The sequence below is a fragment of the Roseovarius sp. E0-M6 genome, assembly GCF_037083845.1.
Taxonomy (GTDB): Bacteria; Pseudomonadota; Alphaproteobacteria; order Rhodobacterales; family Rhodobacteraceae; genus Roseovarius.
On the sequence record NZ_JBAPLA010000003.1, the window covers coordinates 1 to 57671 of the forward strand.

A 57671-nucleotide genomic window follows, 5' to 3' on the forward strand; every position below is an offset into this window, starting at 1 on the left:
GGAAACTGGCCAAGGTCTTTCCCGCACCGCAGCAAACGCGAAAAGCTTGATAGGACAGGCGTTCGCGCCGGATTTGGAATAGCTATTTCTGCGCTCGCAAACGTTAGTTTTTCCACAGAATCGGCTCAAAGCGGCCCTTCGCCTCACTTGCACAGCCCACGAAAAGCGTCCGCCGGATCGCTCCGACGGACGCCATGGCTGTCAGCGATCAAACGCTCACAAGATTTTCTGCCCGGTCTTCTCCCAATCCTTCATGAACGCCTCGAGCCCCTTGTCGGTCAGCGGATGCTCGGCCATCGCCTTGATCACCTTGGGCGGCGCGGTCATCACGTCGGCGCCGATCATGGCGGATTGGTGGGCGTGGTTCACGGTGCGGATCGAGGCGGCAAGGATCTGTGTCTCGTACCCGTAATTGTCATAGACCTGACGGATATCCGAGATCACCTCCATCCCGTCGAGGTTGATATCATCCAGCCGCCCGATGAAGGGCGAGATGAACGTCGCCCCCGCCTTGGCCGCCAGAAGCGCCTGATTGGCGGAAAAGCACAGGGTCACGTTGACCATGTTGCCCTCGTTGGTGAGAACATTGCACGCCTTGAGCCCGGCCCATGTCAGCGGCACCTTGACGGCGATGTTGTCCGCGATCTTGGCCAGCTTGCGGCCCTCGGCGATCATCTCGTCGGCCTCGAGCGCGACGACTTCGGCGCTGACCGGGCCATCGACCATCTCGGCGATTTCCTTGGTCACTTCGAGGATGTCGCGGCCCGATTTCAGGATGAGCGACGGGTTCGTCGTGACCCCGTCCACCATTCCCAAATCGTTAAGCTCGGCAATCTGGTCGACTTCGGCGGTATCGACGAAAAATTTCATGGGGGTTCCTCCGACGGATTGGCATATTGCGGTGATCCCGTGTAACCCAACCCAGAGCTTGCTGAAACCCTTGAAACGAGGTGCGCGTGACGCGCGAAGCCCCCGGATTTTATGACCATGGCGAACTGGTCGCGGTGCTGACAACACAGCCGCTTGACCGGACGCTGGATTATCGCGCGCCCGAGGGTGGCTGCCATCTGGGCGCTTTTGTCGAGGTGCCGCTCGGGCCGCGCAAGGTGGCGGGTGTGGTCTGGGGGCCGGGCAAGGGCGATTTCGACCTTTCCAAGGTGCGCCACGTGATCCGCGTGCTTGACGTGGCCCCGATGCGCGCCGAGATGCAGGAGTTCCTGCAACGTGCGGGCGATTACACCTTGACCCCCATGGCGGCGATGCTGCGGCTGGCCACCCGCGCGCCGGGGCTTGGCGATCCGCCGTCGATGCGCAAGGTCTATCGCCCCGGCGCCGCCACCCCCGACCGGATGACTGATGCGCGGCGCCGCGTTCTCGAAACCTTTGAAGAGTATGGCGGGCTTGCCTTCACGCTCAAGGAATTGAGCGAGCACGCCGGCGTGAGTTCGTCGGTGGTCAAGGGGCTGGTCAAGCAGGGCGCCGTCACTGAGGAGGACACCCCCCGCGACCTGCCATATGCCTATCTCGATCCCGCACGTCCCGGTGCCGATCTGACCGCAGATCAGGCCGCCGCGGCAGAGGTGCTCCGGGCGGGTATCCGGGACGGCATTTACGGCACCACGCTCCTGCGCGGGGTCACCGGATCGGGCAAGACCGAGGTCTATCTCGAGGCGGTGGCCGAATGCCTGCGGCAGGGGCGGCAGGCGCTGGTGCTTTTGCCCGAGATCGCGCTGACCGAGGAGTTCCTGCGCCGCATCACCGCCCGATTCGGCACACAGCCCGCCGAATGGCATTCAGGCGTCACCATGACCGAGCGCCGCCGTGCATGGAAAATGGTCGGCGAAGGTGGCTGTCAGGTGGTTGTCGGCGCGCGGTCGGCGCTGTTCCTGCCATTCCGTGATCTGGGGCTCATCGTCGTGGATGAAGAGCATGACAGCTCTTATAAGCAAGAGGACGGCGTGCTTTATAACGCGCGCGACATGGCAGTGCTGCGCGCCTCGATCTGTGACGCTCAGGTCGTGCTCGCCTCCGCGACGCCCAGCCTCGAAAGCTGGACCAATGCCGAGGCGGGCAAATACCGCCGGCTTGATCTTACATCGCGGTTCGGTGAGGCTGTGATGCCCGAACTGCGCGCCATCGACATGCGCAGCGAGACGCTTCCCTCGAACAGGTGGATTTCACCCACCTTGCAGCGCGCCGCCGAGGCCCGGATCGCGGCGGGTGAACAGGCGCTCTTTTTCCTGAACCGGCGGGGCTATGCGCCGGTCACCATCTGCCGGGCCTGCGGCCATCAGATCGGATGCCCCGATTGCGATGCGCGCATGGTCGAGCACAGGTTTCTCAAGCGTCTGATGTGCCATCAATGCGGCGAGACGGCGCCGATGCCCGAGGCCTGCCCCGCCTGCGAGGCCGAAGGCAAGCTGGCCGCCGTGGGGCCCGGTGTCGAACGGCTTGCCGAAGAGGCGGCGGCGCTTTTCCCTGAGGCACGGATCGCGACGCTGTCGTCGGACATGTTCGGCTCGGCCCGCGCGCTCAAGGCCGAGATCGCGGCCATCGGGGCGGGCGGGGCCGACATCATCATCGGCACTCAGCTTGTCGCCAAGGGGCATAACTTTCCGCTGCTCACGCTTGTTGGCGTGATCGACGCCGATCTCGGGCTTCAGGGGTCGGACTTGCGCGCCGCCGAGCGGACGTTTCAGCTCATGCGGCAGGTTGCAGGCCGCGCGGGCAGGGCCGAGAAGCCGGGCACCGCGCTGCTTCAGACGTTTCAGCCCGAACACCCGGTCATCCGGGCGATCCTTGGCGGCGACGAAGAAGGCTTCTGGCGGGCCGAAGCGCGGGAGCGCGAGCAGGCGGGCGTGCCACCGTTCGGGCGCATGGCGGGCATCGTGATCTCGTCCACAGACCCGCAAGAGGCGTTCGATGCAGGCAATGACCTTGCACGGCGGGATGGCCCCATCAGGCAGGCGGGCGCACAGGTTTTCGGCCCGGCGCCCGCGCCCATCGCCCGTATCAGGGGGCGCCACCGCGTGCGGCTTTTGGTCAAGGCACCCAAGGGCACGGCCTTGCAGCCCGCCATCGCGCGGTGGGTGGCGCAGGTCCGGGGCTCGGCCAACCTGCGGCTGACGGTGGATATTGACCCGCAAAGCTTTTTCTGACCGCGTCCAATACCCGGCACGGCAAAACCTGCTTGAAGGCCCGCCCGGGGGGGCATAGGGTCTCGGCCACCTCGGGGTGTCCCGGCCACTGGCCCGGACTGAGATGCACAGGTGCGAACCCGTTGAACCTGAACCGGCTAGAACCGGCGGAGGGAAGGTTTCAGCGCATCGCGCGCCCCTTGCCCTCTCGCCGCAAAACAAGAGAGAGGATCTTATGAAACATCTTGTATTTGCAGCGGGATTTCTGAGTGCGACGGCCACTGTCGCGGTCGCGCAGACACCCGAACTGACAGTCTACACGTATGACAGCTTTGTCTCGAATTGGGGGCCGGGCCCCCAGATCGAAACAGCCTTCGAAGAGCGTTGCGGCTGTGATCTCAATTTCGTCGGCGTCGAAGATGGCGCGGCGCTTCTGGCGCGTGTTCGCCTTGAAGGTGCGCGGTCAGAGGCGGATGTCGTGCTGGGGCTCGATACGAACCTCGTTGCAGCCGCCCGCGAGACCGACCTTTTCGCACCAAGCGGTGTGACGGCCGAGTATGACCTGCCGGTGGCTTGGGACGACCCCGTTTTCGTGCCTTATGACTGGGGTTATTTCGCCTTCGTGCATGACGTCGATATGACGCCGCCCGCCAACCTGCGTGCGCTGGCCGAAAGCGACACCAGCATCATCATTCAGGATCCACGCTCGTCGACCCCCGGTCTGGGCCTGCTGATGTGGGTCAAGGCGGCCTATGGCGACGAGGCCGAGGCGATCTGGGAGGGCCTTTCCGACAATATCGTGACCGTGACCAAAGGCTGGTCCGAAGCCTATGGCCTGTTTCTTGAGGGCGAGGCCGAGATGGTGCTGAGCTATACCACATCGCCGGCCTATCACCTCATCGCGGAGGAGGATGACAGCAAGGCCGCCGCCGTGTTCGACGAAGGCCATTACATGCAGGTCGAGGTGGCCGCAGCGATGGAGACGAGTGACACGCCGGAGCTGGCCCGCGATTTCCTTCAGTTTCTGGTCAGCGACACGGCGCAGTCAATTCTGCCGACAACCAACTGGATGTATCCCGCCGTGATGCCCGAGGCGGGCCTGCCCGAAGGGTTTGCCCAACTTGTCGAGCCCGAGAAGGCGCTGCTTTACCCCCCCGAGGATGCGGCGGCGCTGCGCCGTGAGGCGCTGGACGAATGGCTGCGCGCGCTCAGCCGATAAGCCCATGGCCGGGGGTGGCCGCCGCCGCACTTGTCGCGGTGGTTATCCTCGGCACGCTGGCCACCGTTGCGATGCGCGCCGAATCCTCTGGCCGGTTCGCGCCGGGCGATTTCGCGGCGATTCGCTTTACCCTTGTGCAAGCGGTGCTTTCCGCCGTGCTCAGCGTCGGCCTTGCGGTGCCGGTCGCCCGGGCGCTGGCGCGGCGCCGGTTTCGGGGGCGCACGGCACTTGTCGCGTTGTTGGGTGCGCCTTTCATCCTTCCGGTGATCGTGGCGGTTCTGGGCCTTGTCACGGTCTTCGGGCGGGGCGGGTGGCTGAGCGGCGCTCTGGGGGCGGTGGGCCTTCCACCGCTAAGCATTTACGGGCTGCATGGCGTGGTTCTCGCACATGTGTTTTTCAACTTGCCGCTGGCCACCCGGCTTGTGTTGCAAGGCTGGCAGGAGGTGCCGGACGAGCGTTTCCGCCTCGCCGCGCAACTCAGGGTCGAAGGCTGGGCGATGTGGCGGCTCATCGAATGGCCGATGCTTGTGCGCGTGGTGCCCGGCGCGCTTGCCGTGGTCTTTGCCCTTTGCCTCACAAGCTTTGCCGTGGTGCTGACGCTGGGCGGAGGGCCGAGCGCGACCACGATCGAATTGGCCATCTATCAGGCGTTTCGCTTTGATTTCGACCTTGGGCGCGCCGCGCTCCTGTCAGGGGTGCAGCTTGTGCTGACCGTGGCGGCCGCCACCGCGGCGCTGATCGCCGGGTCGGGCGCGGGCTTTGGCGCGGGGCAGGGCCGGGCCGTGCGCCGATGGGATGCGCGGGGCCGCATGGTGCGTGCGCTTGACGGGGCGTGGATCGTGCTCGCGGCGCTGTTTCTCTGTGTGCCGCTGATGGCCATCGTTCTGGCGGGTGCGCCGGGGATTGTGTCGATGCCTGCACAGGTCTGGGATGCGGCGCTCGTCTCTGTCGGGGTCGCGGTGGCAAGCACCTGTCTCGTGCTCGCTTTGGCGGTGCCCATGGCCGCGGCGGTGGCACAGGGCCGGTTCGGCGTGGTCGAGGTGTCGGGCTTGCTGGGCCTTGCCGCGTCGCCGCTGGTCATCGGGACGGGGCTTTTCATCCTCGTCCGGCCCGTGGTGGACCCGTTCGCGCTCGCTCTGCCGGTCACGGCGCTTGTCAACGCGCTGATGGCGTTGCCCTTTGCGTTGCGCATATTGGGGCCAGGCGCGCGCGATGTGGTGGCGGCGCATGGCCGGCTCGCCTTGGGTCTGCGCGTGACCGGCTGGCGCTTCCTGCTGTTGATTCTGGTGCCCCGGATGCGGGCTCAGATCGGTTTTGCCGCAGGGCTCACGGCGGCGCTCTCGATGGGGGATCTCGGTGTGATCGCGCTTTTCGCCGATCCTGAAACGGCGACACTCCCCTTGCAGGTCTATCGCCTGATGGGCGCCTACAGGATGGACCATGCGGCCGCGGCCGCGCTATTGCTTCTGGTGTTGTCGCTGGCGGCCTTCTGGTCGCTGGATCGTGGAGGGCGCTGGCATGCTGAAGCTTGAGAATTGCGTGATCCGCGTGGGAACATTCGGCCTTGGCGCCGACCTTTCGGTCGGTGCGGGGCGCAGGGTGGCGGTGATCGGGCCTTCGGGTGGTGGCAAGACGACGCTGCTTGAGGCCGTCGCGGGGTTCATCCCGCCACAGTCAGGCCGGATCACCTGGAATGGCCGTGATCTGGGGCCGCTTGGACCCGGAGAGCGACCCGTGGCGATGCTCTTTCAGGAGGGCAACCTCTTTCCTCATCTGAGCGCGGCGCAGAATGTCGGTCTCGGCCTCGCGCCGCGCCTCAAATCCGCGCGCGAACCGCAGGTGGAAAAGGCGCTCGCGCGGGTCGGGCTCGACGGTCTGGGCGGGCGCAAACCTTCAGAGATGTCGGGCGGTCAGCGCGCGCGCGTGGCCCTTGCGCGCGTCCTTGTTCAGCGGCGCGATGTTCTGCTTCTGGATGAGCCGTTTGCGGCGCTCGGCCCGGCGCTCAGGGCCGAGATGCTCGACATGGTGATGGAACTCGCGACCGAGACCGGCGCGACCGTCCTGATGGTGAGCCACGATCCCAAGGATGCAGAGCGCATCGCCCAAGAGGTGATCGTGGTGGCCGAGGGGCGCGCCGCCCAGCCGGTTGAGACCGGCGCGCTTTTTGCCGATCCGCCTGAGGTGCTTCGCCGCTATCTGGGATAAAGCGCAGCGCCCGACCGTTGCACGGGTTTCGCCTTTTGCCGATGGCTCTGGCTTGGGGTGAAATGGTTTGGGCGAAGGGCCCTTGGGAGCGGCCCTTCGCCGATCATGCTTCACGCCGCGAGACGGGCCCGCGTTTGCGTGATCGCAAGGGCAGCCTGAGCGGCTTCGCGCCCTTTTTCCACGAAATGCGCGCGATAGATCGCATTGTGATGGGCGGTCTCCTGATAGTGATGCGGGGTCAGTGACACCGAGAGAATGGGCACCCCGGTCTCAAGCCCGGCGCGCATCAGCCCGTCCACCACGGCCTGCGCCACGAAATCATGCCGGTATATGCCGCCATCCACGACAAAGGCGGCGGCGGCAACGGCGGCATAGCGCCCCGAGGCAGCAAGGTCGCGCGCCAGAAGCGGCATTTCAAACGCGCCGGGCACGTCGAAAACGTCGATCTGTTCGCGCGCAATGAGTTCGGCAAATCCATCGAGGGCGCGGTCCACGATATCGGCATGCCAGTTGGCCTTGATGAAGGCGTAACGGGTAAGTGTCATAAGGGTCTCCTTTCACATCTGACACGTCACCCAGAGCATCAAACGAAAGAAGATCGGGCGCACGTTCGCCCCCATCCCTGTCGCTCTCTTCCATCCGGACTATGACCGTCGGCTCCGGAGTTTCACCGGATCTGCTGACCCAAGGACAGAACCCTGTCCAAGGCGCTCGCGGGCTTCGGGGTGTTGCCCCGTTACCGCCGGTGGGGAATTTCGCCCCGCCCTGAGAGTCTGCGCATCTATGCAGGAAACCGCGCGCCGGGCAAGTGGCGTCGGCTTTTTGCAATTGCGAACGCAAATAGGGCGCGCAGCCATTGCACTGCGCGCCCCGTGCGGACGGTCTGGGGACCACCGTCCTGATGCGGCTCAGGCCAAAGCCTCAGCCGTCGCTGGAGGGAACGCCCATCAGCACGCCGGCTTCCTGACCTGCGGCCACTTCGGCCTCGCTGAGGGCGCCATCGCCATTGATGTCGACCGAGGTGAAGACATCGGTGCCCGCGTCGGGATAAACGGCGTTGAACTCTTCCATGGTCACCAGACCATCGCCATTGGCGTCGAGCCGGGCCTCGCCCTCGGTTGCGAAGGCAGGCAGGGAGAGGGCTGCGACGAAGGTGGCGGTAGCGACTTGCTTGAACATCGGAATGCTCCTTTTGTGTTCGTGTGAGAGAGAGCGTTTGCGCCCTCGGACAGGAACATGGGAACAGTCCGCGTCATTGTCTGCCCTTCCCGCGCGCCATGGCCGGAAAGGGCGGTGCCCTGCTGAAAATGGCGTTTCAGCAGGGCGAAAGAACGCCGTCGGCGGAGGCCCGCACACCCCCTGAGGGACGCGAATGCGTTCCGCCTGTCAGGCGATGAGCGACGCCACCGGGCGGATTGTCGCCGCGTCGATGCCGCGGGCGTTGGGGATGGCGGCATTCACGTATTTGCGCGCGGTGGGATGGTTGGGGTCAAGCACGCCCAGCCGGATCAGAAGCGACGCGATGCTGCATTCCGCCGCGCGCGTGCCGCCATCCGCGATCTTGAGCGCGACACCCAGTTTGCGTCCCGGAATGATCGCCACATAGAACGCCTCGGCCCCGGTCTTGAGCGCCACGGGCTCGGAACAGGCCCGCATCAATTCGGTGCAGGCGCGCCCGTCTCCTGCCACGAGATCGGGATGGGCGACCATTGCCTGCCAAAGCCGCACCATCGCGTTCTGGCGCGCGTCCGCGCCCTCTTGTGCGGCGGCATAGCGGGCCATGGCGCGGCCCATGCCATGCACGGTGCAGGCGTGGTTGGGGACCGAACAGCCATCGATGCCGAAACCCGGGCTTGTCTCCCCGGTCACCTCTTCAAAGGCCTGAAGACAGGCCCGCTGAACCGGATGATCCGGGTCGATATACTCGGCTCCGGCGCCCATGTGCCGGGTCAGCGTGAGAAAGCCCGCGTGTTTGCCCGAGCAGTTGTTATGCACCTGGCACGGGGTTTCGCCGGTGCGGATCATCTCGTTTCTGGCGGCCTCGCCCATGGGCATGTGCGGGCCACACCGGAAATCGTCATCGCCAAGGCCCATATCGGTCATCCACGCCGAAACGCGCGCGGTATGTTCGGGCGCCCCGTTATGGGAGGCGCAGGACAGCGCCAGTTGCTCGGCCGAGAGATCAGCCGCCGCGCCGCTTTCCACCATGGGCAGCGCCTGGATCATCTTGGAGGAGGACCGCGGAAGGATCAGCGCATCGGGATCACCCCATGCTTCGCGGATCGCGCCCCTCTCGTCACATATGACGGCGTGGCCGCTGTGAACACTTTCGGCCAGCGGGCCGCGCCAGATTTCAACCATGGGAACAGGGTGTGCCATTCTTCCTCCAGATGCCGCAGGTCATGTGCGACTTTTCGCCAATTCAGCCTTTCGCCTCTCGCCTGTTTCAGGCTATTATTGCAAAGTCGAGCAGGTATTGGCCGTTTACCACGGAAATCCCCCCGAAACAGGGGGGCGGGTAACAAGCGGCCCGACGATTGAGGCAAACGGACGGCTGGGAGGCTGGACATAAATGGGATCAATTTTCAAACAGGGTGCCCTGATTGTGGCCTTGGCGGCGATTGCATCGCCGGTGGCGGCTCAGCAGGAAAGCACCAACCAGGTTGCGGCGAACACAGCGTGGAGCGTGTTCGAGGACAGCGACCCCAAGGAATGCTGGGCCGTGTCCGCCCCGACCGAAACCGTGAACACCCGCGATGGGCGCGTGGTCGCGGTGCGGCGCGGGTCGATCCTGCTGATGACGTTTTTCCGCCCTGACGCCGACGTCAGCGGGCAGGTGGCCTTTACCGGCGGATATCCTTTCGCTGGCGGATCGACCGTGAACGTCAACGTGGACGGCAACAGTTTTGAACTCTTCACCGAAGGCGAATGGGCCTGGCCCGCCAATGCACAGGACGATGCCAAGATCATCGCGGCGATGAAGCTTGGTGCCGACGTGACCCTGACCGCGCGGTCCAGCCGGGGCACCACCACCAAGGATACTTTCTCGCTGATCGGGTATACCGCGGCGGTGGAAGAGGCCTCGAAACGCTGTAAGTAAGAAATGCCCGATCTGTGGCAGATGCGCCCTGTCCGGTTTCCGGCGGGGTGTTCTGCTTTTCATCGGGCGCCATGTGATATAGAGGGACGTCCTTAGTCTCTTGTCATCTGACCCGATAGGTTCGCCATGTCTGCCGATGCGCCGATCACCCAAGACGTCATGACCATTCCGCGCAAGCTGCCGGAGGGGAAGGTCAACCTTGTGGGCCTCACGCGTGATGCCCTCCGCGAGGTTCTGATCGCCCACGGCACCCCCGAGAAGCAGGCCAAGATGCGCACCGGGCAGATATGGCAATGGATCTATCAATGGGGCGTGCGCGACTTTGACGCGATGACGAACCTCTCCAAGGCTTATCGTGCCGAATTGAAAGAGAATTTCGAAATCCGCATTCCCGAGATGGTCAGCTGTCAAGTCAGCGCCGATGGCACGCGGAAATACCTTGCGCGGATCGCAGGCGGGCACGAGGTCGAGGTGGTTTATATCCCCGAAGCCGACCGCGGCACCCTCTGCATCTCGAGTCAGGTGGGCTGCACGCTGACCTGTTCCTTCTGTCATACAGGCACCCAGAAACTGGTTCGTAACCTGACGGCGGGCGAAATCGTGGGCCAGGTGATGATGGCGCGGGACGATCTTGGCGAATGGCCCGAACCCGGCACCCGCAAGGACGAAACGCGGCTGCTGAGCAATATCGTGCTGATGGGCATGGGCGAGCCGCTTTATAATTTCGAGAACGTGCGCGACGCGATGAAAATTGCCATGGACGGCGAGGGGATTTCGCTGTCGCGCCGCCGGATCACGCTCTCGACAAGCGGCGTCGTGCCGGAGATCGCTAAAACCGCCGAAGAGATCGGCTGTCTTCTGGCGGTGAGTTTTCACGCCACCACCGACGAGGTCCGCAACAAGCTGGTCCCGATCAACAAGCGGTGGAATATCGAGACGCTGCTTGGCGTGCTGCGTGAGTATCCCCGCCTGTCGAATTCCGAGCGGATCACCTTCGAATACGTGATGCTCAAGGACGTGAACGACAGCGATGAGGATGCCCGGCGTCTGGTGAACCTGATCAAGGGTATTCCCGCCAAGATCAACCTTATCCCCTTCAACGAATGGCCCGGCGCCCCCTACGAGCGGTCCGATTGGAGCCGGATCGAACGGTTTGCCGATATTGTTTACAAGGCAGGCTATGCCAGCCCCATCCGCACCCCGCGCGGCGAGGATATCATGGCAGCCTGTGGTCAGCTCAAATCCACGACGGAGCGGGCGCGCAAATCGCGCCGCGAAATCGCCGAAGAAGCCAAACTCTCTCCTTAAAGGCGCCACCTTTGACTGGGACGGTGAAGAAACCGGATTTTAACCGGTTCATGCGTAGCGTTGCAGACAAAGGAGGGTACAACGATGGTTTATGTTCACAAGGACCCGACGGTCGAGGCCGGTGTCGTGGCGCTTCTGCGCAACGAACGTGGCAAGGCCCGCACCCGCGAAGATTGGGAGCGCGCCTTGAAAAGCTATGGCTATGGCCTCAACCATACACGCGAGAATGTGTTCGTTACGACCTTTCCGCATGGCGTCGAAATCTGCCGGCTTCCCGGCGACCTGATCTGAGACGTCGCAGCATTTCGTTTCACAGGTGACATCGGGCAGCCGCCCCACGGCGTGATGGCTTGGACCATTGAAGGGGCTCAAATCGGCACAAGGTCCAGACATCTCACGGGGGTCACCTTTCGCGGGCGCCTCGGGTCAAAGATGAAACGCCTTGGGTCAGCCCCCGCTGCCCTCGCGGGCTTACACCGTCCGCTTATTTCCTTATTGCAGCTTTGAAGCCTCGGCGCGCGACATGACCTTAAAATGCCCTGCACAACCTAAAAGTGTGCTGGTTCACAATTGCCCTGAAAATTCTTTTTGACGTCACAAATCGACAGAATTGTTGCCATTTCGGCAAAATACCCAATCAACATCAATTTTTGTTGTGGGAAGTGAAACGATGACACAGATGAACACAGTGCAAGAGAATGACGTGATGGAAGTTGTGCTGCGCGAACGCCGCATGGCCGTTTCGGATCGTGAGTGGCGGCACCGCCTGAAGGGCTATGGATATGCCATCCGCGACACCGATGAGGGCCGGGTGATCACCTCGCTTTTGCGTGGCAACGCGCTTTGTGGTCTGCCCGCGCACCTGACGAGCTGAGACCGCTGCGCACGTCTCAGGGCGGGATGGGATCATCCTTCTTGCGCGGCGTGGCCAGGGCCTCTGCCGCGATCGCGGGCCGTGATCTGCGGCCCCTGTCCGGTCGGCTTCAGATTTCGGAATAGAACGTGTCGATGATGTCGATCGCCTCGTCGGCGGTCTCGACGAACTGGAACAGCTTCAGGTCCTCGGGTGAAATCGTTCCCGCCTCCGACAGCGCCTCCCAGTTGATGATCTTCGTCCAGAATTCCTTGCCGAACATGAGGAACGGCATGGGTTTCATCCTGTCGGTCTGAATGAGGGTGAGCGCCTCGAAGGTCTCATCCAGCGTGCCGAACCCGCCGGGAAATACACAGACCGCCTTTGCCCGCATGAGGAAGTGCATCTTGCGAATGGCGAAGTAGTGAAAATTAAAGCACAATCCGGGCGTCACATATTCGTTGGGCGCCTGCTCGTGCGGGAGCACGATGTTGAGGCCGATCGAATTGCCGCCCGCATCATGCGCCCCGCGATTGCCCGCTTCCATCACGCCCGGACCGCCACCCGTGGCAACGACGAATTCGCGGCCATAGGTCTGCATGGATTTCTCGGTCATCTTTTGCGCGAATTTGCGCGCCTCGTCATAATAATGCGACAGGTCGGCCAGCGTCTTGGTGCGCGCGCCCTCCTTGTGCTCGGGGTCGGGGATGCGCGCCCCGCCAAATAGCACCACGGTGCTTTCGATCCCGCGCTCGTTCTGGATCATCTCGGGTTTCAGAAGCTCGAGCTGTAGGCGCACAGGGCGAAGCTCGTCCCGGCACAGGAAATCATTGTCATTGAAGGCCAGCCGGTAGGCGGGGGCGCGGGTTTGCGGCGTGTCGGGCACCTGTTCCGCGGTGTTGCGGTCGGAATGTGCGTCACGGAACTGACTGGTGCGGTCGTCTTTCATCGGGTCGGGCGTCCTTGGCTTGTGTCTGCTCTCAATGGGTATAGGTTTCCCGCGAAGTTGGAAAGTGACAGGTGCGCGAGCGGATGGACTGGCAGTCGGAAATAAAAGCAGCGGAATCGCGGCTCAAGGGTCATGTGCGCCAAACTCCCGTGCTCCGGGTCAATGCGGATTGGGGCGGCGGGCCTGTGGAACTCAAGCTTGAACAGATGCAGCATACCGGCAGCTTCAAGGCCCGCGGCGCGATGAACACGATCCTGAGCCGGGAGGTGCCCGCGGCGGGGCTTGTCGCCGCGTCGGGTGGCAATCACGGGGCTGCGGTGGCTTGGGCCGCGCGGCACGCCGGGCACAATGCCCGGATCTATGTGCCCGAACTTGCGGGCCCCGCCAAGATCGCGCTGATCCGCTCGTTGGGGGCCGACCTCGTGGTGGTGCCGGGGGCCTATGCCAACGCGTTCGACGCGGCCCGCGCCTATGAGGCCGAGACCGGCGCGATGCAGATCCACGCCTATGACGCCGAACCGACCGTCGCGGGGCAGGGCACCTGCATGGCCGAATGGGAGGCGCAGGGGCTTGAGGCCGATACCGTGCTGATCGCCGTGGGCGGCGGCGGGCTGATTGCGGGCGCGCTGGCATGGACGCAGGGCGCGCGCCGGATCGTCGCGGTCGAGCCGCGCGGCTGTGCGGCGCTGCATGCCGCTCGCAAGGCGGGCGCGCCGACCGATATCGAGGTGACGGGGATCGCGGCCAATGCCTTGGGCGCGCGCCGCATCGGCACGATTTGCTATGATCTGGCCTGCCAATACGACATTCGGTCAGTGTTGGTCGAGGATGCCGATATCGTGCGGGCTCAGGCCGAACTTTGGCAATCCTTGCGGCAGTTGGTCGAACCCGCCGGCGCCACCGCGCTCGCGGCACTTTTGTCAGGCGCCTACCGGCCCGAGCCGGGGGAACGTGTGGCGGTTCTGGTGTGTGGCGGGAATGTCGCCCCCGATCCGCTGGCCTGATGCATTTCCGGGCTGGCATCTGGCGCGCCACGCGGCGTAGGATCGCCCAAAAACCGGAGCCCACCTAATGTCTGATCGCCCCAATCGCCCCTTGTCACCGGCCACGAAACTCGCTCAGGCGCTGCGGTTTCTCGACGAAGAAACCGGCGCCATCGTGCCCCCCATTCAGCCCACGGCGACCTATGCGCGCGATGGCGATTACGGGCTGCGTCAAAGCTATATGTATCGCCGCGACAGCAACCAGACGACCGAACAGGCCGAAGCGATCATCGCAGACCACGAAGAGGCGACGGAGTGCATGCTGTTCGCCAGTGGCATGTCGGCCTGCACCGCCGTCATCGACGCGCTTGAGGCCGGGGCGCATGTGGTGGTGCCCGATGTGATGTATCACGGCGTGCTGCAACAGTTTCAGCGCTGCAACGCCATGGGCCGGCTTGACGTGTCGTTCTACAGGACCGGCGATCTTGGCGATATGGCGCGTCACTGTCGCCACGGGCAGACGCGGCTTGTCTGGGTCGAAACCCCCAACAACCCCGATTGGGACGTGACCGATATCGCGGCCGCGTCAGAGGTCGCGCACAAGGCGGGCGCACGCCTGCTGACCGATTGCACCGGAACGCCCCCCTGCGCCACCCGCGCGCTTTCGTTCGGGGCGGATATCTCGTTCCATTCGGCCACCAAGTATCTCAATGGCCATTCGGATGTGACGGCGGGCGCACTTTCGGTGCGCGAAACCGGCGCCTTCTGGGACGAGATTTTCGAGCGGCGCAAGCTGACCGGCACGGTGCTGCATTCGTTTGACGCATGGCTGTTGATTCGCGGCATGCGAACGCTGATGCTTCGGTACGAACGTGCGACGCAGAATGCGCTCAGGATCGCCACCCATTTCGAGTCGCATCCACAGGTCGAGGCGGTGCTCTATCCGGGCCTGCCGTCGCATCCGGGCCATGAGGTCGCGACGCGTCAGACCGGCGGGATGTATGGCGGCATGCTCTCGATCGTGGTGCGCGGAGGCGAACAGGCGGCGATCGACGTGGCAAGGTTCTGTGGGCTGTTCTATCCCGCCACGTCGCTTGGCGGCGTCGAGAGCCTGATCGAGCACCGCAAGACGGTTTCGGGCGAGGGGTTCAACGTGCATCCCGCGCTGTTGCGCCTGTCGATCGGCATCGAGGACGCGGACGACCTGATCGCCGATCTGGAACAGGCCTTGACGCGCGCCGGAGGCTGACCGCGCGCCGCCTGTCGGGGCATGATGACAGGTCCGCTCCGTTGGTATTATCCCATTCGATGAACTGGCCCTATAAGGCCGGGGCGCGCTTCTTTACGTTCCGCCTCAGATTTTGATGCGCGGCTTTGGGGTCGCGCGCGCTGTTGCGAGGATGCTCCAATGAAAATGACCACCGAAGAAGCCTTTGTGAAAACCCTCCAGATGCACGGCATTCAGCATGCCTTTGGCATCATCGGATCGGCCTTCATGCCGATTTCGGATATCTTCCCCAAGGCGGGTATCACGTTCTGGGATTGCGCGCATGAAGGGTCGGGCGGGATGATGGCCGATGGCTACACCCGCGCGACCGGCAAGATGTCGATGATGATCGCCCAAAACGGCCCGGGCATCACCAATTTCGTGACCGCCGTCAAAACGGCCTATTGGAACCACACGCCGCTTCTTCTGGTCACGCCGCAGGCCGCGAACAAGACGCTGGGTCAGGGCGGCTTTCAGGAGGTCGAACAGATGGCCGCCTTCGAGGAGATGGTCTGCTATCAGGAAGAGGTCCGCGACCCGACGCGGATGGCCGAAGTCCTCAACCGCGTGATCCTGAACGCCAAACGGTATTCGGCGCCCGCCCAGATCAACGTGCCGCGCGATTACTTCACTCAGGTCGTGGATATCGACCTTCCCCGCATCGTCGAATTCGAGCGCCCGTCGGGCGGCGACAATGCGCTTGACGACGCGGCCAAGCTTTTGTCCGAGGCGAAATTCCCGGTCATCCTCAACGGTGCCGGCGTGATCCTTGCCGGGGGCATTGCCTCCACCGCAGACTTGGCCGAGCGTCTGGATGCGCCTGTGTGCTGTGGCTATCAGCACAACGATGCCTTCCCCGGCTCGCATCCGCTTCATGCCGGGCCGCTTGGCTATAACGGGTCCAAAGCGGCGATGCAGCTTATCGCGCAGGCCGATGTGGTGCTTTGCCTCGGCACCCGGCTCAACCCGTTCTCGACCCTGCCGGGCTATGGCATCGACTACTGGCCCAAGGACGCCAAGATCATTCAGGTGGATGTGAAACCAGAGCGGATCGGTCTGACCAAACCCGTGGCCGTGGGCATCATCGGTGACGCCAAGAAGGTCGCCGAAGGCATTCTGGCCCGTCTGTCCGACGATGCGGGGGATGCCGGCCGCGATGAACGCCGCGCGACCATCTCCAAGACCAAGTCGGCCTGGGCGCAGGAGCTTAGCAGCATGGATCACGAACAGGACGATCCCGGCACCACATGGAACGAGCGTGCCCGCGACGCCAAGCCTGACTGGATGAGCCCGCGCATGGCGTGGCGCGCGATTCAGTCGGCGCTTCCCAAGGATGCGATCATCAGTTCCGACATCGGCAACAACTGCGCGATCGGCAATGCCTATCCATCGTTCGAGGAGGGGCGCAAATACCTTGCACCGGGCCTCTTCGGGCCTTGCGGCTATGGTCTTCCGGCCGTGGTGGGCGCCAAGATCGGATGCCCCGATACGCCGGTTGTCGGCTTCTCGGGCGATGGCGCATTCGGCATCGCTGTGAACGAACTAACTGCGATCGGCCGCGGCGAATGGCCCGCCGTGACCCAGATCGTCTTTCGCAACTATCAATGGGGCGCGGAGAAGCGCAACTCGACGCTCTGGTATGATGATAACTTTGTCGGCACCGAGCTTGATGAACAGGTCAGCTTTGCGGGCATCGCCAAGGCTTGCGGTCTCAACGGGGTCGTCGCACATACGATGGATGAACTCACCGACGCCCTGAATCAGGCGATCAAGGATCAGAAAGCAGGCAAGACCACCCTGATCGAGGCCATGATCAATCAAGAGCTGGGAGAACCCTTCCGCCGCGACGCGATGAAAAAGCCGGTCGAGGTCGCGGGCATCGACGCGACGGACATGCGTGAACAGCAGGTCTGATCCGGGTGACCGAGCGGGACGCGATCCTTGTTCTCAATGCGGGGTCGTCCTCGATCAAGGCTGCGGTCTTTGACGGGGCGCTTGCTCCGCTCCTGCGAGGTGCCGTAACCGGCATCGGCGGCGCGGCGGGGCAAGTCTCGGTCCCGTCCGGCTCGCAAAAGGCGCATTTGCCGGACCATGCGACGGCACTTCGCGCGCTTTTGGCCGGGCTTGGTGACGATGGTCTGAACCTCGGGGCGCTGCGCGGGGTCGGGCACCGCGTGGTCCATGGCGGGGCCGACCTGACCCGGCCACACCTGATAACGCGCACGGTGCGCGATCAGATCGCCGCCTGCATTCCACTCGCGCCCCTCCATAACCCGCATCACCTTGCCGCCATTGATGCGGTGACAACGCTCGCGCCTGAGCTGCCGCAATGCGCGAGCTTCGATACGGGGTTTCACGCCACCAACCCCGAGGTGGCGTTGCGCTATGCGCTGCCCGACCGGGCGGAAACGCGCGGGTTGCGCCGCTATGGGTTCCACGGGATCAGCTATGCGGCGATGGTCGGTGATTGGGAGGCCCACACCGCCGCGCCGCTGCCGCCGCGCCTTTTGGCCTGTCACTTGGGCAACGGCGCGTCACTCTGTGCGATCCGCGATGGACAATCGGTGGGGTCGACCATGGGCTACTCTCCGCTTGACGGTCTGACCATGGGCACACGCACCGGTGCGATTGACGGCAATGCGGTGCTGCACCTCGCGCGTGTCATGGGCATCGACGACGCCGAGCATTTGCTCAACCATGAAAGCGGCCTTCTGGGGCTGTCGGGCCTCAGCGCGGATATGCGCGCTCTCGAAGAGGACGGCAGCGATGCCGCGCAATTCGCCATCGACCATTTTTGCTACTGGGCCGTGCGGCACGCGGGCTCGATGATCGCGGCGATGGGCGGGCTTGATGCCGTGGCCTTCACCGGCGGCATCGGCGAGAACGCCCCGAATGTGCGCGCCCGCATCATGGACGGGCTCGGCTGGCTGGGCCTGCGCGCCGAGGAGGCCGCCAACGAGGCGGGCCGCACACAGCTTCATCAGGATGGCTCAGATATCGGCGCCTGGATCGTCCCGGCACAGGAGGAGCGCCGAATCGCCACGGAGGCGCTTAAGGTTCTGGGCACGGCATGACAGCGCGCACCCCCGAAACCCCCGTCCAAAATCAGGAAAGACACCTCGAAATTCGGCATTTCCGGCGAGAAAGTTCATGGATTTTGAACATGTTGGAAAACGGTTTCGGGAGCGTCGAATTTTCCCTAACGTTGTCCCGGACATCCCGGAAAGGCCCAGCATGACCCACCATCAGCCCAAGCTGAACACGTCGCCCAAGGTTTCGGACGAGGTGCGCAAGACAACCTGCTACATGTGTGCCTGCCGCTGCGGGATCAACGTGCACATGAAAGACGGCAAGGTGGCCTATATCGAAGGCAACCGCGATCACCCGGTCAATCGCGGTGTCCTCTGCGCCAAGGGCAGCGCCGGGATCATGCAGCACAACGCCCCCTCGCGCCTGCGCGCTCCGCTCAAACGTGTGGGGCCGCGCGGGTCCGGCAAATTCGAGGAAATAAGCTGGGACGAGGCGCTCAAGATCGCCACCGGGTGGCTGGCCCCCCTGCGCGAAGAGGCCCCCGAGAAGCTCGCCTTTTTTACCGGTCGCGACCAAAGCCAAAGCTTCACAAGCTTCTGGGCACAGAATTTCGGAACGCCCAACTATGCCGCGCATGGCGGCTTCTGCTCGGTCAACATGGCGGCGGCGGGCATCTACACCATGGGCGGTGCCTTCTGGGAATTCGGTCAGCCCGACTGGGATCATACCAAGCTTTTCATGCTGTTCGGCGTGGCCGAGGATCATGACAGCAACCCGATCAAGATGGGCATCGGCAAGATCAAGGCGCGCGGCGCCCGTGTGATCGGGGTGAACCCCATCCGAACCGGCTATAACGCGGTGGCCGACGACTGGGTGGGCATCACCCCCGGCACCGACGGTCTGTTTATCCTGTCGCTCATCCACGAACTTTTGCGCGCGGGTAAAATCGACCTCGATTACCTCGCCCGGTTCACCAATGCGCCGATCCTCGTGAACCGCGACAGCAAGTCGCCCGACTATGGCCTTTTCCTGCGCGATGACGACGGGCGCCCGCTGGTCATCGACCGCGAGACGAAAAAGCTCACCCCGTTCGATCAGCCCGGCGTCAAGCCCGACCTCTCGGCCACGCACCGCCATGGCGGCATCACGCACAAGCCGGTGATGCACCTCATCGCCAGCCGCTACATGGACAAGCAGTATGCGCCGGAGAATGTCGCCGAACGGTGCGGCATCACCCCCGAGAAGATCCGCACCATCGCCGCCGAACTGGCCCGCGTGGCCTTTGACGAGGCGTTCGAGCTTGATCACGAGTGGACCGATTTCCGCGGTGAGACGCACAAGACCATGACGGGCCGCCCGGTCAGCTTCCACGCGATGCGCGGTATCTCGGCCCATTCCAACGGGTTTCAGACCTGCCGCTCCCTGCATCTTCTGCAAATCCTTCTTGGAACGGTCGAAGTGCCCGGCGGCTTCCGGTTCAAGCCACCTTATCCCAAACCCGTCCGCGCCCATCCCGCGCCCCATTGCGGCGTGACACCGGGCAAGCCCCTCGACGGGCCGCATCTGGGATATGTTCAGGGCCCCGAAGACCTGTGCCTCAAGGAAGACGGAACCCCCGCCCGCATCGACAAGGCCTATACATGGGACAATCCCATGTCCGCGCATGGCCTGATGCATATGGTCATCTCGAACGCCCACGCGGGCGATCCCTACAAGATCGACACGCTGTTCATGTATATGGCCAACATGTCGTGGAATTCGTCGATGAACGTGGGCGGCGTTCAGAAGATGCTCACCGATACCGACGAAAACGGCGATTACGTGATCCCGCGCATCATCTATTCGGATGCCTACAGCTCCGAGATGGTCGCCTATGCCGACCTCATTCTACCCGACACCACCTATCTTGAGCGGCACGATTGCATCTCGCTCCTTGATCGGCCCATCTGTGAGGCCGACGCGGCGGCGGATGCGATCCGCTGGCCCGTGGTCGAGCCCGACCGCGACGTGCGCGGGTTTCAGTCGGTGCTCTGCGATCTCGGGGCCCGGCTTGGCCTGCCGGGCTTTGTCAACGCGGACGGCACCCAGAAATACGCCGACTATGCCGACTACATCGTCAACCACGAACGCAAGCCGGGCATCGGCCCCCTCGCGGGTTGGCGCATGGGCGAAAAGGGGCTGACCCACGGGCGCGGCGCGCCAAACGCGGCCCAACTCGACAGCTATATCTCGAATGGCGGTTTCTTCGTAAAGCACATTCCCGAGGGCGCCAATTACTACAAACCCTGGAACACCGCCTATCAGGATTGGGCGGTCGAGACCGGCATCTTCGACAGCCCGCAACCCTATGTCTTCGATCTCTATGTCGAGACGATGCGCAAGTTTCAACTGGCGGCCGAGGGCCATGGCGACCATCAGCCGCCCGTCCACCTGCGCGACCGGATCAAGAAAACGCTTGATCCCCTGCCGGTCTGGTATCCGCCCTTCGAGGATGACAGCGTGGATACGGGTGCGTATCCGGTCCACGCCCTCACGCAGCGACCGATGGCGATGTATCATAGCTGGGGAAGTCAGAACGCATGGCTGCGGCAGATCCACGGCCACAACCCGCTTTATGTTCCGACCAAGCTCTGGGAGGAGAACGGCTTTGCCGAAGGCAACTGGGCGCGCGTCACCTCGGCCCATGGCGAGATTACCGTGCCGGTCGCGCATATGGCGGCGCTCAACGAAAACACCGTCTGGACATGGAACGCCATCGGCAAACGCAAGGGCGCGTGGGCGCTGGAAAAAGACGCGCCCGAGGCGAACAAGGGCTTCCTGCTCAATCACCTCATCCACGAGTTGCTGCCGCCCAAGGGCGACGGCCTGCGCTGGGCCAATTCCGATCCGGTGACCGGTCAGGCGGCATGGTTCGACCTGCGCGTGAAGATCGAGAAGGTGCCACCCCAACATGAGGCCAAGCCCGAGATGCCGCCTCTCGAAAGTCCTGTCGGAAAAGCTCCGGGCAAGCTGGTGTGGAAAGTTGGGCAATGAACGGAATCACCCAAGACGTATCCCGATGCCGAGCCTTTGTTCATGCACCGAGGCAAGGAGCATAAGGTGAAGTACGCGATTTTCCATTTCCTTCTGCGTCTCAAGCAGCCGTTCTCGCAAGCAGCGCGCAAGCGAAGGATGCAGGTCTTTCTGGATCGCATGGAGATCAGAGGTGGCGAGCGGGTAATCGACCTCGGCGGCGCGCCGGGGTTCTGGGATGACTGCCCGTTGCCGCTGGACGTGACCATCGTCAACCTGCCGGGGTTCAACCCCGAGGAAGCCCCGCCCTCGCGGCATGAATTGCATCTGCGGATCGGTGACGCTTGCAATGTCGATTTCGCCGAGGATGGCAGCTATGACATCGCGTTTTCCAACAGCGTGATCGAACATGTGGGCGACAAGGACAAGCAGCGCGAAATGGCCGAAGAGGCCCGGCGTCTGGCTCCGGCCTATTGGGTTCAGACACCGTCGATCTGGTTTCCGATCGAAACGCATAATCACATGCCCTTCTGGTGGTTTTATCCGCAATCACTGAAGCGGTACTTTATCCGGCGCTGGAAAGCCAAGCTGCCAGACTGGACCGAGATGATAGAAACCACAACGGTTCTGCGCATCGGGCATCTGCGCGATCTTTTCCCTGATGCAGAGGTCTGGACCGAACGCAAGTTCGGATTCCCCAAATCCTATGTTCTCTACCGGAAACCCGTGCAAGCCAAAGGGCGGGATACCTGATGCAACCTGATCCGAATCCACTGCGCATTCGAATGGAGGCCGACACATGACGACTTTGCCATCCTCGACCAAAAAGAAGCTCGGCCTTGTCATCGATCTCGACACCTGCGTCGGGTGTCATGCTTGCGTGATCTCCTGCAAGGGCTGGAACACCGAGAACTATGGCGCGCCGCTTTCCGATCAGGACCCCTACGGAAAAGATCCGCGCGGCACATTTCTCAACCGCGTGCACAGCTACGAGGTGCAGCCGCTCGCCGACAGCGCCAAGGTTCAGCCCACAGCGCAGTTGATCCACTTCCCCAAGTCCTGCCTGCATTGCGAAGACGCGCCCTGTGTCACCGTCTGCCCAACCGGGGCGAGCTACAAGCGGGTCGAGGACGGCATCGTTCTGGTGAATGAAAGCGATTGCATCGGCTGCGGTCTTTGCGCTTGGGCCTGCCCTTACGGCGCGCGCGAGATGGACGAGGCCGAAGGCGTGATGAAGAAATGCACCCTTTGCGTCGACCGCATCTATAACGAAAACCTCCCCGAGGAAGACCGCGTGCCGGCCTGCGTGCGCACCTGCCCGGCGGGCGCGCGCCATTTCGGCGATCTTGGCGATCCCGACAGCGATGTCAGTCAGCTCGTGGCCGAACGCGGCGGCATTGACCTCATGCCCGAACAGGGCACCAAGCCCGTCAATCAATACCTTCCGCCGCGCCCCAAGGACCAGATGGATGCGCCCGAAGAATTCGACGTGCTGGGCCCGTTCCTTGATCCCGTCGCGGACGAGGCGAAGGGCTTTCTCGGCTGGCTCGACAAGACCCTGGAGAAGCTCTGATGCATCCCGCACCTTCCGTTATCGTCTTTACCACGTTGTCCGGCCTGGGCTTTGGCCTGCTGTTCTGGCTGGGTCTTGGCCACCCCTCCGTCACCGGCTGGAGCGCGTTCGCGTTCTTTGCCATCGCCTATTTGCTCGCCGTGGGTGGGCTCATGGCCTCGACCTTGCACCTTGGCCACCCTGAACGCGCACTCAAGGCGTTCACGCAATGGCGTAGCTCGTGGCTCAGCCGCGAGGCGGTGGCCTCGGTCGCGACGCTGCTGGTGATGGCCATCTTCGGGGCGGGGCTGGTGTTCTTTGATCACGTTATCGCCTCACTCGGAGTGCTGGGCGCGCTACTGTCACTCGTGACCGTCTACACAACCTCGATGATCTATGCCCAGATGAAGACGGTGCCGCGCTGGAAAACATGGCTGACGCCCTGCCTCTACCTGTCGCTCTCGGTGGCGGGGGGCGCGCTCTTGGCGGGACAGGTGCAGATCGCGCTTATACTGCTGCCGATCGCGTCGGTTGTGCAGGTGGCATGGTGGGTGCGCGGCGACAGCGCATTGTCACAGAGCGGCACCACCCTCGCCACGGCGACGGGCCTTGGCGCGCGCGCCGATGTCCGCGCGTTTGAACCTCCGCATACCGGGACGAACTACCTCCTGCGCGAATTCGTCTATGTGGTCGCCCGCAAACATGCGCTCAAGCTGCGGGTGATCGCCTTCGTGCTGGGCTTTGTCCTGCCGGTGGCGCTCCTGCTCGTGCCGTTCTCGCACTGGATCGCGGCCCCTGCGGTGCTCTCGCATCTGGCCGGTGTCGCGGTGTCGCGCTGGCTTTTCTTCGCCGAGGCCGAGCATGTTGTGGGGCTCTACTACGGCAAGCGCGCGGCGTGAGGGTGAAAATTCGCGCGGCGCCTTCGGCTTGATTCCGCGCTGGGTGCCCCGTCCCTTCCTTGACCCGCGCCATCGTCGCATCCCAAAGCATAACACCGCCCCCAAACGAAAACGGCCCCGCCAGATGGCGAGGCCGTTTCCGATTTCATAGCATCAAGGCTTACTTCTCGTCTTCGTCGCCCTTGAGCGCGGCACCAAGGATATCGCCCAGCGATGCGCCCGAGTCGGACGAGCCATACTGTTCCACGGCTTCCTTCTCTTCGGCGATCTCGCGGGCCTTGATCGACAGGCCCAGACGGCGCGATTTGCTGTCCACGTTGGTCACGCGCACATCAATCTTGTCACCGACCGAGAACCGCTCGGGGCGCTGCTCAGAGCGGTCACGGCTAAGGTCGGAGCGGCGGATGAAGGATTTCATGCCTTCGTATTCCACTTCGATGCCGCCATCCTCGATCGAGGTCACCTCGACCGTGATGATCGAGCCGCGCTTCACGCCGCCCACGGCCTCGGCGAACTTGTCACCGCCAACGCCTTTGATCGACAGCGAAATACGCTCTTTCTCGACATCGACTTCCGACACGACGGCCTGAACCATATCGCCTTTGCGATAGTTCTGGATCGCGTCTTCGCCCCGTTCGTCCCAGCTGAGGTCCGAAAGGTGAACCATGCCGTCGATATCGCCTTCGAGGCCGACGAACAGACCGAATTCGGTGATGTTCTTGACTTCGCCCTCGACCTCGGTGCCCTCGGGATGGGTTTCCGCGAACACTTCCCACGGGTTGCGCATGGTCTGCTTGAGGCCAAGCGAAACGCGGCGTTTCGCCTGATCGATTTCCAGAACCATTACTTCGACTTCCTGAGAGGTCGAAACGATCTTCCCGGGATGCACGTTCTTCTTGGTCCAGCTCATTTCCGAGACGTGAACCAGACCCTCGACACCGGGCTCCAGCTCGACAAAGGCACCGTAATCGGTGATGTTCGTCACGCGGCCCGTATGCACCGAGCTGAGCGGGTATTTCGCACCAACCAGATCCCACGGATCGTCCTGAAGCTGCTTCATGCCAAGGCTGATGCGGTGGGTTTCCTTGTTGATCTTGATCACCTGAACCTTGACCGTCTCGCCGATCGACAGGATCTCGGAGGGGTGGTTCACACGGCGCCATGCCATGTCGGTGACGTGCAGCAGGCCGTCGACACCGCCAAGGTCCACGAAGGCCCCGTATTCGGTGATGTTCTTGACGACGCCGTCCACGGCCTGACCTTCGTGCAGGTTGCCGATGACCTCGGCGCGCTGCTCGGCGCGGCTCTCTTCAAGGATGGCACGGCGCGACACAACGATGTTGCCACGGCGGCGATCCATCTTGAGGATCTGGAACGGCTGCTTGAGACCCATGAGCGGGCCTGCGTCGCGCACCGGGCGCACATCGACCTGAGAGCCGGGCAGGAACGCCACGGCACCGCCAAGATCGACGGTAAAGCCACCCTTGACGCGGCCAAAGATCGCGCCTTCGACACGCTCTTCGTCGGCATAGGCCTTCTCCAGACGGTCCCATGCCTCTTCGCGGCGGGCCATCTCGCGGCTGACCACGGCTTCGCCACGGGCGTTCTCGGCGGCGCGCAGATAGACTTCGACCTCGTCGCCGACTTCTATTTCGGGCTGCTCGCCGGGATTTGCGAATTCCTTGAGATCGACGCGGCCTTCCATCTTGTAGCCGACGTCGATGATGGCTTGGCCCGCTTCGATCGCGATAACCTTGCCTTTCACGACAGACCCTTCTTCGGGTGTGTCCATTTCGAAGCTTTCTTCAAGAAGGGCTTCGAATTCCTCCATCGATGTGTTTTGAGCCATGTGGCGTGTTGTTCCTAATCTAGCGTTTATTCCGGCCGTGCGGTTGTCTCCGCCGGTCTTGGGGTTTCATTGGTCAGCCGGGTCACAAAACAAAGAGGGCCGGATGGTCCCGACCCTGCTCGATCTCTCGTGTCTTGTGACGTTACCCGCCTTTGCGACGTGTGCGCATATAAGGGAAATAGGGCCGGGGCGCAAGGGGCGGCGCGGCCCAAGGAGCGCAGGCCGCATAAGGGCCGCCCGCGATGTGCGGGTTTTCGCCAAATGGGGTCTGTGGAGGGGGGCGTTGGTTAGGTCGGCGGCGATGACTGCTGTCAGCCCTAACAGGACATTCAGTTTTCCGATGCGGCAACGGTAGGACTGCGGATCAGGTGGGATAGATAGGTGGAGCAAGGGTTAGGTGCAGGAAAAATCAGATGGAGCTTTACTATTTGAGTTCTGGCGGATGAACGTTTCCTTCAAGGAACTTGCCAACAACCTTTTCTGGACTGACTTTACCGGCCAACCATGCACCAAGGATGCTACCCACAATCGGCTGCCCGAAAAGCGTGCCAATGCCTGTCGAAACGGCTACAATTCCAAGAGGGACGGTTAATCCTGCGGTCCGTTCTGCGGAAAGAAATTCACCGATGTTCTCCCGAAGGTGTTCCCAGTAGTTTTCTAAGTACGTCGCTGTAACTTCTGCTTGCTTGTGGTCAAGTTCATCGTCTGCGTCAGGCAGAGATGATGCCAAGTCGCTTATGTTCTTCTGATGTTGAACCAAGAAGGTAAGATATCTGTCCTTTTGGTCGGGATTTAGAGAATTACTACCTCTTACCCTCTCAATAAACCCACTAACCTGTTCCTCAAGCGCAATCAGATTGAGATAGACCGAAACTGAGTTTTCTCTTGCAACGGCCTGGACATCTTCGACTTTGAATACCGTCGTGGATTTCAGTGTTTCCGATCCCTCTCCGATAGTTGCCGATACATCTTCAACTTCAGGCTCAAGATCAATGGTCCGAACAGCTCTATCAACTTCCGTGCCTTCTACATCAGTTATCGATAGCTCCTCGCGGGAAACGAAAGCAATGTCACCTTCTTCGAGATAGACTATTTTGTTCGTGAGACGCCCGAGGGCAATTTCAGCCGAACCAACGAACTTTTCGTCATCGCCAATGCCTATAGCCAGCGGTGACCCTTTTCTCGCGGCGACAATTAGATCCCTCTCACCATCAAAAAGAAACGCCAACGCAAAGGCCCCCTCGAGACTTTTTATTGTTTCGACAGCAGCTTTGGACGGTGAAGCTCCCAAATCAATTAACCGCTGTGTTGAAAGGGCTACAACTTCAGTATCGGTTTCGGATTCACCATTGTAGCCTTCGTCTGCAAGTGACGCGCGAAGCTCTCGGTAATTTTCAATAATACCATTATGAACTACGGCGACGGAACCCGCACGTTGGGGGTGAGTGTTATGCTCACTTGGTGCACCATGTGTCGCCCACCGGGTGTGACCAATGCCAGACTTTCCGGTTAACGGATCGTGAACCAAGACATCAGACAGATTTGCGAGTTTTCCCACCGCGCGACGACGATGAAGTTCGCCTTTCTCGTTTATGGTTGCAATGCCCGCGCTATCGTATCCACGGTATTCCAATCTCTGCAAAGCTGAAATCAGAATCGGCGCGGCTTCTTTGTCACTGAGTATACCGACGATTCCGCACATGAAGTTTCCGACTTGAATTGGCAGATGGCTGACCCTTGGAAATCCTACTGTGTCTGTCAGAGGTTTACCAGAACTGAACTCTCATGGGTTGGTATGCTGACTCTCGCAAGGATCGTCAAAGCGGCCCACAACTTTGCAAACTCCGCCCCCTCCCCATTGCCGCCCTTGGAAGCCAAGCGCAGCGCGACATTCAGGCGTTGCACGTGTTTCTCCCTTTCGCGGATGTCTCGGGTCAAAGGCGAAACCCTTTAGGGCACAGGTGCGGCGCGCGCTGGGGCGCGGTTTGGCGGGGCTGATCTGCTCCCGCCCATGAAAATTCACCCCTGATTTTCACGTTCAATCCTGTTCGATCTGTCCAGTTACCGCACCGCGCGCCCCGTTACCCGGGCCGGACCGCGCCAATGCACCGACGTAATACCGACGTGAATACCGACGTGGATGCCGACGCTCGAAACTCCTTGTTTTCCTGCCGATAACCTATGAGTCGCGGCGTCGCGCCCGACAGTTCGGTCCCGGTGTTCATATTCCGGTAACGAATGGGCGCCGCAGTGCCGCTCTCGGTTCGGTCCGAAGCCTCTCTTGTCAAAGCCATGTCGGATATCATTTCATGGGGCGACAAAGGAGGTGCGCCAATGTCTTTTTCCCAAGCCGCAGCCACCCAGCCCGACCATTTGCAAATCTGGTTCGCTTGGCTGGTGGGCGTTATGTTCCTTGCGCCGCTTGCTCTGATCGCCTTTCGGCAAAGCCGCCGGATCGGTCTGGTCGCACTGGCCGTGGCGCTACTCACAGCGGTGGCAATGAATTGGGCCTACAACATGTGGGGGTATGTGCGGCTCTTGGGCCTTGTTCATGTGGTGCTCTGGACGCCGCTCCTGATCTGGATATGGCCACGGCTCGCCGGGCTGACCGGGGCGGCGCGCATTATCGCATGGGTGTTCGTGCTGACCCTCGGGGTCTCGCTCGTGATCGACTATATCGACGTGATCCGCTGGCTGCTCGGGGAGCGGGAGTCGCTGGTGCCGATCGTTTAGGCGCTGTCGATACGCTGCGCCACCTCGGCGATCGCGGCGGCGACGGCATCCTCGATGCTCATTTCCGAGGTGTCGAGCTGTATGGCATCCGGCGCGGGCTTGAGCGGCGCAGCCGCCCGCGCGCTGTCGCGTTCGTCGCGTGATCTCAGGTCCGCCAACACCTGTTCGCGGGTCACCTCATGTCCTTTTCCGCAAAGCTCCCTATGCCGCCGCTCGGCCCGCACTTCGTCTGACGCGGTCACGTAAAGCTTCACATCCGCGTCGGGGCAGATCACCGTGCCGATGTCGCGCCCATCGAGAACCGCGCCACCTCCGCGCCGCGCGAACGCGCGCTGAAAGTCAACCAATGCTGCCCGAACGTCAGGTAGCGCCGCCACCCGGCTTGCCGCTTGGGCCACGTCGGGGGTGCGCAGCGCGTCGTCGTCATCAAGGTCCGAAGCGCGCAGGGCGCGTGCCGCCTCAACGGCCTCCGTGCCGTCCAGCGTGCGCAATCCGGTCGCACGATAAAGCAATCCGGTGTCCAAATGTGCAAAGCCGAAATGCGCGGCAATCGCGCGCGACACGGTCCCTTTTCCTGCGGCGGCGGGGCCATCAATGGCGACGGTGAAAGCACGGTTTATCATGGGATTTGACTAGGCGTTTCGCGCAAGAGCCGCAACAGAAATGGGTCATGCCATGCCGGAGATTTCCCGGTTCACGCGTTGACGTGATCGTGGTGCCGCGTCGGCTTCATTTCGGAAAGCCCATACGATTCAAGCCCTTGAGGTTGCTGAGTCAGGCCTCGAACCCCGGTGTTCCCCGATCTTCGGGATGGCGTTCCAAATGCTTGCGCTTGATGGTTTCGGAGGTGTCACGACTGCCATCATGGCTCCATCCCGGCGGGGCCACGCAATACATCCAGCGCTCGCGCCACGTGAGCCCCGGTTGGGTCACGTCCTTGAATATCCCTACCCATTCGTGAAACGCCACGCGGATCGGATTGAAGGTGCCGATATTGCGGACAAGGCCATAATCGACCTTTTCGCGGTCCTGCTCGGGGACGAAAGTGCCGAAAATTTTGTCCCAGATGATGAAGACCCCGGCATAGTTGGCATCGAGGTAGCGCGCGTTGCGGCCATGGTGAACACGGTGGTGTGACGGTGTGTTCATCACCGCCTCGAACCAGCGGGGCATCCGCCCGATCGCTTCGGTGTGAATCCAGAACTGGTAAACAAGGTTGAGCCCGCCCACGAACAGCACCATCGCCGGATGGAAACCCAACAGAATCAGCGGCGCGCGCACCACCATCATGAAGGTAAATGTGCCGGTCCATGTCTGCCGGAGTGCGGTGGTGAGATTGTAATGCTGTGATGAATGGTGATTGACGTGGCTGGCCCAGACCCAGCGGATACGGTGCCCAAACCGATGCACCCAGTAATAGCGCAGATCGTCGAGCACGAAGCACAGCAAGATGACCCAGACCGAGGTTCCCAGATCAAGTGGCGTAATGCGCCAAAGCAGCATGAAAAACCCATAGGCGACAAAGCCGAGCAGGATGCCGGAGGCCACGTTTCCCGCCCCCATGATAAGCGAGGTCACGGCGTCACGGGTTTCATAGCGTCCGCCGCGACCCTTGATCACGATCCACAAAAGCTCGATCAGGATGGCGGCGATGAAAAGGGGCACGGCAATCTCCGTGACCTTGGGAAAGTTGAGCGTGTCCATCATGTCTTTTGTCCTATCGTTTCCGCCCACGCCTCGGCCTCACCGGGGGCGAGGTGCAGCTTGATCCGTCGCGCGCCATAGTCCGGCAGGAGAAGGATCAACGTGTCATTCTGCACCTGCGCCTCGGCCCCCTCAAGATCGCGGGCGGTTGTGTCGGCCCCAAAGCGCCAGACGATGCCAAGACGATCGCCCGTTTCGACAAGCGCGGCGCGCCCGGTGATCGACCGCGCGACATTCGTCGCCGGGGCATCGGGGAACTCGCGGGCCCATGCTTTGCGGGCCGCATCATCACTGGACAGCCCCGGACCATCGGTAAGTCCAAGGAAATGCAGAGTAAAGGCTATGCCCGCAATCCCCATAACGACCAGCGGCAGCAATATTTCCAGAGGCATGAGGTCTCTCCCGTGGGGTGAATTAGAACGCTGCCCGGCGGCGTTGTCAAAGAGGGCGTTACGTTACCCTTGGCCGGCTTGTCGTCCGATTTCCCGCGCGAGAATGGCGATGCCGTCGCGAATGCGCTCGCTCGGGATGGATGAATAGGCGAGTCGGTAAAAATTCCGGGGCGGCGGATCGCGATGAAAGAAGGGCGCGCCCGGCTCGATCAGCACGCCTTGGCTGCGAAGTGCGGCATCAAGCGCGCGGGTGTCCACGCCGTCGGGCGCGCGCATCCAGATCGACGATCCGCCGAACATGCCGGTGCCTTCGATCCCGAGGCCGTGATGATCCAGTGCTTCGACCATTGCGCTGCGGCGGCGTGCAAAGGTCTGTCCCATCCGCCGAATGAGCGCATCGTAATGACCTAACGAAAGAAAATAGGCCGTCGTACGCTGAATATGGCCGGGGGGATGGCGCAGCACCGAAGTACGCAATGCCCGTGCTTCGCGCACAAACGCGCGCGGCCCGACAAGATACCCCAAGCGCAAACCGGGAAAGATGGATTTGGAAAAACTTCCCACGTAAATCACACGCCCGTCGGGATCGAGCGATTTGAGCGCGGGCGACGGGGCGCGCAGAAATGACACTTCGAACTCGTAGTCGTCCTCGACGATAAGCGCCTCCATATCGCGCGCCTTGGAGAGCAGGGCCTCGCGTCGGGCCATGGGCATGGTGGCGTTGGTGGGCGACTGGTGGCTCGGGGTCGTGAAGATGACATCGGCGCGGTCGGGAAGGGCTTCGGGCCGCAACCCGTCACCATCGACAGGGACCGCTGTGAGATGGCAGCGCGACTGCATCAGGATATCGCGCAGCGCATGGAAGCAGGGGTCTTCGATCACCGCCGTGCGACGCTGTGTCAAAAGTACTTGCGCGGTCAACCAAAGCGCGTTCTGCGCCCCCATCGTGATCAGAATTTCATCCGGCTCCGCCCGTATGCCGCGCCGGGGCAGGGTGTGCCGCAGGATGAACTCGACAAGCTTGCTGTCGTCGCGGTCGTAGTAATCCGCGGTCAGTGCCTGAAAGTCCTTTTGCCCCAAGGCCCGCAACGCGCAATGACGCCAGTTGGCATGATCAAAAAGTTTGGGATCGCTCTGACCGTAAATGAAAGGATAGGGATACGCGGCCCAATCCTGAGGTTTTTCCGGGGTCGCTCCGCCGGTATAGCGCCGCCCAAGTGCGCGTGACCAGTCGATCGCATCCTGACGCACCGGCGCGGTGGGAAAGTCAGTGGGCTCGGGCGCATTGTCGGACACGTAAAAGCCTGAGCGGTCGCGCGATGTCAGATAGTCGTTTGCCTGAAGCTCGGTATAGGCAAGGGTCACGGTGATCCGGCTCACCCCCAAATGCTCGGCCAGCTTGCGCGAGGAGGGAAGCTTTTCACCCTTTTCAAAACGGCCGGAAAGGATGCCTTCGGCGATCATCTGCTGAATGCGCGCCTGAAGCGTGCCTTCGCCATCCGGCGCAAGAAAAAAGGTTTCAACGGGGACAACCATTTGCAACAGATAAACTGGACCTAGCGGGGGTGCAATCTGGCATTACATGCCGCCCGCAGGTGGCCAGAGCCTATCGGGGTATGCGCTATGAACAAAGGGCGGCCGCATGACCGCCCTTTCACTGCGCGCCAAGGCTAGATTTATCCCACGACGTTGAACTCAGGGCCGTAGGGATAGCCGGTGATGTTTTCGTTGCCCTCTTCGGTAATGATCAGCACGTCATGTTCGCGGTAACCGCCCGCACCGGGGCTGCCCTCACCGATGGTGAGCATGGGCTCCATCGAGATCACCATGCCGGGTTCGAGCACCGTGTCGATATCCTCGCGCAGTTCAAGACCCGCCTCGCGGCCATAGTAATGCGACAGCACCCCGAACGAATGACCATAGCCAAACGTGCGGTATTGCAGCAGGTCGCGCTCGGCCAGGAAGTCATTGATTTTCGCCGTCACCTCGGCACAGGACATTCCGGGTTTCAGTAGGGACATGCCGTATTCATGCGCCGCGACATTGGCCTCCCATATCTTGCGGCTGGCGGCATCCACCTCACCGACGAACATGGTGCGTTCGAGCGCGACGTAATAGGCCGAAACCATCGGGAAGGTGTTGAGCGACAGGATGTCGCCGCGTCGCAACACGCGGCCTGTCACCGGATTATGGGCCCCGTCGGTGTTCACGCCGGACTGAAACCAGACCCATGTGTCGCGGTATTCCGCATCGGGAAAGACACGTGCGATTTCAAGCTCCATCGCGTCGCTTCCGGCAATGGCCACGTCGATTTCGCGCGTGCCTTCGCGCACGGCCTCCCTGATCGCGTATCCGCCGACATCGGCAATCTTGCAGCATTTGCGGATCAGGTCGATCTCGGCTTGGGATTTGTGCATCCGCTGGCGCATGGTGCGGGCGGCGATATCAACGGTTTGTGACGGGCTGAGAAAGTGTTCCAGCTTGTCGCGCTGTTGCAGTGTGAGGTGGTCGCCTTCGAAGCCCACGACGCCGCCGTCGCCGGCAACCGCGCGCACCGCACGCCAGTAATTGTCACGTTGCCAGTCGGTGTAGGTGATGTTGTCGCAAAAGCTTCGGCGCCACGGCTGGCCCGCGTCGATGCCCGCACTGATGGTGACGCAATCGCCTTGCGTGACGACAAGGCCATAGGGCCGGCCGAACGCACAATAGAGAAAGCCCGAATAATAGGCGATGTTATGCATGGACGTGAAAACGCACGCATCGACACCCGCCGTGTTCATGATCGCGCGCAATCCCGCGATTCGGGCCTCGTATTCGGCCACGTCAAATGCAAGAGGCGCCTTTTCCCCGTTGTGGAAACGATACATCTCGGGGCGAGCGCCGCCGTTGAGTTCAATGGTTTGCGGATCTGCAGTCATAGTGACCCTCCTTCGCAAAGAAAGGTCCCGGCGTTCAGGACTGATTGGGATACAAAAGGCCATAAGGGGCGACGCCATCGCCCGGACCCATGAGGCTTATTGCTCAATTCATGGATTCTGGCAAGATGTATGAGGGCAGGACGAAAGGTGGCTTGATGGCAATCGCGGGTGCAAGAAACTTGATCACCGATGTGCCGGGATTGCGTGTCGGCAATGCCCGCGATGCACGCATGAAGACTGGTGTGACCGTTCTTTTGGGCGATGCGCCCTTTGTCGCCGGTGTGCATGTTATGGGCGGCGCGCCGGGCACACGCGAAACTGATCTGCTCTCGCCCGACAAGTTGGTGGAAGAGGTGGACGCGCTGGTTCTGTCCGGTGGCTCAGCCTTTGGTCTTGATGCTGCGTCCGGTGTGGCCGACGGGCTCCGAAAGGCGGGACGCGGCTTTGTGGTGGGGGATGTGCGGGTTCCCATCGTGCCGGGGGCCATTCTTTTCGATCTGCTCAATGGGGGCGACAAGAGTTGGCAGGAAAACCCCTACAAGCCGCTTGGCCAAGCGGCGCTGGCCGCTGCCGGCACCGATTTCGCGCTGGGCAGTGACGGTGCAGGCACGGGCGCGCTTACCGCAACGCTCAAGGGTGGGCTGGGTTCGGCCTCTCTCGTGCTGAAGTCCGGGCATACTGTCGGGGCGCTGGTCGCGGTCAACGCCGTGGGCACGGCCATCATGGGCGAAGGCCCGGAGTTCTGGGCCGCGCCTTGGGAAATCGGGGGCGAGTTCGGCGGGCTGGGTGTCGGGAAGACCGACATGTGGCCGGCGACCAAGCTTGGACAGCACGAGGCGACGACCATCGGGATCGTGGCCACGGATGCCGCGCTCACACAGGCGCAGGCCACGCGCATGGCCGTCGCAGCGCATGACGGGTTCGCGCGGGCGCTTGTGCCATCACATACACCTATGGACGGCGATGCCGTTTTCGCCGCGGCAACGGGGGCACGGGATGTGGGTGGTGTGGCCGACCTTCTGACGCTTGGACATGCGGGGGCAATCTGTATGGCGCGGGCCATCGCGCGCGCGGTTTACGAGGCAGGCCCGGAGCCGGGTGACGTGGTGCCGTGTTGGCAAGCGGCGTTCACGAGATGAGCGTCCGGACCATGCTGCTTTCGGGGTCGAGCAGCGGGGCGAGCACGTTAAGGTGATGCCGCTCTGCCGCGACCACGTGACCAGCCTTCCAAGCTTCTGCGAGCCAACGCGCCTGATCGAGGAAAACGGGCCGTTCTGCGCCGCCGACCCAAACCGTGACACGTAGATTGCGCGGCACCTGAAGTGCCGGGCTTTCTGTGCGCGCGGTCTCGGGGCCGAGACAGAAGTCTTCGTTCATCGCGGTGTTGAGCAGGGGGCGCAGGTCCGAGACGGGCGAGATTGGCATGACATGCGCGATCCGGTCGGCGACCTTGTCGGGCAGCACCCCCGGCACGCACATCCGCGCCACGAGGTGCCCACCCGCCGAGTGACCCACAAGGATGATAGGCCCGTCGGTATGGGCCGCTGCCCGCGCGATCGCGGTCGCGACCTGAGCGGTGATCTGGGGAATGGTGACGGCAGGGCATAGATCGTAGGACGGCATTGCCACCGCATAGCCCTGTGCGCGCATCCCTTCGGCGAAATGCGACCACATCGACCGGTCGAATTTTACCCAGTATCCCCCGTGAACGAACACGCACAGCCCCTTGGTGGGCCCTTCGGGGAGAAAAAGATCATAGGCCATGCGGGCCGACGGGCCGTATGAGATACCGAGCGCGGCCTTGTCGGTCTGGCTCAGGGCGTCGCGATAGGCCGCTGCATCCGCCTCCCATCGGGTGAGGAGATGATCGGCATCCGGTATATACGGCAGGTTCGCATAGGCATCGTCCCAGTCCATCTCGCGCTCCTTCTGGTGGCGGCACTGGACAACCTTACCGCAACCTGCTTTGCCTATGCGAGAGACGAATAGATGTGAGATGCAAGGGAGATCGCCATGAGTGAAACGAACCTCAAATCGCTACTGAAGGATCCAAGCCTTCTGGCCGAGAAAGCCTATGTGAACGGCGCCTGGGTCGATGGTGAGGACGGCACGTTCGATGTGACGAACCCGGCACGGGGCGACGTGATCGCCAAGGTCGCCGACCTGAGTCGTGCCGAGGTGGCCAAGGCCATTGACGCCGCCCTCGCCGCCCAGAAGGAATGGGCGAAGTGGACCGGCAAGGAGCGCGCGGCCGTCCTGCGCAAATGGTTCGACCTGATGACCGAGAACGCCGACGATCTGGCCACGATCCTGACCGCCGAACAAGGCAAGCCGCTGGCCGAAGCCAAAGGCGAGATCGGTTATGGCGCGAGCTTTATCGAATTCTTCGGTGAAGAAGCCAAGCGCGTCTATGGCGAGACGATCCCCGGCCATCAGCGTGACAAACGCATCACCGTGATAAAGCAGCCCATCGGCGTGGCGGCAAGCATCACGCCCTGGAATTTTCCAACCGCGATGATCACGCGCAAAGCCGCGCCCGCCTTGGCGGCCGGATGCGCCTTTGTCGGTCGCCCCGCCGCCGAGACGCCGCTCTCGGCGACTGTTCTGGGTGTCTTGGCCGAGCGGGCGGGCATTCCGGCGGGTGTCTTCAACGTCGTCACCTCGTCCAGCTCGTCCGCTGTGGGCAAGGAGTTCTGCGAAAACCCCGGCGTGCGCAAGCTGACCTTCACCGGCTCGACCGAAGTGGGGCGTATTCTTCTGCGGCAGGCCGCGGATCAAGTGATGAAATGCTCGATGGAACTGGGTGGCAACGCCCCCTTCATCGTGTTTGACGATGCCGATCTCGATGCGGCCGTCGAAGGCGCGATCATGTGCAAGTTCCGCAACAATGGTCAGACCTGTGTTTGTGCCAACCGCATCTATGTTCAAGCTGGCGTCTATGACGAGTTCGCCAAGCGCCTGAAGGCGAAAGTCAGTGATATGGCGGTCGGTGATGGCCTTGAGGAGGGAACACAACTTGGCCCGCTGATCAATTCGGATGCCATCGACAAGGTTCAGGAACATGTGGCCGACGCCACCGAGAAGGGCGCGCAGATCATTCTGGGCGACGGTCAGGCGATGAAGGGAGAGGGCCATTTCCTGCCGCCCACCATCCTGACCGGAGTCACACAGGAGATGATGATCGCCACGGACGAGACGTTCGGACCGCTCGCACCGCTGTTCAAGTTCGAGGATGAGGACGACGTGATCGAAATGGCAAACGACACGATTTTCGGCCTTGCCTCGTATTTCTATGCCAAGGATTTGAGCCGGGTCTACAAAGTGGCCGAAACGCTTGAATACGGGATCGTCGGTGTGAATACCGGCATCATCTCGACCGAGGTCGCGCCGTTCGGCGGTGTGAAACAATCGGGCCTTGGGCGTGAAGGAAGCCATCACGGAATCGACGAATTCCTTGAAATGAAATACATCTGCATGTCTGTTTAAAGCGTTTCGCGAAAACCTGAATCACAGCCTTTCGCGAAACGCCGTGCTGCATCCAATCGTTGCACGCGTTCCGCCTTTCGCTGATGTATCGGGTTAAAGGCGGAACGCTTTAGAGATCTGTTTATCAATTAGAAAATAGCGCGGCGGCGGGGCACGGGTCCGTCGCCGCAGCTATTTTGTGACAGCATATGTTTCTAAGTGTGCCGGTCGATATGAAAACAAAAAGGGCGCGCCATAAGGCACGCCCCTGCAACGACTTGCGCCGCGGCCGCGATCAGTTGACCGTGGCTTCAAGCGTCTTGGTGTCGGACTTCGCAATCTCGATCTGGCGCGGTTTGAGCGCTTCGGGAATTTCCCGGTGCAGTTCGATGTGAAGCATTCCGTTTTCGTGAACGGCTCCGGTCACCTGAACATGGTCCGCAAGCTGAAACCTGCGTTCGAACGCGCGGGTCGCGATGCCGCGATGCAGATAGGTGCGGTCTGTGTTTTCGTGCTCGGCTTTGCGTGCCGACACAAGAAGGGCGCCTTCCTTGACTTCGACCGAAAGCTCGTCGCCCGTGAAGCCGGCAACCGCGATGGAAATGCGATACGCATCATCGGCCGTCTTTTCGATGTTGTAGGGCGGATAGGTGGGGGCCGTGCCGTCATTGGACAGCACACGGTCCATCATGTCGGCAACTTGGTCAAAGCCGATGCTGGCCCGGTAAAGGGGTGCGAGATCAAAGCTACGCATGGGTTATCCTCCGTTTGAGCGATACCAGTTATGAGTGCCTTCCCCTGAGGGACAGGCGGTGCGTGTTCAGCCCGATATTGGCGCTGAACTCTTGATATGTGGGCAGGGATTTCGCCGTTTCAAGAGGCTCAGGGCTTGGCGAATTTCGCACCTGCCGCGCCGCCACCCTGACCCACGCGGACGCGCTTGGCCGACGGAGTCGCGGGCGCGGTTCGCACCGAGCGCAGATCGCGTTTCAACCGGTCCACAACCTGTGGCAGCGACATGCCGAATGCGATGCGGCGGCCCTCATGTGCTCCCCCGCCGGAGATAAGCGACAGGATGCGCGGGTGCCCGCCCTCGCGCACGAAAACGGGTGCGCCGGACGACCCGAACGTGACATTGCAATCGAAGGCCATGAGGTCACGGGCGGTTTCAAGAACGCCGCATTCACGTTGCCAGGACAGGGCCGCGTCGCGCCCCTGACCGTAGGACACCACGCTGACAGTCTGTCCCGCGTCGTAATGGCGCGACAGGCGAAACGGGCTGGCCGTCGCGGCCGGTATCGGATCGGTGAGGCGCAGCAGGGCCACGTCGTAACGGATATTGGCATTTGTCAGGGGCGCATTGGACTTGTAATCGCGATGCGCCGCCACCACTGCGATGTCGCTTTGTGAAATGAACTTGCCGTCCCGGAGGCCGGCCCGAAACGATAGCCCGCTTGCCGGGACTGATGCGCCCGTGTCGTCATACACGCAATGCGCGGCAGTGAGCACCAGATCAGGGGCGATCAGCGCGCCTGTGCAATAGCCGGTCTGGCCGATCTCCACGCGCCCGACCGCCTCCCACCCGAAAAGGTCATCGCGGTCGGTCAGCCGGATCAAGCCACTTCCCGCATGGGCCGGAAGGGCCATGCACAGGGCGAGTATGGCAAGGCAAAAACGCATCGTCATGGCTTGGCGAATTTGGCGCCGGTGGCGCGTTTCTTGGTGACGCCACTCATGCTGGGCGCGGAGGGCTGAAACACACCGTGACCGGCATTGAGCTGTGCCCGTAGCGCGGCAAGTGGCGCTTCGAGTTGGGTTCCGAGCGATACCTTTTGCCCATCTACCTGAGCCATGGCCGAGACCACCGAAACCACGCGTGGCACGCCGCCTTCGAAGCTGAAGACCGGGGCGCCGGACGCGCCGAAATCCACGTCGCACGACATGACCAGAACGCCTTGGTGCCGGGTGATCACATCGCATGTTTCCTGAAGTGACGGCGCCTCTGACCTGCCCTTTGCGTAGGACACCACGCCGATATGTTGACCTTGACGGGGTCGGCGATCGGTTTGGAAGGGTTCGACGCGACCGTTGCGGATGGGGTGATGCAATTCAAGAAGCGCGACATCGTTGCGCACGCGCTCGGTGGTGCCCGCCCGCTCAAAGTCATATTCGGGGTGGATCACAGCGCGCCGCACCCACCGATAGGCCTGAGCGCGACCGTTGCGCCATCCGGCCAGAAATTCGATCTTCGCGGGGTCGATTCGGGTGCCTGTTTTGCGGTCAAAAAGGCAATGTGCGGCGGTCAGCACCTGATCCGGGGCAATCATTACCCCGGTGCAAAAGCCAAGCCCATCAAGATCGAGACGACCGACCGCCTCCCAACCCTTGCCGTCGTCGCCGGTATCGAGACGCTTCAGGTTCGTATCCTGAGCTGTGGCGGCGTTACATGCAAGAATTGCCACAAGACCCAGAACAGCACGCAGCATCCACATTTCTCCATAGAATGTTTCAGACGCACCTAGCAGCGGTTTGAGGCGAAACTTTGGCGCGGAACGATTTTCACCGCCAAAGCTTTAGCGCCCCTGCATTCGGTCCCGCGTGTCCACCCATGTGCGATACCACAGATCGGCGGCGCGCAGGAAATGCGGCTTTGTCGTCGGGTGAAGCCAGTGCCGCTTGAACCGTGTGTCGGCATAGGCGGTGTGTCCGCGCGCGTCGCCCATGGCCCGGAACGCGGCCTTCGCCCCGAGATAGGGTGCCATGACCGTGCCCGACCCCGAAAACCCCATGGCATAATACAGGCCGGTATCCTCACCGATATGGGGCATTTCGGTAAAGGCATAGCCGGTGTTACCCGTCCAGACGTGGCTGAGTCGGATGTCTTCGAGTTCAGGCCAGATTTCGCACATTGTTTCGTGTTGCCGGCGCGCTGCCACCTCAAGCGGGACATGGCGCATCGAGGCCCGGCCGCCAAAGAGAACACGCTTGCCATCGGGCGAGAGGCGGAAATAGCTGTGGCGCGCGCGTGTTTCGACCATCATGCGGCGACCGGGCGCAAGGTGACCGATCAGGTTGGAAGGTAGCTCTTCCGTCGCGATTATATACGATGGCAGGGGAAAAACCCGAGCCAGATGCCACCGAAACGGCAGCGTGGTATAGCCGTTGGTGGCGAGGACAATTTTTTCGGCGGTGATGTCCCCGCAGGCGGTTCGAACGGTGAACCCCTTGGTGCTGCGCTCATAGGCTGATACCGCCGCGTTGCCGCAAACCGCGATCCCCTTCTGCGCGGCGGCGCGCCACAGTCCCCGGTGAAATTTTGCCGGATGGATCGCACAATGGTCCGCGAACAGAAGCCCGCCGAAATAGCGTTCGGTGGTGATCTCACGCGACATGGCGTCCCGGTCGAGCACATCTATCGGCACGTCGCTCTTGGCGCGGATATCGTCGGCGAGGCGGGATTGCGCTTGGGCATGCGAACGCGTCCAGGCCAGTTGAATGCGCCCTGTTTCCTGTAGGTCACAAGAAATGCCGTGACGCGTGATCAGATCCAGAACGAAATCGCGTGCGGGGGCGGCCTCGGCAAAAAGCGAATCGGCGGTGCCGGGGCCGAACTGTGCCGCGAGCCTGCTCCAGCTGAGGCGCGGATGCGCTCCGAACATACCGCCATTCCGGGTCGAGGCCCCGGTGCCGGGCTCACCGGCATCGACGACGGCGACCGAGGCACCGCAGTCCTGTGCCGCGAGAGCCGCGGAAAGCCCCGTGTATCCCGCACCTATGACGAGAAGGTCCACATGAGCGGGCAAATCCGCGGTCTCGGGTGCCGCCGTTTCGCGTAGTGCTTCCCACCAATAAGGGGTGCCGATCGCCGCTTCGTCGGTGAAGTTCACCATTACCCAACTCCCGCTCTGAGCGGTGACGTCACATCACGTTTTGGAAGGACGTTTCAACCGCATGCAGGAACGATCCTGCCGAGGAGCTGGCCGAGAGCAAGAGGAATGTGTGTTCATCCGTGCGAATGATCAGGGTGCCCAGATGCTCCATCGTCGTGCGCGCCGCATCACCCACGGCGAAGGCGTCAGGATGCAGGTCGATGGGGCAAATGCGTTCGAGCGCGCGGCGGCACGAAGGGCCGGATATCTCGAGTGCGCACCAGACATCTGTCTGGTCAGTGGTATAAGCCTTGCCTTTGATCGCGGCGGCGACAACGCGCTCGGCATCAGGGGTGTCGTGGGTGAAGATGACGAAGCCCTGATCGACAGAAAGACGCACGAGACGGGCCTGTTCATCTTTGGCGACGACCGATTTCCCGACGTCGGGCACAGCCACGCCATAGGCCGACTTGATTGCCGTCTTCGCCGCGCTCTCGCCTCCGAGTGGCAAGGCGAACGAAACGATGGCAAGGTCTGCAGGCGACGTGACGCGGCTGTCACCGAATGTCAGGTCAGTGCCAGAGAGCGGCGGTGTGGAGACGAGGCTGAACTCAGGCACGGAGGCGTTCTCCTTCGGGGTCGATAAAGTGGGCCGAGACAATCTCGACATCCATTTCGGTGTCATGAACGGGGCTGACGGCGCGAACGATTTCGCCCATGCGTTCATGCCCGCGTTTGATGAAGCCCAGCCCGATGGAATGATCCAGCGACGGTGAGAAAGCCACCGATGTCATCCAACCCTGATCGTTGGACATGGTGGCATCGTCGCCATGGGTGATGAAGTGCGATCCGGCGATGAGTTTCCGCGCACGATCCACAGGGCGGAACCCGACAAGGCGGATCGCGTCATCGCGATTCATTTCAGGCCGCTGGCTAAGGGTTTGGCCGATGCAATCCTTCTTCTTGCTTACCATCCCGCCAAGCCCGAGGTTGAGCGCGGTGGTCTGTCCGTTCAGCTCATTTCCCGCCGCGTGGCCCTTTTCGATTCGCATGACGCCAAGGGCTTCTGTGCCATAAGGCACCGCATCGAACTCTTGGCCAGCCTCCATAAGGACGTCCATCATCGAGTTGCCATAGCGGGCCGGCACCGCGATCTCGAACGCCAATTCACCCGAGAACGAGATACGGAAAAGGCGGGCGGGCATGCCGCCACAGACCGTGACTTCGCCGCACCCCATGAACGGGAATGCCTCGTTCGAAATGTCGTGATCCTCATCAATCACCTTGCGCAGGAGGCTCCGGGAGTTGGGGCCCGCAACGGCAAACTGTGCCCAGCCATCGGTCGTTGAAATCAGATGCACGTCAAGACCCGGCCAGAGGCACTGCCGCGCGAATTCGAGCCTGCGGAACACAAGCACGGCATTGGCCGTGGTCGTGGTCATGACGAAGTGGTTTTCGGCCATCCGCGCAGTTGTGCCGTCATCGTAACAGATACCGTCCTCACGCAGCATCAGCCCGTAGCGCACCTTGCCCACCGGTAATTTCAGGAAAGCATTGGCATAAACTTTGTTGAGAAACTCGGCGGCGTCCTTGCCCTGAACGTCGATCTTGCCCAGCGTGGTCACATCGCAGATGCCGACAGACTGTCGGGTTTGCAGCGCCTCGCGATCGACACTGTCGCGCCAGCCCTTCTCACCGGGGCGGGCGAACCATTGGGCCCGAAGCCAGTTGCCGACCTCGACGAAGGTTGCGCCGTTTTCTTCGGCCCATTTGTGCGAGGGCGTGAGCCGGTATGGGCGGAAATCCTCGCCCCGGCAGCGGCCGGCAAGCGCCCCAAGAGGCACGGGCGTATAGGGCGGGCGGAAAATGGTGGTGCCGACCTCGGGGATCGTCTTGCCCGACGCCTCGGCGAGAATAGCAAGGCCCGCGATGTTCGACGTTTTGCCTTGATCCGTTGCCATGCCCATCGTCGTGTAGCGCTTGAGGAGTTCGACCGAGCGAAACCCTTCGTGATTGGCAAGCTTGATGTCCTTGACGGTCACGTCATTCTGCTGATCGACCCAAGCGCGTTTGGTGCTTTCCTTGACATGCCAAAAGGCGGCGCAAGCGCGCGGTTCATCTTCGGCTGTGGGTGCGTCGCCCTTGGCCTTGACGCCAAGCGCATCAAGCTGTGCGGTGGCTTGGGCATGGCCTTCGGCAAGGGCCGCACCAAGGGTCATCGAACCGTTCGCCGCGCCCGCGACGGCCATCCCGACCGGAAGGGGCCCGCCGGGCACGAAAGCACAGATGTCATCGCGCCATTCGGGGCGGCCACGCTGGTGACAGGTCAGGTGGACGTTGGGATTCCACCCCCCCGAAACGGCAAGACAATCGCAGGGCACAACCTGACCACTTGTCAGTGTCACGGATTTCAGGCCCTTGCGCCCGACCGTATCCATCACGGCCGTGGCGCGAATGTGACGCACACCGGCGATGTTCATCACCGCAGGGGCATCGCGGCTGTCGATGATCGTCGTGACATTGACGCCCCGGGCAACAAGGTCTGCCGCCGTGCGCCAGCCGTCGTCGTTGTTGGTGAAAACGGCGACATCCCTGCCTGGGGCTACGCCGTAGCGGTTGACATATGTCCGGACCGCGCCCGCCATCATGATGCCCGGTCGATCATTGTTGCCAAAGGCGATGGGACGTTCCGTCGCGCCTGCCGCAAGCACCGTGCGTTTCGAGTAAATCCGCCAGAGAACCTGACGCGGCTTGCCGTCGCTCGTGGCAAGGTGATCGGTGCAGCGTTCCAGCGCGCCATAGGTGCCGTGATCATAGGCGCCATACACGGTGGTGCGTGTCATCAACCGGACGTTTGGCATCGAGGCGAGTTCCGCCACGGTCATGCGCGCCCAGTCTTGGCCGGCCATGTTCTCGACGCTGAGCGTTTCGGAATTAAGCCGTCCGCCGGGAGTGAAATCTTCGTCGGCCAGAATGACCCGCGCCCCCGATCGCGCCGCAGTGAGCGCGGCGGAAAGTCCGGCCGCCCCGGCGCCGATGACCAGAAGATCGCAATGCAGGAACCCCTTGTCATAGCGGTCTGGATCATCCTTCATCGACAGCCTGCCAAGGCCGGCAGATTTGCGGATCGCGGGTTCGTAGACCTTTTCCCAGAATGCCTTGGGCCACATGAACGTCTTGTAATAGAATCCGGCACTCAGAAACGGCGACGCGAAGTCGGTGATCGCCATCAGATCGTGTTCCAGCGAGCCACGGTGGTTCTGGCTCGTGGCCGTGAGCCCGTCGAAAAGCTCGGTCACCGTGGCGCGGGTGTTCGGCTCCTGATGGGCCCCGGATCGAAGGTGAACAAGGGCGTTCGGCTCTTCCGATCCGGCGGTGAGAATGCCGCGTGGACGGTGGTATTTGAAGGACCGCCCCACGAGGGTCTGCCCATTGGCCAGAAGCGCGGACACCAGCGTGTCGCCCGGATGCCCCTGCATATTGCGCCCGTTGAACGAGAAGTTCAGAACTTTGGAGCGGTCGATAAGGCCGCCATTGATACGATTTACCTGGCTCATCTGTCACGTCCCCGGGATTTGGCCACATCGCGTGCCAGTTCGACATTGGTGATTTCGTGACTCAGTGTGTTGCGGGTCACAACCAGCCACGAGCGATCACCCTGTTCGTGATACCAGAGTTCCTGATGTGCGCCTGCCGGATTGTCACGCAAGTATCCGTATTCATAGAATTTCTCGTCTGCGTCTGGATCTTCCCAACCGGGACGATCAATCAGCGAAGCATCGCCCAGATAGATGAATTCAGCGGCATCGCGGGGGCCGAGAAGGGGGTGATTGATGATCATGCTCTGTCCCTCTTCAATGCAGGTTGGGCTGATTGCCCTGACCTTTTTCGTCGATCAGGTGGCCGCGTTTGAAACGGTCAAGGCGCATTTCCGTTGCGGTGGGGTGGGGCACGTCACGCGCCAGAAGATGCGCGTAGCAATATCCCGATGCCGGTGTGGCCTTGAATCCGCCATAGCACCAGCCACCATTGAAATAGAGACCGTCGATATGGGTCTTGTCGATAAAGGGCGAGCCATCCATCGACATGTCCATGATGCCGCCCCAACTGCGCAGAAGGCGGGCACGTCCGATCATCGGCATGATCGCCATGCCGCCTTCGGCCACGTCCTCGACCACGGGCAGGTTACCACGCTGTGCATAGGAGTTGTAGCCGTCGATGTCGCCGCCGAAGACCAATCCGCCCTTGTCGGATTGAGAGACATAAAAATGGCCCGCGCCAAAGGTTATGACCCCGGGGAGAACGGGTTTTAACCCTTCGCTGACGAAGGCCTGAAGGACATGGGATTCGATTGGAAGGCGCATGCCAGCCATGGCGGCCACACGGCCCGAGGACCCGGCCACACACATCGCGACCTTGCGGGCGCGGATCGCCCCGCGCGAGGTTTGAACGCCGCGCACCGCGCCGTTTTCAACGTCAATGCCAGTGACTTCACAGTTCTGAATGATATCGACGCCACGGCTATCGGCACCACGGGCATAGCCCCAGGCCACCGCATCGTGACGAACCGTGCCACCGCGCCGCTGATAGAGGCCGCCCTTGACCGGGAAGCGCGCATTGTCGAAATCGAGAAAAGGAAGCTCGCGGCGGAGTTGGGCCTCATCCGCGAGCTCGGCGTCGGCACCCGCAAGAAACATCGCGTTACCACGCCTTACGAAGGCATCCCGTTGCGCATCCGAATGGAAGAGATTCAGGATCGAGCGTTGCGATACCATCGCATTGTAGTTGAAATCCTGCTCCAGGTCTTCCCAAAGCTTGAGTGAGAATTCATAGAAAGGTTCATTGCCGGGCAGCATGTAATTTGACCGGATGATCGTGGTATTGCGACCGATATTGCCCGATCCGAGCCAGCCCTTTTCAAGCACGGCGATATTTGTGAGGCCGAACTCCTTGGCGAGGTAATAGGCGGTGCTCAGGCCGTGGCCACCGGCGCCGATGATGATGATATCATATTCCGGCTTGGGCTCGGGTTCGCGCCAGACCGGCTTCCACCCCTTGTTCCCGGTGAGCCCTTGCATGAAAACTTTGAACGCGGAGTAGCGCATCACAGGTCACCCTCATCAACTGATCGCCTCAGCATCGCGGTTTTCGCGTCTCTCGACTTTTCCCAAAAGGTCGTTAAATTGTCTGTTATGGACAAAATTGGTTTAGAACCTGTGCGTGTTCGCCGGATCGGTGTGTTGCCGATACCCGGATTTGCCGCGCTCTCGTATGCGTCGACGGTCGAAATGCTCAGGGCGGCCAACCTTCTGAGCCGCGAACGTCTGTATGACGTCATCAATATCGGACCGGAAGATGGGCCGGTCCAAAGCTCGGGCGCGATGCAGGTGGCCTGTGAGGCGCGTGTCGGGGCCGAAATAGACCTTGATTATCTTTTTGTGGTCGCGGGCGGCGATCCGATGTCGTTTGACGATGCGCGGATCATGGCGTGGCTTGGGCGTGTCGCGCGCAAGGGGGTGCAGCTGGGGGGCGTGTCGGGCGGCCCCGTAATTCTGGCGAAGGCGGGCCTGATGGCCGGCCGCCGCATGACGGTGCATTGGGAGCATGCCGCGGCTCTGGCCGAGCTTTCCCCGCAACTCATGATCGAGCGGACGCTTTACGTCATCGACCGTGACCGCGTGACCTGTGCGGGGGGCACCGCACCGATCGACCTGATGCACGCCTTGATCACGCGGCACCATGGGGCGCCTTTCGCGCGTCTCGTCAGTGACTGGTTCATGCACACCGAAGTTCGCCCTTCGGCTGGGCCACAGCGCGCGGGGCTTGTCGAACGTGTCGGCTGCAATGTTCCGGCGGTGCTCGATGCGGTGGAAATGATGGAAACCCATGTGGCCGATCCGGTGAAGCTCGGTGATCTGGCGAATGCGGCGGGCGTGTCACCCAGACAGCTCAATCGGCTTTTCCATGACCGTCTTGGACGCAGCACCATGGGGTATTACCGTGACCTGCGGCTTGAAACGGCGCGTGCCCTTTTGCGCAATGCGCCGTTGAGCCTTACCGAAATCGCGCTGGCGACCGGATTTGCCAATTCTTCTCATTTCTCGACGGTTTATGCGCAGGCTTATGGCGAGCCGCCCTCATCCTATCGTTAAAGCCCGCGCGCACCGTTCAGGTCGAACGCCTCGGGAAAGAGCGAAGACAGCATCCGAAAGACGATGCGGGCGGCGAACGCGCGGTCGAAATTCTCAGGGTGCAGCATGTAATCGGTCCACATGCCTTCGACCATGGAAATGGTTGCGATCGCCGCCTCCTGGGCAAGCGATTGTGGCGTGTCCGCCGGGGAAACCCCGCTGAACGCGGCCTCCATCACACGACGCAGACGAATGTCGCGTGTGTCGCTGTAGGCGGCGAACGTGGCGTTTGTTCGGGCCGCGCCGCGCAGTTCGTACCAGATGGCGACAGATCTGGGGTTGAGCGTTTCGGCGCTCAGGTCGCTGTGAATCATCGCAGCGATCCGCGCCGCCGCGCCGTCAGGGGCCGCCGCCATATCCCGTTCGAGTATCTGGTAATACTGCGCGTTCGCATGTTCGGCCGCCGCGATGATCAGGGCATCCTTACCCCCGAAATGCAGGTGGATCATGCCGCGCGACAATCCTGCGCGGTCAATGATTTCCGTAACCGAGGTTCGAATGAGGCCAATCTCGGCAATCGAGGTCAACGCAGCCTCTATCAACGCGAGGCGATTGTCCGAAGTTCTCTCACTCATGGTATAAGATGAGAGTAACAATCGACATCCTGCAAGGGAAATTCTTGACAATTCACCCGTGGGCAGGGCAAAAATGGACAATCGTCCATTCGGGGATTTCCATGTCAGACACGCGTTACTCCGTTCTTTTTGAGCCGGTCCGCATAGGCCCCGTCACGGCACGCAACCGGTTTTATCAGGTGCCGCACTGCACGGGGATGGGCCATCTGCGGCCGCGCGCCGATGCGGCCACCCGCGCGATCAAGGCTGCAGGTGGATGGGCCGTCGTGAGCAATCAGGAAACCGAAATTCACCCCACATCGGACCTCACGCCCTTTCCCGAACATCGGCTGTGGGACTCGCGCGACATACCTGCGCTTCGCGTGATGACACAGAGCGTGCATGACCACGGTGCGCTGGCCGCGATCGAACTGGTGCATAATGGCTATCACGCGGCCAACCTGGGGAGCCGCGCGCCGGTATTGGCGCCGTCTGACGTGGCGCTGCATACGCTGGTGCCGAAACAGGCCCGTGCGATGGACAAAACGGACATCCGCGATTTGCGCCGCTGGCACCGTGCCGCAGCCTTGCGCGCCAAGGACGCCGGATTCGATATCGTTTACTGCTATGCGGGTCATGGCATGACCTTGGCACAGCATTTCCTGTCACCGCATCTTAATACCCGAACGGATGAGTATGGCGGAAGCCTTGAAAACCGCGCCCGGCTTCTGCGTGAATTGCTTGAGGACACGCGGGAGGCTATCGGTGATACCTGTGCCGTCGCCCTGCGCTTTGCGGTTGACGAGATGATGGGCCGCGATGGAATGCAGGCCCATGAGGAAGGTCGCGCCGTGGTCGAGATGCTTGCCGAACTTCCCGATCTCTGGGACGTCAATGTCTCGGACTGGTCGAATGACAGCGCCACATCCCGGTTCGAGCCGCAAGAAGGCTATCAGACCGACTATATCCGGTTCGTGAAAGAGGTGACGTCAAAGCCGGTTGTCGCCGTGGGCCGGTTCACTTCGGCCGATCACATGGTGTCGCTGGTCAAAAAGGGTGTGGTTGATTTCATAGGCGCTGCACGTCCCTCCATTGCCGACCCGTTCCTGCCGCAAAAGATCGAAGACGGGCGGGTTGACGACATCCGCGAATGTATCGGCTGCAACATCTGTGTGGCGTCGGACAACATGGGCGTGCCCATTCGGTGCACTCAGAACCCCACGATGGGCGAAGAGTGGCGCCGGAATTGGCACCCGGAAGAGATCGCGCCGGCGCCGGAAGGCGAGGCTGCTCTTGTCGTGGGGGCGGGTCCAGCGGGACTTGAATGCGCGATGCAACTTGCGCGGCGGGGCTGTCACGTCACGTTGGCCGAGGCGGGGCCGGAGTTGGGTGGACGTGCCCGGCGCGAGGCCGGATTGAAAGGTCTTGGTGCATGGTCGCGCGTGGTGGATTACCGCACTCACGACCTGAGTCAGCGCGCCGAGGTGGATATCTATCTTGAAAGCCCGCTTTCGGCCGATGACGTGATCGAGCTTGGGGCTGATCACGTCTTTATCGCGACAGGTGCAAGATGGCGGCGTGACGGTGTGGGACGCTCTTCTCGGAGCGGCATCGACGTGGCGGATGCCGTTACAGTCATGACACCCGACGATATCATGGACGGTATGCGCCCGCCGGGTGGCCCGTTGGTGATCTACGATGATGATCAAATCTATCTGGGCGGTGTGCTTGCCGGTCATCTGTGCGACGAAGGGCATGATGTGACGCTTGTCACACCTGCGCCAGTGGTGTCACCCTGGACCGAGATGACCCTTGAGCAGGAGCGTATTCAGCGCGAGCTGTTGGAGGCGGGCGTCACTGTCGTGACCGGGCATCTCGTGTCGAAGATCACGGATGGCGAGGCCACGCTTGCCTGCACCTATACGGGGCGCACTCGGGTCATTCCCTGTGCCTCGGTTGTGCTGGTGACCGAACGGACGCGTGAAACGGCGCTTTATGAGGCGTTGGCGGGCCGTGGCCTTGGCACGCTCGAACTTTTGGGTGACGCGGCACAGCCGGGGCTGATCGCAGATGCGGTTTATGCCGGTCACGCCGCCGCGCGCGCCTTCGGACGTCCGCAGGATGAAGTCGACGCCGAGATGTTTCGACGTGAAACCATAGCGATGGGAGGGTCCGATGCTGGATGATGTCAAAGCCGGTAAGCTGCGCGAACTTTGCGAGAGCGCCCGCCCCGGATATGCCCTGCCAAGAGCATTTTACGCGGAGCCCGATGTTTTCGAGGCCGACATTCGAGATTACTGGAATCACCACTGGATTTGGGTCGGCCATATCTCACAGGTTGCCGAGCCGGGTGACTTCTTCCTGTTCGACTATGGCCCGGAATCACTCATTGTCGCGCGTGACCGCGACGGTGAACTCGGAGCATTCCTCAATGTATGCCGACACCGGGGGAGCCGCGTTTGTGTCGAGCGGTCGGGCAACCGGCGTGTCTTTGCCTGCCCGTATCACGCCTGGACCTTCGAACTGAACGGAAAGTTGCGGCGCGCGCAGCATATGGGGGACGGGTTCGATCCGGCAGCGCATGGGCTTTTCCGCGCCCATTTGCGGGTGTTCGAGGGGATGATCTTCGTTTCCACAGCCAAGACGCCGCCGGACATAGATGCGGGCCTCGCGCGGATGCGCGAAAGCGTTGCGCCATTTGGCCTCGAGAAGCTGAAGATCGCCCACGAGGCATGTTATCCGGTGCCCGCGAACTGGAAGCTGGCCATCGAGAATTACATGGAATGCTATCACTGTGCGCCTTCGCATCAGGAGTATTCCCGCTCGCACAGCCTCAAGGATCCTGCAAGCATTACCGATGCGCTTTTGGCCTCGGTGGATGCTCAGCTCACGCAGGCTGGGTTGGGGCCTGCTGATCTGGCCATAAACGGGCTGGAAGAAAATGCGCCGATGGATTTTTACCTTGGCCGCTATCCGCTTTATCCCGGGTATGAAACCGGCAGTCGGGAGGGTGCCCTGCTTGCGCCGCTGCTGGGTGATCTCAAGGCACCCGTTGGCGCCGCGACGGATATGCAGGTGGGCGTCATCAACAATTTCCTCATCTACAGCGATCACGTGGTCGGCTATCGCTTTGTGCCGAGGTCGGTCCAAGAGACCGATATCGAAGTGATCTGGTTCGTTCGGGAGGACGCGGAGGAGGGGCGCGATTACGATATCGAGTCCCTGACATGGTTATGGCATGTAACCTCGCTTGACGATGAAAGGATCATCCGGATCAATCAGGAGGGCGTGAATTCGCACCACTTCCAGCCGGGGCCGCTTTCGAGCATGGAGTGGGGTATCCGTGCTTTCTACGCGGGCTATATCGCAAGAATGAAACAGGCCAATCCAACAGAACAGGGAGGGTGAAATGGACCCGATCAAGCCGGAAAACCGCCGTGTCGTAAACGTCCGTGACGCGGATTACACACAGTTCATGTCCGGGAATGAACCGGATGGCGAAATCCTTCAGCTCGGGCGGGACAAACCGCTGGGAGAAGGCTTCTACATTTACAGGATGGCCCCGGGCATGACCACGCAGGCGCACAAGCACAAGGGCGCCGAGGAGTTCTATATCATCGAAGGCGACCTGACCGACAATGATGGCACCGAATACCGGGCCGGTGATCTGGTCTGGCTGGCGGATGGCACGGAACACTGCTCAACCACGAAAAACGGCTGTTTGATCGTGGTCTACACTCACGCACTCGAGGAGCCTGTCAGCGCGTGATCCTGTCCGCGTGTTGGGGCAGAAGTGTCGCTGCAAGCTCGAGGGCGGCGCGCATGGAGGCCGTCCGGTCCGTGGTTTTGGGAAAAACATGCAGGTGCTGCCAATACCCGTCGGTCAGCGTGTCGATCCAGTCGGCAAGACGATCGGTCTCGGAGCGGCTAGCCTCGGGTCGTAAGTCGGCGCAGACATCGCGGATGGCCCTACCGCGCGGGGCATCGTATTCCGCCGAGACTTCGGCGAATTGCGGCGTGAACTTCTGTTCACCCCAAAAGGCGAACCACACCGAGAGCGACTCGGAATTGCAGATGGCCGGATCGAAATCGGCCTTGATAAGCGCCGCGAGCCGTGCCGCGGGATCATCGCCCGCCGCATCGAGCGCAGACCGCCATGTGGCATCATAGAGATCGTAAATCGCCCGCATCGCGCCGGTCAGCAAACCGTTCTTCGACTGAAAGTAAAAGACCGCCACACCCTGCGACAATCCCGCCTCGTTGGCGACGGTTGCAAGTGTAGTCCGCGCAAGGCCGTTGGTCGCGATTGACCGCAATGTCGCCTCAAGAAGCTGCGCGCGCCTTTTCTCGGCGTTTTCCTTGCGTTCCTTGCGTTCCTTGCGGGGTTTGGTCGGGTTGTCGGTCATGGGCGCGTCCGTTTTCTTCACTCATTCCACAGATGGGCGGCGCTGTCAGCAGGAAAAATTTATTTGAGCACTCAAAAAAACTTTACCGCGCGGTTTAAGTGGCCTATCTTCTTTCCAACAGGGAGGACCATCTCATGACCAATCAACCATCCGCAGACGAACTGCGCGACTGGGACCGTGCCCATCATATCCATCCTTGGGTGGCGATGGATGCATGGCGGGGCTATGACCTTCCGGTCATGGCGCAGGCCGACGGCATCTATCTGTGGGACAATCAGGGACGGCGCTATATCGACGGGCCCGGAGGCATGTGGTGCGTTCAGATCGGCTATGGACGCCGCGAAATGGCCGAGGCGATCGCCGAACAGGTCATGCGGATGCCCTACAACTCGCCATGGAGTTCGACCACCGAGCCCGCCGCGATTTTGGCCAGAAAAATCGCCGATATGACGCCAGGCGATCTAAACAACGTGCATTTCACTACAGGCGGCTCCACCGCCGTGGACAGTGCGATCCGGGCGATGCATTTCCTGAACAACCGCTTGGGCCGGCCCGACAAGAAAATCGTGATCGGGCGGGACAAGGGCTATCACGGGTCGACTTACATGGCCGCGTCCGTCACCGGCAAGGAGCGTGAAGTGTCGATCCTCGACAAGGCGGGCGATCTGGTGCGGTTTCTGCCGGATGTGAACCCCTATATCAGGCCCGAAGGCATGTCCGAAGCCCAGTGGTGTGACGAAAAGGTCGGGGATCTGGAACGGCTGATCGAAGAGGTCGGGGCCGACAAGATCGGAGCGTTCATTGCCGAACCGATCCTGAGTTCCGGCGGCGTGATCGTGCCGCCAAAAGGCTATCACAAACGGACATGGGAGCTGTGCCGGGCGCATGACATCCTTTATATCTCGGACGAGGTCGTGACAGGTTTCGGGCGCTTGGGCCATTGGTTCGCATCCGAGGAGGTCTTCGGCATTGTGCCCGACATCATCACCTGTGCGAAGGGCCTCACGAGTGGTTATTTGCCACTTGGCGCCTGCATCATTTCGGACAGCGTCATGGAGCGTATGGCGGGCGAGACGCCGGCCATGTTCTCGAATGGGTATACCTATTCGGGGCATCCGGTAAGCTGTGCCGCAGCACTCAAGAATATCGAGATCATGGAACGCGAGAAAATTCTTGAGCATGTGCGCGATATCAGCCCCTATTTCCAGTCGAAGCTACAGGAGTTGGCGCGGTTCGATATCGTGGGCGACGTGCGGGGCGAAGGGCTTTTGGCCTGTGTCGAGGGCAAGCCGCTCGAGGGTAAATCGACCCTCGCCGCGGACAAGAAATTCGGCGCTCTGCTGGACGAAGCCTGTGAGAAACGCGGGCTTCTAGTTCGGCCCCTTTACCACATGGCAGTGTTTTCGCCGCCGCTTGTGATCACGCGCGATGAAATCGACACGATGTTCGGCATACTAGAGGAAGCTCTGGAAGAGGTTTCCCAGGAGCTTGATCTCTGATCGGATGATCGATGTGGGAGTGAGGGGCCAGTCCCTCACACACCCCGGGATATTTGACGCAAGAAGAAAAGCGTGGCGATCGCGGGTGTCAGGCAGGCTTGCGACCGCGCAGATGGTGTGGGCAATGCTCTCCGGTTTCGAGCACGCGGATCATGGCGCGCCAGGTTTCAATCGACCGCTCGACGAAATCCGCGCCGCTTGACGCTTCGAATTCGGATCGGCGCGGACCCATGATCGTTTCCAGTTCTTGGCGCGCCACGTCACGATACCACGGGTTGCGGTTGCGGGTGACGACATCCTCGAATCCTGCGCCGCGCAATGCCTGCGCATAGCGATCAGGCGAGGCCATCTCCATTCCCAAATCTTCGAGCGCCAGGTAGTGCTGCATTTCGGGTGACGGTGTATCATCATGCGAGATGAGCCAATCCGACGCGGCAAACACGCCGCCGAGGCGCAAGACGCGAAACACCTCTTGGGCGAGGGCCTCTTTGTCCGGGATGTGGATGATGCTGTCCTTGGAAAAGACCACGTCGAACTCGGCCGCCTCGAAGGGAAGCGGTCCGGGCGTTACCTTTATGATGTCGACCCGGTCCTCGGCCCCGGCATCGGCGACGCGCTGACGGGCGATTGCGCAAACACCGTCCTCGACATCGATGCCTGTCACGTGCCCCGCGTCATGTTCGCGGACGAGAAGAAGAGGTATCGCGCCCGTGCCGCAGCCGATATCCAGAACGCGGCGACCGCGAAGATCAAGGCCGTCGATCACGCGTGCCACCTCGTCGGGACCGCCGGGTGACAGGAACCCTTCACCCCATAGCGCCTGAAGAAGGCCGGTCTGATTTGGGTCGTAATGGTCGCTCATGTCTCACCTTCGAGAAGCTCTTTGTTTCGGTCAAGCAATGTGCCGGGCGCAGGCGCCTCGGGGTCACGCAATACCGGAAAATGACGTCTCAGAGCCTCGTGATAGCTGTGAACGCCGATCTCCAGATCCGACAGGATGATCCCGTCATACCCGCTTGAAAAGGCGGCCTCCCACGTCCATTCGATAAGTTGCTGATCCTCATCGCTCGTGATCCGGTCGATACGCCCGCTCAGATACCGGGCGAGGCGCATCCGGCGATCTTCGTCGCCGTGACGGTAGGTTGTGCTGCGCTGAACACATGTGCCGACCGAGGTTGGGTATTCCTGATAAAAGATCACGCTGTCAGGATAGAAGCCAAGAACGAAATTCGGGAAGACCCCGATATAGAGCCACGCGCCTGCATGGGCATCATCCATATGTTCGGGGGACCGAAGAACGGATTTGTAGTTCCGCACGCTCCAGTGGCGCCCTCGGCCTTCGCGAAACGCCCCGAGCGACCGTGCCGTGCCGTCGTGAAACGGTTCGTCATAGTATCCGTTGCCATAGAGATCATGAAGGCCGGGATGGGCCATCGGAACATGGTAGCCTTCGTTATCGACGTCGCGCACGCATTTCCAGTTGGCGTCTACATTTTCTGTCCAGAACCGCCCGTCGGTCGGCTGAATGGCGTCGAGCCGGTATTGTGCGACTTCGTCGTCGTGGCGGGCCAGGATCTCGGATATTGCGGGCTGTGGCCCCGGCTGAAACCGCACGAAGACAAACCCCTGCCATATATCCAGTTCGATCGGCTTGAGGGCCCATTCATCGGGGTCCATCGGCGGAAGAGAATCCGGCTGTGCCGCGCCGCGCAACGATCCGTCCAGATTGTAGACCCATCCGTGAAACGGACAGATGATGGCGGATTTGCAGCGGCCCTGTTCCTCGGCAACGACGCGCGATCCGCGGTGTCGACAGAGATTGTGAAAGGCGCGTACCTGACCCTCGCGGTCGCGAATGACCAGCGCGCGTTCGCCCACCATGTCGAGTGTCACGAAATCGCCGGCTTCTGGAATATCGGAGACGTGACAGACGATCTGCCAGTGCTGGCGGAAAAGGAGCGCCTTTTCCGCTTCGAGCATTTCCTCGCTGAAAAAGCTCCATTTGGGTAGACCCGACCGATCCCAATCCGTTGGCGTCTGGGGCGTTTCATGGCGTGTCATCGCAGCAGTCCTTGAATGGATGTGCGTTTATTTAAGTGCTCAAATAAATTTTTGTCAAGCCGACAGCACGGGCGCGTTTGTGTCAGCGCCCCTGCATCACGTCGGCAATCCGGCCCGCGATGGCGCGCGCGCCCTTGGGCGAAGGGTGGATCATGTCCAGCGCGTGATAGCTTCGGTCGCCTTCGGGAACGAGATCGCTGAGCGACAGGAATGTCAGGCCGGGGTCTTGTTTGGCCAGTGCGGCGATGCGGCCTTCGAGCCCATCGGCCTCGTTCTTGCAGTGCTCGATGGGTGACCCGAGACCCGGACTGCGCAGATAGCCCACGTAAATCACTTGGGCCCCCGTGCCGCGCAACCGGGCAAGCAGTTTGGGTATCTCTCCTTGGGTTCCGTCAGGTGAAATGAGGCGATCGAGTTTGCCTTTGCACCGCCCGCATCCGCATCCGAACCAAAGATCGTTGCCGCCACCATTCAGAACAACCCACTTCCAAGGTCCGGCACGATACTGACGTGCGATCTTGATCCCAAGGCTCCCCGATATCGGGAGTGCATAGATCATTCGTGCCCCGATCACCGACCGATCCGTCACCGGTGCATCTATGCGCCGCTCAAGTGCGTGTCCCACGGATTGTCCTGTTAACTGATGCGTTCCAAAAAGGCTGTCGCCCATCATCAGCACGCGAGATTTTCCGTCGGCGGGAACGCCCTCGGTGCAAGCCGCGAGCAAAAGGAAAAGAACGGCGAGGATAGGGCGCATACAGAGACCTGATTGGGAAAACGGCGATGCACCCCGGATATCCGAGGTGACGCGAAGGATCAACGCGGCAGTTGTCGAAGGGCGCGTGCCGAATTGTATTCCGAGTGCCGCCTTTCTATCCTGCTGATGGGGGGAGAATCCATGCGCCGTATCTTTGCACTGATGCTGTTCACGCTGCTTGCGCTCGGCTCGGCGTCGGTCGCGTGGTGGCTTGGGTATCGGTCGGCGCTTTTACAGGTGGCGGACCGGGGCGATGCCTATCTCAGGGCCGCGGCGGATCAGCTTGTTGCGCAACTGACAAATTATCGGCTCGTGGCGGTGCGGCTTGCCGATCACCCCTTGGTCGTGGGGCTGGCTGCCGGTGATGACGTGCCGGTGGACACGTTGTTTCGGCAGGCGGCGGATCAGACCGGCGCACTTGAGATTGCCTATCACGATCTGAAAGAAGGCCGTCTTGCAGCATCCGATATGGACCGCGACCTGTCGATGCCCGAGGATCGTGCCGCACTGGCGCGTGCAGCGACCGGTGCACTTGGCTTTGCGCATGGTTTGGCCGGCGGTGATGGATCGCGGGTGTTTGTCTTCATGGCTCCGGTCTTTGATCAGGGGCGCCCGGTTGGCGCGGTTTCGGTGCGTGTCGATCTTGAGGCAGTCGAAGAGAGCGGCTGGCGTGGCTCGCCTCATGTGGCTTTCTTCACAGATGATCAGGCGCGCATCTTCGTGTCGAACCGGTCTGAGCTTTTGTTTCAAAGTCTGGATGGCGCCAGTCTTGTACCCGAGGCACGGAACCGAACCGCCGGAATCGAAGTCTGGCGTCTGGACGAGGGGCGGTATGTCCCGGACAAGGCGGCCTACCGATCGCGTGATCTTCCGGTTATCGGGCTCAAGGGTCACGTGCTTGTTTCGACCGAACCTGCCGACCGTATCGCGGCGCTTCAGGCCGCGGTCGTCGCGGCGCTGTTTCTGGCCTTCGGGGCGATCATCTATCTGTCGTCCGAGCGGCGCCGCGCCCTTGCGCAGGCCAATGCCGGGCTTGAGATGCGCGTGGCGGACCGCACCGAGGCGCTGGCGCGGGCCAATGAAAATCTGCGCCACGAAGTCATCGAACGTCAGGACGCCGAAGCCGCTTTGCGCCGGGCGCAGGCCGATCTTGTTCAGGCGGGCAAGCTGACGGCGCTTGGTCAGATGTCGGCGGGTATCAGTCACGAACTCAATCAGCCGCTGATGGCCATCCGGTCCTTTTCCGAGAACGCGGGCACGTTTCTGGACAAGAACCGCCCCGCCGATGCGCGGGCCAATTTGCACCGGATTTCGGATCTCGCACATCGCATGGCGCGGATCATCAAGAACCTGCGCGCTTTCGCTCGGCAGGAAACCGAACCGGTCAGCGACATCGACATCGTGGCCGTGGTCGAGACAACGCTAGAATTGCTCGAACCCAGATTTCTTGAGACCGGGGCCAGCCTGCGCTGGTCTGCGCCGCCCCCGGTCCGCGTGTCGGGCGGCGAAGTCAGGTTGCAACAGGTGGTCACGAACCTTGTGTCGAACGCGCTTGACGCCATGGCGGCTCAGGACGGTGCGCGCGAGGTTGAGATCACGGTGTCACAGCACGGCACTGATGTCTGGCTGCGCGTGTCGGATACCGGTCCCGGGCTTGATGATCCCGACAAGATATTCGATCCCTTCTACACCACGAAAACAGTTGGCACATCCGAAGATGGGATGGGCCTTGGCCTTTCCATTTCCTACGGGTTGGTTC

At 61.7% G+C, this 57671-nt stretch carries 50 protein-coding genes, 1 pseudogene and 2 riboswitches (1 of these 53 running past the window's edge); of the genes and pseudogenes, 25 read left to right on the plus strand and 26 right to left on the minus strand.

The genetic code is table 11. From position 1 onward, the window contains the following. Positions 1-216: 216 nt before the first annotated feature. The gene (gene fsa / locus V8359_RS09835; RefSeq protein ID WP_336428640.1) at positions 217-870 is read right to left on the minus strand and encodes a fructose-6-phosphate aldolase; all 654 of its coding nucleotides are present in this window, start codon (positions 868-870) and stop codon (positions 217-219) included. A gap of 86 nt (positions 871-956) precedes the next feature. Here fsa and V8359_RS09840 point away from each other — a divergent pair, with 86 nt between their 5' ends. The 4 genes from V8359_RS09840 to V8359_RS09855 all read left to right on the plus strand — a co-directional run bounded on the left by V8359_RS09840 (position 957) and on the right by V8359_RS09855 (position 6561). Next, a complete protein-coding gene (locus tag V8359_RS09840; RefSeq protein ID WP_336428641.1) occupies positions 957-3158 on the plus strand; it encodes a primosomal protein N' in 2202 nt (733 codons plus the stop codon). Between the two features lie 62 nt (positions 3159-3220). Beyond that, positions 3221-3330: riboswitch (TPP riboswitch) on the plus strand. Positions 3331-3372: 42 nt separating this feature from the next. After that, entirely contained in the window at positions 3373-4356 is a 984-nt protein-coding gene (gene thiB / locus V8359_RS09845; RefSeq protein ID WP_336428642.1) for a thiamine ABC transporter substrate binding subunit, read from the plus strand. Next, a complete protein-coding gene (locus V8359_RS09850) occupies positions 4332-5888 on the plus strand; it encodes a thiamine/thiamine pyrophosphate ABC transporter permease ThiP (RefSeq protein ID WP_336428643.1) in 1557 nt (518 codons plus the stop codon). The genes thiB and V8359_RS09850 overlap by 25 nt, the downstream gene beginning before the upstream one ends. Next, positions 5875-6561 carry a thiamine ABC transporter ATP-binding protein gene (locus V8359_RS09855; protein WP_336428644.1) on the plus strand — a complete coding sequence of 229 codons (687 nt, stop codon included), beginning with the start codon at positions 5875-5877 and terminating at the stop codon, positions 6559-6561. Before V8359_RS09850 ends, V8359_RS09855 begins: the two co-directional genes overlap by 14 nt. A gap of 110 nt (positions 6562-6671) precedes the next feature. Here V8359_RS09855 and V8359_RS09860 read toward each other — a convergent pair whose 3' ends face one another. The 3 genes from V8359_RS09860 to V8359_RS09870 form a co-directional block, all read right to left on the minus strand. After that, the gene (locus tag V8359_RS09860) at positions 6672-7106 is read right to left on the minus strand and encodes a 6,7-dimethyl-8-ribityllumazine synthase (protein WP_336428646.1); all 435 of its coding nucleotides are present in this window, start codon (positions 7104-7106) and stop codon (positions 6672-6674) included. Positions 7107-7184: 78 nt separating this feature from the next. Then, positions 7185-7338, minus strand: a riboswitch (FMN riboswitch). Between the two features lie 144 nt (positions 7339-7482). Beyond that, a complete protein-coding gene (locus tag V8359_RS09865) occupies positions 7483-7740 on the minus strand; it encodes an EF-hand domain-containing protein (protein ID WP_336428647.1) in 258 nt (85 codons plus the stop codon). 207 nt (positions 7741-7947) lie between these two features. After that, complete coding sequence (locus V8359_RS09870) at positions 7948-8940, minus strand: asparaginase (protein WP_336428648.1); 993 nt, start codon at positions 8938-8940, stop codon at positions 7948-7950. Positions 8941-9133: 193 nt separating this feature from the next. On the opposite strand from V8359_RS09870, the gene V8359_RS09875 reads away from it, so the two are divergent. From V8359_RS09875 to V8359_RS09890, 4 genes are all read left to right on the plus strand, one after another. Next, the gene (locus V8359_RS09875; protein ID WP_336428649.1) at positions 9134-9661 is read left to right on the plus strand and encodes an invasion associated locus B family protein; all 528 of its coding nucleotides are present in this window, start codon (positions 9134-9136) and stop codon (positions 9659-9661) included. A 126-nt stretch (positions 9662-9787) separates the two neighbouring features. Next, entirely contained in the window at positions 9788-10969 is a 1182-nt protein-coding gene (gene rlmN, locus V8359_RS09880; RefSeq protein ID WP_336428651.1) for a 23S rRNA (adenine(2503)-C(2))-methyltransferase RlmN, read from the plus strand. A gap of 84 nt (positions 10970-11053) precedes the next feature. After that, positions 11054-11260 carry a hypothetical protein gene (locus V8359_RS09885; RefSeq protein WP_336428652.1) on the plus strand — a complete coding sequence of 69 codons (207 nt, stop codon included), beginning with the start codon at positions 11054-11056 and terminating at the stop codon, positions 11258-11260. 379 nt (positions 11261-11639) lie between these two features. Next, positions 11640-11843, plus strand: coding sequence for a hypothetical protein (locus tag V8359_RS09890; RefSeq protein WP_336428653.1), 204 nt, complete (start codon positions 11640-11642; stop codon positions 11841-11843). 109 nt (positions 11844-11952) lie between these two features. Here V8359_RS09890 and V8359_RS09895 read toward each other — a convergent pair whose 3' ends face one another. Next, positions 11953-12771, minus strand: a complete 819-nt coding sequence (locus V8359_RS09895) for an LOG family protein (protein WP_336428654.1) — start codon at positions 12769-12771, stop codon at positions 11953-11955. An 83-nt stretch (positions 12772-12854) separates the two neighbouring features. On the opposite strand from V8359_RS09895, the gene V8359_RS09900 reads away from it, so the two are divergent. The 8 genes from V8359_RS09900 to V8359_RS09935 all read left to right on the plus strand — a co-directional run bounded on the left by V8359_RS09900 (position 12855) and on the right by V8359_RS09935 (position 23514). Further along, entirely contained in the window at positions 12855-13775 is a 921-nt protein-coding gene (locus tag V8359_RS09900; protein WP_336428655.1) for a threonine/serine dehydratase, read from the plus strand. A gap of 67 nt (positions 13776-13842) precedes the next feature. Beyond that, complete coding sequence (locus tag V8359_RS09905) at positions 13843-15003, plus strand: trans-sulfuration enzyme family protein (RefSeq protein ID WP_336428656.1); 1161 nt, start codon at positions 13843-13845, stop codon at positions 15001-15003. A 159-nt stretch (positions 15004-15162) separates the two neighbouring features. Then, entirely contained in the window at positions 15163-16935 is a 1773-nt protein-coding gene (gene xsc / locus V8359_RS09910; protein ID WP_336428658.1) for a sulfoacetaldehyde acetyltransferase, read from the plus strand. A 5-nt stretch (positions 16936-16940) separates the two neighbouring features. Next, on the plus strand, positions 16941-18095 hold the full coding sequence (locus V8359_RS09915; RefSeq protein ID WP_336428659.1) for an acetate/propionate family kinase: 1155 nt from the start codon (positions 16941-16943) through the stop codon (positions 18093-18095). Between the two features lie 160 nt (positions 18096-18255). Then, on the plus strand, positions 18256-21084 hold the full coding sequence (locus V8359_RS09920; protein ID WP_336428660.1) for a molybdopterin oxidoreductase family protein: 2829 nt from the start codon (positions 18256-18258) through the stop codon (positions 21082-21084). A 66-nt stretch (positions 21085-21150) separates the two neighbouring features. Further along, positions 21151-21816 carry a class I SAM-dependent methyltransferase gene (locus V8359_RS09925; protein ID WP_336428661.1) on the plus strand — a complete coding sequence of 222 codons (666 nt, stop codon included), beginning with the start codon at positions 21151-21153 and terminating at the stop codon, positions 21814-21816. Positions 21817-21862: 46 nt separating this feature from the next. Next, on the plus strand, positions 21863-22636 hold the full coding sequence (locus V8359_RS09930) for a 4Fe-4S dicluster domain-containing protein (protein ID WP_336428662.1): 774 nt from the start codon (positions 21863-21865) through the stop codon (positions 22634-22636). Further along, positions 22636-23514, plus strand: a complete 879-nt coding sequence (locus V8359_RS09935) for a dimethyl sulfoxide reductase anchor subunit family protein (protein WP_336428663.1) — start codon at positions 22636-22638, stop codon at positions 23512-23514. The genes V8359_RS09930 and V8359_RS09935 overlap by 1 nt, the downstream gene beginning before the upstream one ends. A gap of 160 nt (positions 23515-23674) precedes the next feature. On the opposite strand, the gene rpsA is transcribed toward V8359_RS09935, so the two are convergent. Together rpsA and V8359_RS09945 are read right to left on the minus strand one after the other, a co-directional pair. Further along, positions 23675-25363, minus strand: coding sequence for a 30S ribosomal protein S1 (rpsA, locus tag V8359_RS09940; protein ID WP_336428664.1), 1689 nt, complete (start codon positions 25361-25363; stop codon positions 23675-23677). A gap of 982 nt (positions 25364-26345) precedes the next feature. After that, positions 26346-27065, minus strand: a pseudogene (locus V8359_RS09945) (glutamine--fructose-6-phosphate transaminase (isomerizing)); the annotation flags it as partial. Between the two features lie 632 nt (positions 27066-27697). On the opposite strand from V8359_RS09945, the gene V8359_RS09950 reads away from it, so the two are divergent. Continuing rightward, positions 27698-28096 carry a hypothetical protein gene (locus V8359_RS09950; protein WP_336428665.1) on the plus strand — a complete coding sequence of 133 codons (399 nt, stop codon included), beginning with the start codon at positions 27698-27700 and terminating at the stop codon, positions 28094-28096. Here the strand turns inward: V8359_RS09950 and cmk are convergent. The 5 genes from cmk to V8359_RS09975 all read right to left on the minus strand — a co-directional run bounded on the left by cmk (position 28093) and on the right by V8359_RS09975 (position 33110). Next, positions 28093-28719 (minus strand): (d)CMP kinase, encoded by a 627-nt coding sequence (cmk, locus tag V8359_RS09955; protein ID WP_336428666.1) that lies wholly within the window; start codon positions 28717-28719, stop codon positions 28093-28095. The two genes, V8359_RS09950 and cmk, sit on opposite strands and share 4 nt — an antisense overlap. Positions 28720-28870: 151 nt before the next feature. Further along, positions 28871-29803, minus strand: coding sequence for a sterol desaturase family protein (locus V8359_RS09960; protein WP_336428667.1), 933 nt, complete (start codon positions 29801-29803; stop codon positions 28871-28873). Then, positions 29800-30192, minus strand: a complete 393-nt coding sequence (locus V8359_RS09965) for a hypothetical protein (protein ID WP_336428668.1) — start codon at positions 30190-30192, stop codon at positions 29800-29802. Before V8359_RS09965 ends, V8359_RS09960 begins: the two co-directional genes overlap by 4 nt. Positions 30193-30255: 63 nt before the next feature. Further along, complete coding sequence (pdxR, locus tag V8359_RS09970; RefSeq protein ID WP_336429040.1) at positions 30256-31728, minus strand: MocR-like pyridoxine biosynthesis transcription factor PdxR; 1473 nt, start codon at positions 31726-31728, stop codon at positions 30256-30258. A gap of 140 nt (positions 31729-31868) precedes the next feature. Continuing rightward, entirely contained in the window at positions 31869-33110 is a 1242-nt protein-coding gene (locus V8359_RS09975) for an aminopeptidase P family protein (RefSeq protein ID WP_336428669.1), read from the minus strand. A gap of 155 nt (positions 33111-33265) precedes the next feature. Between V8359_RS09975 and V8359_RS09980 the strand changes: the two genes are divergently transcribed. Further along, the gene (locus V8359_RS09980; protein ID WP_336428670.1) at positions 33266-34249 is read left to right on the plus strand and encodes a P1 family peptidase; all 984 of its coding nucleotides are present in this window, start codon (positions 33266-33268) and stop codon (positions 34247-34249) included. Here V8359_RS09980 and V8359_RS09985 read toward each other — a convergent pair. After that, positions 34239-35027: an alpha/beta hydrolase gene (locus tag V8359_RS09985; RefSeq protein ID WP_336428671.1), complete on the minus strand. Its 789-nt coding sequence runs from the start codon at positions 35025-35027 to the stop codon at positions 34239-34241. The genes V8359_RS09980 and V8359_RS09985 overlap by 11 nt on opposite strands. A 96-nt stretch (positions 35028-35123) precedes the next feature. Here V8359_RS09985 and V8359_RS09990 point away from each other — a divergent pair, with 96 nt between their 5' ends. Further along, complete coding sequence (locus V8359_RS09990) at positions 35124-36596, plus strand: NAD-dependent succinate-semialdehyde dehydrogenase (protein ID WP_336428672.1); 1473 nt, start codon at positions 35124-35126, stop codon at positions 36594-36596. Positions 36597-36870: 274 nt separating this feature from the next. On the opposite strand, the gene V8359_RS09995 is transcribed toward V8359_RS09990, so the two are convergent. The 8 genes from V8359_RS09995 to V8359_RS10030 all read right to left on the minus strand — a co-directional run bounded on the left by V8359_RS09995 (position 36871) and on the right by V8359_RS10030 (position 45549). Beyond that, positions 36871-37329 carry an Hsp20 family protein gene (locus tag V8359_RS09995; RefSeq protein ID WP_336428673.1) on the minus strand — a complete coding sequence of 153 codons (459 nt, stop codon included), beginning with the start codon at positions 37327-37329 and terminating at the stop codon, positions 36871-36873. A 128-nt stretch (positions 37330-37457) separates the two neighbouring features. Further along, entirely contained in the window at positions 37458-38261 is an 804-nt protein-coding gene (locus V8359_RS10000; RefSeq protein WP_336428674.1) for a trypsin-like serine peptidase, read from the minus strand. After that, positions 38258-39061: a trypsin-like serine peptidase gene (locus V8359_RS10005; protein WP_336428675.1), complete on the minus strand. Its 804-nt coding sequence runs from the start codon at positions 39059-39061 to the stop codon at positions 38258-38260. Before V8359_RS10005 ends, V8359_RS10000 begins: the two co-directional genes overlap by 4 nt. Positions 39062-39148: 87 nt before the next feature. Then, positions 39149-40465: an NAD(P)/FAD-dependent oxidoreductase gene (locus V8359_RS10010; protein ID WP_336428676.1), complete on the minus strand. Its 1317-nt coding sequence runs from the start codon at positions 40463-40465 to the stop codon at positions 39149-39151. Between the two features lie 28 nt (positions 40466-40493). Beyond that, complete coding sequence (locus tag V8359_RS10015) at positions 40494-41063, minus strand: sarcosine oxidase subunit gamma (protein WP_336428677.1); 570 nt, start codon at positions 41061-41063, stop codon at positions 40494-40496. After that, positions 41056-44001 carry a sarcosine oxidase subunit alpha family protein gene (locus V8359_RS10020; RefSeq protein ID WP_336428678.1) on the minus strand — a complete coding sequence of 982 codons (2946 nt, stop codon included), beginning with the start codon at positions 43999-44001 and terminating at the stop codon, positions 41056-41058. The genes V8359_RS10015 and V8359_RS10020 overlap by 8 nt, the downstream gene beginning before the upstream one ends. Continuing rightward, positions 43998-44285, minus strand: coding sequence for a sarcosine oxidase subunit delta (locus V8359_RS10025; RefSeq protein ID WP_336428679.1), 288 nt, complete (start codon positions 44283-44285; stop codon positions 43998-44000). Before V8359_RS10025 ends, V8359_RS10020 begins: the two co-directional genes overlap by 4 nt. Before the next feature lie 13 nt (positions 44286-44298). Next, a complete protein-coding gene (locus V8359_RS10030; protein ID WP_336428681.1) occupies positions 44299-45549 on the minus strand; it encodes a sarcosine oxidase subunit beta family protein in 1251 nt (416 codons plus the stop codon). A 132-nt stretch (positions 45550-45681) separates the two neighbouring features. Between V8359_RS10030 and V8359_RS10035 the strand changes: the two genes are divergently transcribed. After that, positions 45682-46596 (plus strand): GlxA family transcriptional regulator, encoded by a 915-nt coding sequence (locus V8359_RS10035; protein ID WP_336428683.1) that lies wholly within the window; start codon positions 45682-45684, stop codon positions 46594-46596. On the opposite strand, the gene V8359_RS10040 is transcribed toward V8359_RS10035, so the two are convergent. Continuing rightward, positions 46593-47210 (minus strand): TetR family transcriptional regulator C-terminal domain-containing protein, encoded by a 618-nt coding sequence (locus tag V8359_RS10040; RefSeq protein WP_336428684.1) that lies wholly within the window; start codon positions 47208-47210, stop codon positions 46593-46595. The two genes, V8359_RS10035 and V8359_RS10040, sit on opposite strands and share 4 nt — an antisense overlap. Positions 47211-47311: 101 nt before the next feature. Here V8359_RS10040 and V8359_RS10045 point away from each other — a divergent pair, with 101 nt between their 5' ends. The 3 genes from V8359_RS10045 to V8359_RS10055 are packed head-to-tail and all read left to right on the plus strand — an operon-like array spanning position 47312 to position 50958. Then, on the plus strand, positions 47312-49375 hold the full coding sequence (locus V8359_RS10045) for an oxidoreductase (RefSeq protein WP_336428685.1): 2064 nt from the start codon (positions 47312-47314) through the stop codon (positions 49373-49375). Beyond that, positions 49365-50597 (plus strand): aromatic ring-hydroxylating oxygenase subunit alpha, encoded by a 1233-nt coding sequence (locus V8359_RS10050; RefSeq protein WP_336428687.1) that lies wholly within the window; start codon positions 49365-49367, stop codon positions 50595-50597. Before V8359_RS10045 ends, V8359_RS10050 begins: the two co-directional genes overlap by 11 nt. A 1-nt stretch (position 50598) precedes the next feature. Beyond that, positions 50599-50958 carry a cupin domain-containing protein gene (locus tag V8359_RS10055; RefSeq protein ID WP_336428688.1) on the plus strand — a complete coding sequence of 120 codons (360 nt, stop codon included), beginning with the start codon at positions 50599-50601 and terminating at the stop codon, positions 50956-50958. Here V8359_RS10055 and V8359_RS10060 read toward each other — a convergent pair. Beyond that, complete coding sequence (locus V8359_RS10060) at positions 50948-51595, minus strand: TetR family transcriptional regulator C-terminal domain-containing protein (protein ID WP_336428689.1); 648 nt, start codon at positions 51593-51595, stop codon at positions 50948-50950. The two genes, V8359_RS10055 and V8359_RS10060, sit on opposite strands and share 11 nt — an antisense overlap. Positions 51596-51729: 134 nt before the next feature. Between V8359_RS10060 and V8359_RS10065 the strand changes: the two genes are divergently transcribed. Further along, complete coding sequence (locus V8359_RS10065; protein WP_336428690.1) at positions 51730-53094, plus strand: aminotransferase; 1365 nt, start codon at positions 51730-51732, stop codon at positions 53092-53094. Between the two features lie 88 nt (positions 53095-53182). Here V8359_RS10065 and V8359_RS10070 read toward each other — a convergent pair whose 3' ends face one another. The 3 genes from V8359_RS10070 to V8359_RS10080 all read right to left on the minus strand — a co-directional run bounded on the left by V8359_RS10070 (position 53183) and on the right by V8359_RS10080 (position 55912). Beyond that, a complete protein-coding gene (locus V8359_RS10070) occupies positions 53183-53956 on the minus strand; it encodes a methyltransferase domain-containing protein (protein WP_336428691.1) in 774 nt (257 codons plus the stop codon). Then, entirely contained in the window at positions 53953-55155 is a 1203-nt protein-coding gene (locus V8359_RS10075; RefSeq protein ID WP_336428692.1) for an aromatic ring-hydroxylating oxygenase subunit alpha, read from the minus strand. Before V8359_RS10075 ends, V8359_RS10070 begins: the two co-directional genes overlap by 4 nt. An 82-nt stretch (positions 55156-55237) precedes the next feature. Continuing rightward, on the minus strand, positions 55238-55912 hold the full coding sequence (locus V8359_RS10080) for an SGNH/GDSL hydrolase family protein (RefSeq protein WP_336428693.1): 675 nt from the start codon (positions 55910-55912) through the stop codon (positions 55238-55240). Between the two features lie 141 nt (positions 55913-56053). On the opposite strand from V8359_RS10080, the gene V8359_RS10085 reads away from it, so the two are divergent. Continuing rightward, positions 56054-57671, plus strand: partial view of a sensor histidine kinase gene (locus V8359_RS10085; RefSeq protein WP_336428694.1) — the 5' portion only. The gene runs 101 nt beyond the window's last position; 1618 of the gene's 1719 nt are visible here — the first part of the coding sequence; the start codon lies at positions 56054-56056; its stop codon lies off the right edge, out of view.

Excerpts from the sequence above, each read along its gene's own strand:
- V8359_RS09950 (WP_336428665.1), top strand. The coding sequence starts at position 27,698 with ATGTCTTTTTCCCAAGCCGCAGCCACCCAGCCCGACCATTTGCAAATC.
- V8359_RS10055 (WP_336428688.1), top strand. The coding sequence starts at position 50,599 with ATGGACCCGATCAAGCCGGAAAACCGCCGTGTCGTAAACGTCCGTGAC.
- V8359_RS09935 (WP_336428663.1), top strand. The coding sequence starts at position 22,636 with ATGCATCCCGCACCTTCCGTTATCGTCTTTACCACGTTGTCCGGCCTG.
- V8359_RS09975 (WP_336428669.1), bottom strand. The coding sequence starts at position 33,110 with ATGACTGCAGATCCGCAAACCATTGAACTCAACGGCGGCGCTCGCCCC.
- V8359_RS09920 (WP_336428660.1), top strand. The coding sequence starts at position 18,256 with ATGACCCACCATCAGCCCAAGCTGAACACGTCGCCCAAGGTTTCGGAC.
- rlmN (WP_336428651.1), top strand. The coding sequence starts at position 9,788 with ATGTCTGCCGATGCGCCGATCACCCAAGACGTCATGACCATTCCGCGC.
- V8359_RS09890 (WP_336428653.1), top strand. The coding sequence starts at position 11,640 with ATGACACAGATGAACACAGTGCAAGAGAATGACGTGATGGAAGTTGTG.
- xsc (WP_336428658.1), top strand. The coding sequence starts at position 15,163 with ATGAAAATGACCACCGAAGAAGCCTTTGTGAAAACCCTCCAGATGCAC.
- V8359_RS10040 (WP_336428684.1), bottom strand. The coding sequence starts at position 47,210 with ATGAGTGAGAGAACTTCGGACAATCGCCTCGCGTTGATAGAGGCTGCG.
- V8359_RS09885 (WP_336428652.1), top strand. The coding sequence starts at position 11,054 with ATGGTTTATGTTCACAAGGACCCGACGGTCGAGGCCGGTGTCGTGGCG.
- V8359_RS09980 (WP_336428670.1), top strand. The coding sequence starts at position 33,266 with ATGGCAATCGCGGGTGCAAGAAACTTGATCACCGATGTGCCGGGATTG.
- V8359_RS09930 (WP_336428662.1), top strand. The coding sequence starts at position 21,863 with ATGACGACTTTGCCATCCTCGACCAAAAAGAAGCTCGGCCTTGTCATC.
- V8359_RS09870 (WP_336428648.1), bottom strand. The coding sequence starts at position 8,940 with ATGGCACACCCTGTTCCCATGGTTGAAATCTGGCGCGGCCCGCTGGCC.
- V8359_RS09965 (WP_336428668.1), bottom strand. The coding sequence starts at position 30,192 with ATGCCTCTGGAAATATTGCTGCCGCTGGTCGTTATGGGGATTGCGGGC.
- V8359_RS09985 (WP_336428671.1), bottom strand. The coding sequence starts at position 35,027 with ATGGACTGGGACGATGCCTATGCGAACCTGCCGTATATACCGGATGCC.
- V8359_RS10005 (WP_336428675.1), bottom strand. The coding sequence starts at position 39,061 with ATGCTGCGTGCTGTTCTGGGTCTTGTGGCAATTCTTGCATGTAACGCC.
- V8359_RS09900 (WP_336428655.1), top strand. The coding sequence starts at position 12,855 with ATGGACTGGCAGTCGGAAATAAAAGCAGCGGAATCGCGGCTCAAGGGT.
- V8359_RS09865 (WP_336428647.1), bottom strand. The coding sequence starts at position 7,740 with ATGTTCAAGCAAGTCGCTACCGCCACCTTCGTCGCAGCCCTCTCCCTG.
- V8359_RS10010 (WP_336428676.1), bottom strand. The coding sequence starts at position 40,465 with ATGGTGAACTTCACCGACGAAGCGGCGATCGGCACCCCTTATTGGTGG.
- V8359_RS10060 (WP_336428689.1), bottom strand. The coding sequence starts at position 51,595 with ATGACCGACAACCCGACCAAACCCCGCAAGGAACGCAAGGAACGCAAG.
- V8359_RS09905 (WP_336428656.1), top strand. The coding sequence starts at position 13,843 with ATGTCTGATCGCCCCAATCGCCCCTTGTCACCGGCCACGAAACTCGCT.
- V8359_RS09860 (WP_336428646.1), bottom strand. The coding sequence starts at position 7,106 with ATGACACTTACCCGTTACGCCTTCATCAAGGCCAACTGGCATGCCGAT.
- V8359_RS10030 (WP_336428681.1), bottom strand. The coding sequence starts at position 45,549 with ATGCGCTACTCCGCGTTCAAAGTTTTCATGCAAGGGCTCACCGGGAAC.
- V8359_RS09850 (WP_336428643.1), top strand. The coding sequence starts at position 4,332 with ATGGCTGCGCGCGCTCAGCCGATAAGCCCATGGCCGGGGGTGGCCGCC.
- V8359_RS10065 (WP_336428690.1), top strand. The coding sequence starts at position 51,730 with ATGACCAATCAACCATCCGCAGACGAACTGCGCGACTGGGACCGTGCC.
- thiB (WP_336428642.1), top strand. The coding sequence starts at position 3,373 with ATGAAACATCTTGTATTTGCAGCGGGATTTCTGAGTGCGACGGCCACT.
- V8359_RS09895 (WP_336428654.1), bottom strand. The coding sequence starts at position 12,771 with ATGAAAGACGACCGCACCAGTCAGTTCCGTGACGCACATTCCGACCGC.
- V8359_RS10050 (WP_336428687.1), top strand. The coding sequence starts at position 49,365 with ATGCTGGATGATGTCAAAGCCGGTAAGCTGCGCGAACTTTGCGAGAGC.
- pdxR (WP_336429040.1), bottom strand. The coding sequence starts at position 31,728 with ATGGTTGTCCCCGTTGAAACCTTTTTTCTTGCGCCGGATGGCGAAGGC.
- cmk (WP_336428666.1), bottom strand. The coding sequence starts at position 28,719 with ATGATAAACCGTGCTTTCACCGTCGCCATTGATGGCCCCGCCGCCGCA.
- V8359_RS10080 (WP_336428693.1), bottom strand. The coding sequence starts at position 55,912 with ATGCGCCCTATCCTCGCCGTTCTTTTCCTTTTGCTCGCGGCTTGCACC.
- V8359_RS09875 (WP_336428649.1), top strand. The coding sequence starts at position 9,134 with ATGGGATCAATTTTCAAACAGGGTGCCCTGATTGTGGCCTTGGCGGCG.
- V8359_RS10075 (WP_336428692.1), bottom strand. The coding sequence starts at position 55,155 with ATGACACGCCATGAAACGCCCCAGACGCCAACGGATTGGGATCGGTCG.
- V8359_RS09960 (WP_336428667.1), bottom strand. The coding sequence starts at position 29,803 with ATGATGGACACGCTCAACTTTCCCAAGGTCACGGAGATTGCCGTGCCC.
- V8359_RS10070 (WP_336428691.1), bottom strand. The coding sequence starts at position 53,956 with ATGAGCGACCATTACGACCCAAATCAGACCGGCCTTCTTCAGGCGCTA.
- V8359_RS09855 (WP_336428644.1), top strand. The coding sequence starts at position 5,875 with ATGCTGAAGCTTGAGAATTGCGTGATCCGCGTGGGAACATTCGGCCTT.
- rpsA (WP_336428664.1), bottom strand. The coding sequence starts at position 25,363 with ATGGCTCAAAACACATCGATGGAGGAATTCGAAGCCCTTCTTGAAGAA.
- V8359_RS10045 (WP_336428685.1), top strand. The coding sequence starts at position 47,312 with ATGTCAGACACGCGTTACTCCGTTCTTTTTGAGCCGGTCCGCATAGGC.
- V8359_RS09995 (WP_336428673.1), bottom strand. The coding sequence starts at position 37,329 with ATGCGTAGCTTTGATCTCGCACCCCTTTACCGGGCCAGCATCGGCTTT.
- V8359_RS10000 (WP_336428674.1), bottom strand. The coding sequence starts at position 38,261 with ATGACGATGCGTTTTTGCCTTGCCATACTCGCCCTGTGCATGGCCCTT.
- fsa (WP_336428640.1), bottom strand. The coding sequence starts at position 870 with ATGAAATTTTTCGTCGATACCGCCGAAGTCGACCAGATTGCCGAGCTT.
- V8359_RS10025 (WP_336428679.1), bottom strand. The coding sequence starts at position 44,285 with ATGATCATCAATCACCCCCTTCTCGGCCCCCGCGATGCCGCTGAATTC.
- V8359_RS09990 (WP_336428672.1), top strand. The coding sequence starts at position 35,124 with ATGAGTGAAACGAACCTCAAATCGCTACTGAAGGATCCAAGCCTTCTG.
- V8359_RS10020 (WP_336428678.1), bottom strand. The coding sequence starts at position 44,001 with ATGAGCCAGGTAAATCGTATCAATGGCGGCCTTATCGACCGCTCCAAA.